This is a genomic window from Nocardia sp. FBN12, assembly GCF_054031145.1.
In genome coordinates, this window is sequence record NZ_CM132926.1 from 3707313 (window position 1) to 3764983 (window position 57671).

Genomic DNA, 57671 nt, shown 5'->3' on the forward strand with positions numbered 1-57671 from the left:
CGAGGGTGCGCAAATACATGTCTGTGGTGCTGATCAACTCGTTCATGGTCGGTTCCCAACGATTTCGAGTAAATTAGGCTACCCTTATCTTGACTAGTGAAGTCGACTTGATGTCAACACGCGGAGGAGTGCGTTGAAATGCGCGTCGGGATCGGCGGCGCAGCCGCGTTGTTCGGATTGAACCCCTCAACGCTGCGGTGGTGGGAGCGACAGGGCGTGCTGCCGACTCCGGACCGCTCTGGCGGACGGCGGGTGTACGGCCGGGATGACCTCCGGCGGATTGGGCTCGCATACCTGTGCTGCGTGATCGGCAGGATGCCGCTCGACCGCGCAGGCGTGGTCACCTCCGGCTCAACGGGTCTCGACGAGTGGCAGAACGTCATCAGGGAGAACATCGTCCGACTCGATCGGGAGGTGGAGCGGTTGGATTCGGCGCGTAGCTACCTGAAACATCTGCTCAGATGCGAGGCCGACGACATCGTCGCCGATTGCCGGATGCTCGAGATCGAACTCGTCAGGCGCACGCCTCGTGGCGGTTCCCCAGATCCGGATCTCATATCCGCCGCACGCACAATGGGAGATCTGCACGTACCGCGGCCGACCAGGGAACCCGGTGACGAAACATCTCGAAACAACGACGCCTGTGACGAAAATGACGGCCAGCGCGCTGTCTGTCCCACGTGCGCCGACCCACTCGTCCAACCCACACACGGACGCCACCGACGCTATTGCTCACACCGGTGTCGGCAGCAGGCCTACCGGGCGCGCCGCGCTGACCGCAGCAACAGTTGACGGTGCAAGAGGGCGCACCCAGCCTATTCCATAAACGGCATACCTCAGGTGCCGAATTGCATTCGACAGGTATGTGCCCTGAGACACAAGATGGGTGGACTACCCCTGCCGCGTCACATACACGGCACGACACCGGAGGTCACGGACCTGTGACGGAGACCAGCACTGCCGCAGTCATCGGCGCGGACGTAGGTGGGGTGTGGGCATTTACATTCGGGGCGAAGTCTCGCATCGCTCGAAGCACGCGGGCTCGGCCCTCACGTTTGCGCGCCGCCCGGACTATCCAAAACGGGACCTGCCACTTCGTCGGCACCGACCCGAATCGAAAGGAAGCCTGATGACCTCCACAATGAAGAGCCTCGATGTTGCCGGACATGCGATCTCGTACGATGAGCACGGCGATCGCGGCACACCGACGATCGCCCTTCTTACCGGCTGGTGCCAGGACCACCGGCTGTTCGACCCGCTGGTCCCGCTGCTGGCCGAAGACCACCATGTCGTCCGAATCGACTGGCGCGGCCACGGCGAAGACCGCACCCCGGTAGCGGATTTCGGCCCGACCGAGCAGGCAGGCGATACCCTGGCCGTCCTGGACGCAATCGGCGTCGACCGGTTCCTGCCGCTGTCGACCTCGCACGGCGGCTGGGCGAACCTCGAGCTCACCGATCACGTCGGTGCCGATCGCGCGCCGGCAGCAATAGTCATCGACTGGCTCATGACGCCTGCCTCGGCGGAGTTCCTTGCCGGCCTCGCCGGCAGCCACGACCCGGACAACTGGCAGGCAGCCCAGCGCGAGCTGTTCGACATCTGGCTCAATGGCAGCTCCAACGAGCTGGTCCGCAACCATCTCGACAATGAGATGGCAGCCTTCGACCACGAGATGTGGGCCCGCTCTTGCGATGTCATCGCCGCCGCCTACCGTCAGTGGGGATCGCCCCTGCAGCGGATGGACAAGGTGGCCGAGCACCGGCCCATCAGGCACTTGTTCTCCCAGCCGACCGCGCCGGAATACCTGCAGGCACAGCAGGACTTCCATGACGCCCATCAGTGGTTCACCTTCCGCATGCTCGGCGGCGAGACGCACTTCCCCACCCTCGACTCGCCTGCCCTGGTCGCCGAGGAAGTTCGCACCCTCGCTCGCTCCACGTTCTGACCGTTCGATGTCCGATCCCCAGGTCGACGTCGAGTACAACGTCCGCAACACAGTCACCCCGGAACTGTTCGACCAGGTAATGGCCGAGTACCGAGCCCAATCCGAACGGGCAGTCGCAGGGTTGCACGGGTTCGAGGGCCTGTACTACGACCCGGACAGTCGGCAGAAGCTCGACGTCTGGGGCACGGCCACCGACGAACTGCGCCCCGTGTTTCTGGTCATCCATGGAGGCTACTGGCGGGCACTGTCGCGGCACGACACGGCCTTCATGGCACGTACTCTCGATGCCGCCGGCATCGCTACCGTCTCGGTCGACTATGGCCTCGCACCCGGGACCTCGCTGGAGGAGATCGTCCGCCAGGTCCGGGCCGCCGTGGCCTGGGTGCATCACCACGGAGCAGCACATGGGCTCGACCCTGAGCGCATCGTCGTGGGCGGCAGTTCGGCCGGCGGTCATCTCACCGGTTCCGTCATGACGGCCGGCTGGCAACGTGACTTCGACCTACCGGATCACGTTGTCCGCGCAGCGATGCCGATCAGCGGCCTCTTCGATCTACGTCCCCTGATCGACTCGTTTGCCAATGAGTGGCTCGGTCTCGATATCCGTCGCGCCGAGCTACTCAGCCCTATGCTCCATGCATCTGGTACCGGCCCGAGGGCGGTCTTCGCCGTCGCCGAACGCGATGGAGCCGGATTCCTCGAACAGAGCCGGAAGTTCCACCGGATGTGGGCGGCCCACTCCCCCAGCGAACTGCTCGTCATCCCGAACCGGAATCACTATGACGTCTTCCTGGACCTGGCCGACCCCAGTTCGGACCTCACCATCGCCCTTGTCCGCGTGATCGATGACCTTGGGAAACGGGACGCCGTCAAGGATCGTGTCACCGGCCGCAAACGAGTGACGGGTTAGCCGTCCGGGAAGGCCGATGCTGGGTTCGGCCGGACCACTGGACCACAGTCGCTGACGGCTCCACCCACACCGTTCGGTCAGGTCTGTGACGCACACCTGGCAGCGCCTGGCAAGGGATCCGACCGCGGTCACCGCAGACGGGCTCGCCGAGGTCGCCCTGTGGGTGTGGGATGCGCTGTCGGCGAACGGTTTCCGCCGAACCACGATCATCGGCAACAGTGTCGGCCGCTACCATCCGGGTCGCGCAGAGCCGGCCCGGGCGGTTCGCGGTATTGGTCCTGGTCCAGTCCGCCGGATTCGCCCCCATCAATGCCGCGACATCATGCCGCGACCAGGACCCTGGCTCGGCTCAGCTCGCGATCACCGTCGAAGCGAAGGCCGCGCAGTCCGGCCAAGGCCGGTATCGCCGCGGTGGCCGCGCGTGCGGGTACGGACGAAATACCCAGGTTCTCACAGCTGAGCGAAGCGGCGATCGGTACGATCCGTCATTCGGGTCCCGAGGAGCTCCCGACGAATCGCGTTGTGGAATGCGCCAACCTAACGCTGATCTCTGGCGGCGCGGTGCTGTCCGCCGGCGGGCGCGCCTGGCATCGCAGATTCCGCGCCGGCCATGGCCACAGCGCCGAACGGCTCAGGTCAATCCTCGACGTAGGCCTGGGCGAAGTTGGCGGAGGCCGTCTGCTCGGCCGCAGTGAACCAACCGTAGATTTCCTCGGTGCTGTGCGTGGCCAGGCCCGCGGCCGCCTTCTCGATCCGGTCGAGTGCGGCGTTCGCGTTGGATCGAACCGCGGCTAGATCCTGACCGACAAGGCGACCGTTGTGCTTGCGGATCACGCCGTCGACCATGACGGTGTCCACGTCTGCTGCGGTGGACTGCAGCACCACCGAGCCGGCCGGGTAGCTCGACCGCACCAGGTCCATCCGCGGTTTGACGACGATCACGTCGGCCTTCTTACCGGCGGTGATCGAACCGACAGCGTCACCGAGCCCCAGCGCGGCGGCGCCGTTGCGCGTTGCCCAGCTGAGTGCATCATGGACACCGAGTTGCACTGTTGCGGGCACAGTCCCGATCGCATGGGTGACGGCGTGGTCGAGCGCTCGCTGGAACTGCAGACCCAGACGCATCTGAGAAAACAGGTCGCCCGAGCCGACGCACACGATGTCTGTGCTGATCGCCGGGGCCAGACCGTGATCGAGTGCCGCCCGGAACGGCGGATGTCCCATGCCCATCTGCATCTCGGTCTCGGGCGCGATGGTGACCTTCGCACCGGTGTCGGCGAGTAGCCTCCATTCCCCATCGTCGAGGGCTGGACAGTGGATGTGCAGGTGCCCGGGCAGAAGCAGTCCATGGTGATGAAGTTCGTGCAGCCCCCTCAGCAGGATCGAGTTCGTCGCGGCACCGGTGTGTGAGGCGCCGAGGATTCCCAGCTCGCGGACCTTTCGGATCTCCGCTGCGGTTTCGGCGAACGCGACGGTGCCGAAATCGCTGTACAGCATCCCCATTCGGGACAGACTGTCATCCGAAGCGAAGTACTCCGACCGCAGCCGCTCCGCTTCGCCGAGGCGGTGCTCATGAGATTCGAAGACAGGCGGCCGGTAGTCGTACTGCTGCATGCCATACGCATAGACCGAGCGGATTCCGACGGCGCGCAATGCCTCGATGTCCGCGCGCGCGTGATCCGGACTGTTCACACAGTCGTGGCAATCCATGATCGTCGTTACCCCGGCGTCGAGGGCTTCGAGCGCGCCGACCGTCGAAGCCGCAGCCGCATCCTCCGGTCGGACGATCGAGCCGATCCCGTAGAAGGTCGAGGCCAGGAACTCGAGCAGGGACTGGTCCGCTGAGATCCCTCGCAGCAATGCCATCCACGTGTGCCGATGGCTGTCGATCATTCCGGGCAGGATGTAGCCACCCTCGGTATCAATGACCTCAGCGTCGATACCAGTGAACTCGTCGGCGGACCGCACGACGGCCGTGATCCGGTCACCCTCGATGAGAACAGCTCCGTCCGGGAGGTCGCCGTACTCGTCGTCCATGCTGATGACAGTTCCGCCCGTGATGACAGTTCTTCTCATGCTCATCCGTACATCGTCGTCACGTGACGAGGGTCATGCCAATGCTTGTTCGTTCCGGACTCATGCCCCAACGGACATGGCTTCACAGCGAACTCGCCGATTTCACCTATCGCAGCGCTCGGCTTACCGATACGCTCGGCTCGTGGACATGCCCAAACTGCTGGACGGGCGGCTGAAGCTGCGACACCTCGTCCTCGTCGACGCCCTGACCAGGCAGGGTAGCGTGGTCGGCGCTGCGGCCGCACTACACGTGACCCAGCCTGTCGCGACCCGCAGCCTGCACGACCTGGAGACGATCCTCGGTGTCTCGCTGTACAAGCGGGGCGCACGCGGTATCACCCCCACCATTTTCGGCGAGGCATTCACCACGCATGCCCGGGCCGTGATGGCACAGCTGAGTCAGGCGGGTCGGCATGTCATGGAGTTAGCCGATGCCGACCGCGGCACGGTAGCGGTCGGCACACACCTTGCGGGCTCCAACGTGCTGCTCCCGGTCGCGATTGCCCGACTCAAAGCCCAGCGCCCCTTGCTCACCGTGATCGTGCGAGAAGGAACTCCCGAGACGTTGCTCGTCGAACTCGAGGCTGGGCGCGTCGATCTCATCGTCGGCCGACTCACGGCGGCGACCGACGAAATTTTGACGCGCAAGACCCTATATCAGGAATCCATCGAACTCGTCACACGCTCGGACCATCCGCTGTCCGATCGCGTTGATCTCACGCTCGAAGACCTACGTGGGTTTCCTTGGATCCTGCCCGGCACCGAGACTTCGCTGCGGCGCGAGCTCGAGGAGTATTTCGTACGCAATGCAATGGCGTTGCCGGACAATCGTGTCGAGGCAACTTCCTTCCTCACCGTGCGGCGACTGCTCCTGGAAACAGACATGATCGCGGCGCTCCCAAGTCTCATTGCCAGGGACGACAACAGACTGACGCCCCTTCCTGTTTCGCTGGAGCCCATCGGACACAGCGTCGGCCTCACACTCTCCGCCAGCCGAACCCTGAGCCCATCAACAGCAGCCCTCGTCGACAACCTGAGGATAATCGCGGGCGAGATGGCACCTACCTGCAGCTGAGCGGCAATGGTCGATCAAAAATTACCCCTAGCCTATGCACTGGGGGCATTGATCAAGGATCAATAGGCATTTGTCCGGCATGGCTCCCAAGCGTGATGCTTAGTGCAACAAGGAGTGAGACCTCCGACACACTGCACGGCCACCGAACAGGAGCACGCCATGACCGAACAAGTTCTCGACGGCATCAGGGATCTTCTGCCAGCATTGCGCGAACGCGCGCAGGAATCCGAGGACAACCGCATGGTTCCGGACGAATCCATCAAGCAAATCCGCGAGACCGGTTTCTTCCGGATGCTCCAGCCTGCCCGCTACGGTGGATCCGAATCCGGCCTCGTGCCCTTCTACTCCGCCGTCAAGCTGATCGCGAGCGCCTGTGGATCCACCGGCTGGGTCGCCTCGGTCCTCGGCGCCCACAACTGGCACCTCGCAACATTTTCGGAGCAGGCACAGGATGACATGTGGGCAGACGATCCCGATGTCCTGATGTCGTCGGCGTACGCCCCGATGGGCAGGGCGACCGCCACCGAGGGCGGATATCGGCTCAGTGGTAAGTGGAGCTTCTCCTCGGGCTCCGCCTATGCCGGCGGCGCTATTCTCAGCGCCCTCATTCTCGGTGAAGACGGCAAGCCCGTCGACAATCTGGCCATGCTGGTGCCGGCCGAGGACTACACCATTGAGGACGTGTGGCACACCGTCGGACTTCGCGGCACCGGCAGCAACAACATCATCGTGGATGATGCCTTCGTGCCGGAGCATCGGGTCCTGAGCTTCGCAGATTCCTTCCGTTGCGAGTGCCCCGGTCAGGCAGTCAACACCAATCCCCTGTATCGCGTTCCACTGTTTTCACTGATGAGCACGACGATCACCACACCCATTGTCGGCATGGCAGTCGGCGCTTACGACGCCCACGTCGCACACCAGAAGGAACGGGTCCGCGTCTACGGTGGTGCACGGTCCAAGGATGATCCATTCGCCAAAGTCAGGGTGGCCCAGGCCGCCAGCGAAATCGACGCCGCCTGGCTTCAGCTGACCACGAACATCACCGATATCGAGGCCGCCGCACGGTCCGGCGAGGTCCCGATGCCCTTGCGCACCAAGGTGCGCCGCGACCAGGTCCGAGCATCAGAACGCGCCATCTACGCCATCGACCGGCTCTTCGAGAACTCCGGCGCCTCAGCCATCTCCACCGGCGCACCGATCCAGCGCTTCTGGCGGGACGCGCATACGGGCCGAGTACATGCCGTCAACGACCCGGAGGCCGCGCTGAAGATGTTTGGCGACGAAGAGTTCGGCGCGACGATCGACGGCGGGATGCTGTGAGCGTCATGATCGCCGCGACCGTCACCGAGGCCACCCCGACACCTGCAGCGAACACCGTGGATCCGACACACTTCCGCCGAGTTCTCGGCAACTTCTGCACCGGCGTTGCGGTCATCGCGACAGTCGAAAACGGAGAACCGGTCGGCTTCGCATGCCAGTCGTTCTCCGCGCTGTCGCTCGACCCGCCGCTGGTCCTGTTCTGCCCAGCAAAGAGTTCACGCGCGTGGGCCGCCATAGAACGTGTCGGGCACTTCACAGTCAATCTGCTCGCAGCCGATCAGCATGAGGTGAGCACCGTCTTCGGCCGGCGCGGCGAGGACAAGTTCGCCAAGACTCGATGGACCCCCTCACCCGGCGGCGCACCTGTACTGGATAACGTTCTCGCCTGGATCGACTGCGAGGTCGGCGACGTCCTCGATGGCGGCGATCACCACATAGTCACCGGCCGCGTCACCACCCTGTCGGCGGGCGGCCCAACCGCTCCCCTGCTGTTCTACCGCGGCGCCTACGCCGCCATCGACGAGACCACCCCGGCAACGATTGCCATCGATCAGCTAGCGTGCCGACCCGACGACTGGTTCTAGCATTTCCCAATCCGATTGCGCACCGGCACGGCCGAGCCCGTGGGACCCGAGCGAATCCGCTCGAGGCATCCACAGGCTCGGCCGTGCTCGTCGTCGGGAGGCGCTCAGCCGACCCGTCTGGTAGCAGTACCCCCACCGGAACCAGCGCTTGCGCGAGGCCCTGATCTACCGCGAGGCTCGACCTATTCGGGCGAACGACACGCCTTGGCTCGGGCAGCTCGACTGTTCAGCCAGAACGCTTGCCAGCGCGACGAATTCGGCCGTTCGGATGCGCCCCGAAGCCGGTCGTCGATGTCCGTGTGGTCGTCGAAGCCATCGATTGCTCGTGGAGCCCATCCTCGCAGTGGCTGATGTTGGAACCACAATGACTCCATAGCGTTCCACCGAGTCTGGGCAGCACCCACGGCCGCGGCCTGAAAGAGGCCGCGGCCTACGAGCCGACTCCGCCCGAGCCCGCATCAGCCGCAACTACAGATCAGACGGCGCCTGCACGCGAGCCATCAATACCAGCTCGCTGTACGCCGCACCGATCAGACCGCGAGTTCCCCTGCACCACTGTCACGTTCGGCCATCATCGTCAGCGCGATATCGACGATCATGTCCTCTTGCCCGCCAACCAGACGTCGCTTACCGGCCTCCATCAGCAGAGATCGTACGTCGACGCCATAGCGCTCGGATGCGGTCTCGGCATGGCGGAGGAAACTGGAATACACACCGGCGTAGCCGAGAGTGAGCGTTTCCCGATCCACGCGCACCGGGCGGTCCTGCAATGGACGGACGATGTCGTCGGCGGCGTCCTGCAGAGCGAACAGGTCACAGCCGTGGTCCCACCCGTAGAGTTCGGCGACTGCGATGAATGCCTCGAGCGGGCAGTTGCCTGCGCCGGCACCGTGCCCTGCTAGTGAGGCGTCCACTCGGGTGACGCCGTTCTCGACGGCGACGACGGAATTGGCAACCGACAGCGACAGGTTCTCATGGGCGTGGATGCCGATCTCGGTGCCGGGATCGAGCACGTCGCGGTACGCGCGCACCCGTTCGGCCACACCGGTCAGTGTCAGACGCCCACCGGAATCGGTGACGTAAACACAGTGCGCGCCATACGATTCCATCAACATCGCTTGCCTGGCGAGCTCGTCCGCGGGTGCCATATGGCTCATCATCAGGAAGCCCGAGACGTCCATCCCGATCTCACGGGCGGTGGCGATGTGCTGGGCCGAGACGTCGGCTTCGGTGCAGTGAGTCGCCACCCGCACCGAGCGCACACCGAGGTCGTATGCGCGTCGCAGGTCATGGACCGTACCCACACCGGGCAGGAGAAGCGTAGTCAGGCGTGCACGGTCGATCGACTCGGCGGCGGCCTCGATCCACTCCCAGTCAGTATTCGATCCCGGCCCGTAGTTCAGCGATCCCCCGGCCAAGCCGTCACCGTGGGCCACCTCGATGGCGTCGACCCCGGCAGCATCCAGCGCAGCAACGATGCGGCGTACCTCGCTGGGCCGGATCCGGTGGCGCACGGCGTGCATGCCGTCGCGCAAGGTGACGTCCTGGACGAAAACGGTGGTGCTCATCGCGCGAGTTCCTTCCGCTGGGCGATCCGTTCCGCGATCTGCAAGCCCGCGGAGGTCATGATGTCGAGATTGCCCGCGTACGCGGGCAGATAATGGGCAGCGCCCTCAACTGCGAGGAACACCGACACTTGATGGGTGGGGTGGCGACCATCGGCGAACAACGTGTGCACCGGCTGGTCTGCCGGTATCTCGGTGATCTGCACCTGCTGTTCGAGCCGGTAACCCGGAACGTAGGCGGCAACGTCGGCCACCATTTCCCGGATCGACTGCCGGATCTGTTCGTGCACAACGGGATCTGGCGCATCGACGAGGCAGAAGACGGTATCGCGCATCACCAGCGGCGGCTCGGCCGGATTCAGTACTATGATCGCCTTCCCCCGCCGTGCGCCACCAACCGACACAATCGCGGCGGAGGTGGTCTCGGTGAATTCGTCGATGTTGGCCCGGGTTCCCGGGCCGGCAGACTTCGACGCGATCGAGGCGACTATCTCGGCGTAGGCCACATGAGCAACGCGGGAGACCGCCGCCACGATCGGGATCGTCGCCTGGCCGCCGCAGGTCACCATGTTCACGTTCGGAGCGTCCACGTGATCGTCGGCGTTGACCGCGGGCACAACGTACGGCCCGATTGCCGCCGGCGTCAGGTCGATCATCCGTTTCCCGAACGGCCGCAGTCGTGCCTCATTGGCGAGGTGCGCCTTGGCCGAGGTGGCATCGAAGACGATCTCTATCTCGTCGAATCCTGGCATCGCAACCAAACCTTCGACGCCTTCGGCAGTGATCGGGATGCCGAAGCGGGCAGCACGTGCTAGCCCATCCGACGCCGAATCTATGCCGACCATCGCGCCCATTTCGAGGTGAGCCGAGGTGCGAAGCACCTTGATCATCAGGTCGGTGCCGATATTTCCCGAGCCGATAACCGCGACTTTGATCTTGCTCATGCTCCGGCTCCCAGGCGCACGGTCACGGTACGGTGACCGGACAGTGTCGGGCCGGGCTCGACCGAATGTAACTGGGCCACCGCCCGCAGTTGCACCTGGACCGCGTCGGCAGTGCGGCCTGCGGTCGCGGAGGTCGTTGGGTTTTTTGAGACGTTCATGGCACCCACTCTCCGTGCCGCAATTCGACGCCACCACCGTTTCGTCTCGCTGAGCGATACTGTGACACCATGACCGCTGGCGCCGATGTCGGCACCGTCCTGGGCAAGGCGGTAACGATCCTGCGCGCATTTCGCACCGATGACCAGGCGCTCCCGCTGGCTGAACTGGTCCGGCGGACCGGCCTGCACAAAGCAACCGTCCACCGGCTCGCCGGGGACCTGGTCACGAATCGCCTTCTCGATCGGAGCGATGAGGGGTACCGACTGAGCGGCGGCCTGTTCGAACTCGGCATGCGCGCGTCAGTGGAACGCAGCATGCTCGAGATTGCGATGCCGTTCATCCAGGACCTCTACGAACGTACCCACGAAACGGTCCATCTCGGCGTACGAGACGGCCACGACGTGGTGTATCTCGCCAAGATAGGCGGACACAAACAGACCAGCGCTCCATCGCGCACCGGCGGCCGGCTCCCCCTGTACTGCACGGCCATCGGCAAAGCCCTGCTCGCCGACGCCGATCCCGCGCTGCGCCGGGCGGTGCTGTCGGAGCCACTCACCCGACGAACGCCGCATACAGTCGTGGCGCCCGGAATACTGCGCCGTCAACTCCAGCAGGTCAGCAAGACCGGCTACGCATTCGAGCACGAGGAATCCGCAATCGGCCTTGTCTGCGTGGCCGCGCCCATCTTCGGCAGCGACAACACGCCGGTCGCCGCCATCAGCATCGCCGGCCCGAGCACCCGATTCCGGCCCGACGCACATATCCACGCCGTACGCGCCGCGGCCGCTGGCATTGCCCGCACCCTGACCCGTCGTGACATCCTGCGGGATGTGAAACGACCGTCATGACCGGCCCCACGGGTCTCGCCCCAACCATCAGCTCACCTTTGGCCTGCGGTCCACGACGACCTCCCACGCAGCCTACTGGATCATCTCGGTGTTGCTGGACGTGGCCTTCTCGCCGCCGCAGCACGATAGCGTTCATCTCACTTCGCGGCGACAGACACAATCAGCGCTAGCTCCGGTAAGAGCTACTTATCCGCGTGGGCAAGAGCTCGGCCACGGTTCACCCGTGCGAGAGCCGCTACCGCGTAGGCGATGGCGTGAGCGATGTCCTCGGCGACCAGCGGTTCCGCCGCGGCGCGGATCTCGGCGGCGTGCCGACGCTCGACGGGGGTTCCGACAGCAGATCCAGATAGCGATCGACGACATCAACGCAGCAAATGTGACCGACCCAACGGAATATGTTGAGACACACCACATTTCGACACTTAGTTGCGTCGAGTCGCGGCAGTTTGTTGGCCGAAGTTGCCCCGCGTCAACGCATCGAGCGGAGCGGGCAGTTGATAGCGATTATGACGGGCGCCACACATCCGCGTGCCTGTCGAGCGTGCTCGGTACCCCTACGCATCAGCGTTCAAGCCCAACACCCGAACGCTATTGCACGTATTGCACGGCCGAGCCCAAAAGGGGCCTGACCTGCACTTTGTGGTGGTCCCAGCTGGTTTCGAACCAGCGACCTTCCGCGTGTGAGGCGGACGCTCTCCCACTGAGCTATGGGACCGAACACTTCGCCGGGCGGTTTTGAGCCGCTCGAACGAGATGGAACATTAGCACGGGGGGCCGGGATGACACCAAATCGCCTTGTGAAGCGGGGTTTCGGGGTTGGGCCTGGCAGTCGATGCCCGCGCTTGCGCGCGTGTGTGCGTGAGCGCGCGATCGACGTTCCGCTCCGAAGACCCTGGCATCATATAGATGCGCATATCTATGTTTCATGATGTGAGTGGGTGGCGTCGGTGGGCTGCGGATCGGTCCGGTGGGCGTGGGTGACACGGGTGTAATTCATATTTAGGCCTGTTTACCAGGCGATTTGTAGTCTGCGTCGAACGTCGGCTAATGTTCTCATCGCACCGCAGAGAGCAGCAGAGCCGCTAGGCCGAGCCGCTCCCCTAAGTGTGAAGTAAATGCGGATGTGGCGCAGTGGTAGCGCATCACCTTGCCAAGGTGAGGGTCGCGAGTTCGAATCTCGTCATCCGCTCGAGAGGTAGGTAAGGCACTAGCCCCATCCTCCTTTGTACGGTGGAGTGGCCGAGTGGTGAGGCAACGGCCTGCAAAGCCGTGCACACGGGTTCGATTCCCGTCTCCACCTCGCGCGATTAGCTCAGCGGGAGAGCGCTTCCCTGACACGGAAGAGGTCACTGGTTCAATCCCAGTATCGCGCACCACCGTACCAAGTCAGGCCCCCTTTCGAGGGGGCCTGACTTGTTTGCGTTGCGGTCAGTTCGGCGGGTGTTGATCGGCGTGCATGATCGCCGTGAACGTCATCCGGTCGCCGCGATACAGGGATCGACGTTGTTCGATGGGGATGTTGTTCTGGTCGTAGGAGACGCGGTTCAGCAGGAACATCGGGGTTCGGGTGTCCACCGACAGCAGGGCCGATTCGCGGGCATCGGGGAGCGCGGTCTCGATCGTGTCGACGGTGCGCTCGAAGGTGATTCCGCGGCTGCGGATTTCGGCGTACAGCGAATCGCGGTAGTCGAAGGTATCGGCCAGACCGGGGTAACGGTCGGCGGGGAGTTTGGTGGTCTCGAGGCCGACCCGCACACCGTCGGTGGTCAGCACGCGCTCGAGCTGGATGATCGGCGCACCGGTCTCGATGGCCAAGGTCGCGGCCAGTGTTTCGTCGGCGGCCAGGTCCAGCCAGCCGACCAGAATGCGCCCCGCGGTCAGGCCCTGCGACTTGACGGCTTCGGTGTAGGAGCCCATCGCGAGGGGCTGACGGATCTTGGGCCGCGCGACGATCGTGGTGCGGCCGCGGCGTTCGACCCGGCCCGCGAGCAGGAGTTCGCGCAGCGCCTGGCGCACCGTTTCGCGAGCGACATCGTAGGTCTCGGCGATCTCACGCTCGGCGGGAAACGGGTCACCTACCTGCATGTCATCGAGCATTCGATCCAGCTGCGCGCGGACGACTTGATGTTTGAGCACTCGGGGTTCAGCGGGTGCGGTCATTGCACGAGCGTATCAAATCTTGGTCTAGACCAAGAAAGTCGATTGCTGTTTACCTGCTGCTTCCCCGGCATGCACGTCTTGGTATAGACCAAGGATCACCGTCATGGGCATGAAGATTCGCATGCGCCGCCCCGCCTTGATCGCCGCGGCGTTCGCCGCAACACTCTTACTCGCCCTCGCAGGCTGTTCGGGATCCGATTCCGGCGCGGTGACCGCGCAGGGATTCCCCGAAACCCTGACTCTGGCAGCTATCCCGGCAGAGAACTCGACTGACCTCAAAGCCAGCTACGAACCGCTGATCAAGATACTCGAGAAGGAGACCGGCTCGAAGGTCGAGTTCGTCCAGGCGTCCGACTACGCGGGTGTGGTCGAGGGCATGATCGCCGGCAACGTCGACCTCGCCTTCTTCGGCCCGTTCGCCTATGTCGTTGCCGGTGTCAACGGTGCCGACATCACGCCGGTGGGCGCGGTCATCAAGAACAAGGGCGCCACACCCGGCTACCAGTCCTACGGGCTGGCGCGCTCGGACGCGAGTTCGATCACGGGGCTGAAGGACTTCGCGGGTAAGAAGGTGTGCTTTGTCGATCCCAGTTCGACCTCGGGATTCCTGTATCCGACCGCCGGTCTGATCGAGGCCGGGGTCATCAAATCCGGTGCGGAGGCCGACATCTCGGCCGGGATGTCCCCGATCTACGCCGGCGGACACGATTCCTCGGCGCTGGCCATCGCCCACGGTGACTGCGACGCCGGCTTCGCCTTCGACACCATGGTCGACAAGACCATGATCGACAAGGGCGATCTGAAGGCAGGCGAACTCAAGACGGTGTGGAAGTCCGAGATGATCGCGGGGTCGGTGTTCGCGGCCAACAACGCGCTGGGCACCGCGGCCGTCGAAACGCTCGCGGCGCTGTTCACCGAGAAGGTCAACGTCGAGAATCTGGAGCGCGAAGGGTACTGCGCCGGCGATGCCTGCCGCATCACCGACGAGCGCGCGTGGGGTTTCGTCCCCGTCACCGACACCGACTACAGCGGCGTCCGCAAGGTCTGCACGGTCACCGGCTCCGAGAAGTGCAAGGGCTGAGCAGCATGACCACTCCCGGACAGGTCGTCGCAGGAGACGATCTGGTCATCACCGCACGTGAGGTCACCCGACGATTCGGGGACACCCTCGCGCTCGACAACGTCTCGCTCGACGTGCACCGCAGCGAACTGCTCGTCCTGCTCGGCCTGTCCGGGTCCGGCAAATCCACCCTGTTGCGGTGCCTCAACGGCCTGCAACCGGTGAGTTCGGGAACCGTGGAAGTCGGCGGAACTCGCGTCGACCAAGCGTCCAAGCGGCAGTTGCGGGCGCTGCGCCGCAACGTCGGGTTCGTGTTCCAGGACTTCAATCTCGTTGGCCGACTCAGCTGCCTGGAGAACGTGCTCATCGGCGGTCTGGCCCAGCTGGCCCTGCCACGCTACGGCGCGCTGACCTATCCGGCGAAGATGCGGGCGGCGGCCCTCACGCATCTGGATCGGGTCGGGCTCGCCGACTTCGCGCAGCGGCGCGCCGACACGTTGTCGGGTGGGCAGCAGCAGCGGGTAGCCATCGCGCGCACCCTGATGCAGCAGCCCGGACTGCTGCTCGCCGACGAACCGGTCGCGTCGCTGGATCCCGAGAATGCCGCCATCGTCATGGATCTGCTGTTCCGGGTGTGCATCGAGGAGAAGCTGACGGTGGTGTGCACCCTGCACCAGGTCGACCTCGCGCTCGGCTGGGCCCATCGCATCGTCGGCCTGCGCAATGGACAGAAGGTGCTCGACCGGCCTGCCGTGGGGATGACCCGCGACGACGTGATGAGTGTCTACCAGCGCGTCGACCCCGCGGTCGTGGCGCGGCCGGAACCGTCATGACCACCACGCTCGACAAGCCCCCGATCCGGCCGCGGCCTGGTCTGCTGCACCTGATCGCCCTCGCCTTTCTCGCCGCCACGCTGATCTCGGCGTGGTTGATCGACTTCGCGCCCGCCGCGCTGCTCGACGGCGCCGACGACGTGGTGGCACTGCTGGAACGGATGCTGCCGCCGCGGCTCGACAATCCGGGGCGGATCGCCGACCTGGCGGTGCAGACCCTGTTGATGGCCGTCCTCGGCACGGTTCTCGCCGCCATCGCCTCGGTGCCGCTGGCCTTTCTGGCCGCGCGGAACACGAGTCCGCACCCGGCCGTCTACGCGGTGGCCAGGGCGATCATCACCTTCTGCCGGGCCATGCCCGACCTGCTGTTCGCGGTGCTGTTCGTGCGGGCTCTCGGCATCGGCGTGCTGCCCGGCATCCTCGCGCTCGCGCTGCATTCGATCGGCATGCTCGGCAAACTCTTCGCCGACGCCATCGAGGCCACCGACCCCGGGCCGCGCGAAGCGGTACGGAGCACCGGCGTCGGCTATTTCCGGGAAATGCTCAATGCTGTTGTTCCCCAGGTTGTTCCGTCGTGGATCGGCACCTTCGTCTATCGGATCGACATCAACCTGCGGATGTCGGTGGTGCTCGGATTCGTCGGTGCGGGTGGCATCGGATTCGCGTTGCAGGACGCGCTGCGCGGGCTGATCTATCCGCGGGCGCTCGGTATCGTCGGGGTCATCCTGGTCGTCATCACCGCGATGGAACTGCTGTCGATTGCGATCCGGCGGATGCTCCTCGACCCTGCGCACACCCGCCCCGGCTTCGACCGTGCGGTGCGTTTCGGCTTCAGCGGGTTGCTGATCGGCGCGGTTCTCGCCGCGTTCGTGGTCCTCGACCTGAACCCGGGCTCGTTGTTCACCTGGATCGGGCCATCGGTCGAGATCTTCGGGCGGATGATTCCGCCCGATTTCGACGCGCTGGGCACGGACCTGTTCGAGGCTGCCGCCCAGACTGTCGCGATCGGCGTCGTCGCCACGGCGATCGGGATCGTGTTCTCACTGCCCGTCGGTATTCTCGCCGCGCGCAATGTGACCCCGAACGCCGCGCTGTACTGGCTCGCGCGGGCCTGGATCCTGCTGGTCCGCGCGGTGCCCGAACTCATTCTGGCCGTGGTCTTCGTCGCGGCGCTCGGGCTCGGACCGGTAGCCGGTACCTGTGCGCTGGCGATCGGGTCTGTCGGGTTCCTCGCCAAACTGGTCGCCGACGCCGTCGAGGAGATCGAGCCGGGACCGATGGAAGCGGTGCGGTCGATCGGCGGTGGCTGGTGGGCGACGCTGTTCGCCGCGGTGCTCCCGCAGTCGATGCCCGCGATCGTCGGGGCCGGGCTGTATCTGCTCGACGTCAACGTGCGGACCTCGACGATTCTCGGCATCGTCGGGGCGGGCGGCATCGGCTTCCTCCTGTTCGAATCGATCCGCACGCTGAACTTCGACGTCGCGGGCGCCATCGTGATCGTCATCTTCGTGATCGTCTACGCCATCGAAAGGTTGTCCGGATGGATCCGCTCTCGTCTCGTCTGACCACCGCCGCGATCTGGGTCGGCGGCTCGGACATCGAGTTGCGCCAGGTCGAGATCCCCGACCTGGCCGATGGCGAAACCCTGGTGCGAGTACGCCTGGCGACGGTGTGTGGCAGCGACCTGCACACCGTCACCGGCCGCCGGTCCGGCGCGTGCCCATCGATCCTCGGCCACGAAGCCGTGGGTGAGGTCGTCGCCGTCGGTGCGGCCACGACGGCCGTGGTCGGGCAGCGCGTGATCTGGTCGGTGACCGTCACCTGCGGCAAGTGCGCCCGCTGCCGGTCCGGGCGCACCGCCAAGTGCGAGTCGGTGCGCAAGGTCGGGCACGAGCCGTTCCACGGCGACTGGCCGCTGTCGGGCGCCTATGCCCAGCACATCATCCTGCCGCGCGGAACGACGATAGCCGTTGTGCCACCGGATCTTCCGGATGCGGTGGCCGCGCCCGCCGCGTGCGCCACCGCGACCGTCATGGCCACCATCGACGCCGCCGGTGACCTGCGAGGCCGCCGTGTCCTCGTCGTCGGCGCGGGCATGCTCGGCCTCACCGCCGTCGCCGCGTGCGCCGAGGCCGGCGCCGAGGTGCAGGCGGTCGACATCGATCCGGACCGGCTGACCACGGCGCACCGGTTCGGCGCCACGACCGCAGACACCGATCCCGTGGACGTCGCCATCGACTACACCGGGTCGGCGAGCGCCATCGACGCGGCGCTGCGCCGGCTCGACATCGGCGGCGTCCTCGTCCTAGCGGGTTCGGTCGCCCCGACGCCGCCGTTGCCGGTCGACCCGGAAACACTGGTCCGTCGCTGGCTCACCATCACCGGCGTGCACAACTACGAACCGCGGCATCTGCGGCGAGCCGTCGACTTCCTGGTTCGCACTGTGCGCGAGTACCCGTGGGACGAGGTCGTCGCCGAGCCGGTCGCCCTCACGCAGCTGGGCGCCGCTCTGCATCGGCCGCCGATCGGGATTCTGCGGACCGCCGTGGCCCCCCGCCTGTAACCCAGCTCACTCTCCGTACGGTTTCGCAGTGCGCTCCCCTAGTATCGGCACACGGTATCGCCGGGCCGGTCCGGTGCGGGACCGGCGGCATGGAGGGCAATCTAGTGAGGCAGATCCTGTTGTCGGCCGGGATCGCCCTGGTCGTCACCATTACGCTCACGCCCGGGCTGATCCGGATCTTCGCGCGGCGCGGGTTCGGGCAGGAGATCCGGATCGACGGGCCCGCCAGCCATCAGGCCAAGCGCGGGACGCCCACGATGGGCGGGCTGGCGATCGGGGCCGGGGTGTGGTCCGGGTATCTGGGATCGCATCTGATCGGGCTGCTGTGGGACGCGCCGGGGCCGAGCGCGTCGGGGGTGCTGGTGCTGCTGCTGGCGTCGGCGCTGGGCATGGTCGGCTTCCTCGACGACTCGATCAAGCTGCGCAAGCATCGCAATCTCGGGTTGACCGCGGCCGGTAAGTACATCGGGCAGATCGGGGCGGCGGTGGTGTTCGCCGTTCTGGCGCTGCGTTTCCCCGGTGCCACGGGGCTCACGCCCGCCGGGCGCAACCTGTCCTATGTTCGCGATATCAGCACCATCACCTTCGCGTCGCTGTTCTTCATCGCGTTCATCGTGTTGCTGGTGGTGGCGTGGTCGAACGCGGTGAACATCACCGACGGGCTCGACGGGCTGGCGGCGGGTTCGATGAGCCTCACGCTCGGCGCCTACGTGGTGATCACGCTCTGGCAGTACGACAACTCGTGCGAGATCAGCCCGGGACGGGCCTGCTACACGGTGCGGGATCCGCTCGACCTGGCGATGGTCAGCGCGGCGGGCGCGGCGGCGTGCATCGGATTCCTGTGGTGGAACGCGGCGCCGGCCAAGATCTTCATGGGCGATACCGGTTCGCTCGGGCTGGGCGGTTTGCTGGCGGGCCTGTCGATCACCAGCCGCACCGAGCTGCTCGCGGTGGTGATCGGGGCGCTGTTCGTCGCGGAGATCATGTCGGTGGTGCTGCAGATCGTGGTGTTTCGCACGACCCATACGCGGCTGTTCCGGATGGCGCCGTTCCATCATCACTTCGAACTGAACAACTGGCCCGAGACCGCGGTGATCATCCGGTTCTGGGTGCTGGCCGGGATCGCGTCGGCGACCGGACTGTGCCTGTTCTACGGCGAGTACATGACTTCGCTCTAGTTGTCGGACGCTGCCGCTACGCTGACCCGACCGAGCGAGGGAGGTCGCCGCAGTGAGTGCTGAGATCGTCGTGCAACCGGGCCACGATATCGCCGCCGACGTCTCGTTCGAGCTCGAGGAGCTCGACGAACTGGTCGGCGAACTGCTCACCGACCATGCCGAACGCGCGGCCCGCGACGCGCGGATCGTCGCGTTGCGCCTGGGGATCGGCGGGCAGCGCCCGGAAACCCTCACCCGGATCGGCGCGCGCTACGACCTGGCCCGCGACCGGGTCCGCCAGCTCTACGCCAAAGCGGTCGGGCGGATCGTGCGCGATGCCGCGCGCTCGGGACACCGGTCGGCACGGGTGTTCGCGCGCCGCTATCCGGTCGAGGCGGGTGATCTGCGCCTGGTGCGCATGCTACTGGCCGAGACCTACGCGACCGATACCGACCTGGTGGCCATGGAATGGTCGTATCTGAAGCTGCGGCTGGCCGGCCATGAGCCGGGCGACGCCAAGCGGGTCGCGGGCTACGTGATGCAGCGAATCCTGGGCTGGCAGAAGAAGACCGCCAGCATTCTGGCCAAGCTGCACGTGCCCGAGGACGGCACCGACGAGCTGCTGCTGGATCACGTCGAATGGCCGACCGGGTCCGCCGCACCGCTGCCGACCGAATCGGCGCGGGTGGCCGACGGTGACGACGACGGCCGCGGGCGGTTCTACCTGGCGAAGGTGGGCCGCGACGTCGCCTACGACTCGGCCATGGTGGCCCGGCTGCTCCGGACCCTCGATGCCGACCCGGCCGTGGCGGCGTTCCAGGAGGAACCGACCGCGCTGACCTACCGGTTCGGCGACGCGGAGCAGGTGCACTATCCGGCGGTCGCCGCGCAGCTCACCGACGGTCGCGCCGTGCTCATCGATGTGGTCCCGTTGGGCCGCATCGCCTTCCACCACAATCGGGTCCAGACCGAACTCGGCCGCACCTACGCGCACGAGCACGGCTGGGGCTGGCTCGTCTGGACCGGCAGTGCGCTCGGCCCGACCCAGCTCGCGGACCGCACGGTCGATACCTCGATCGAGGACCGCCTCGCCACCGAGCTGGAACACGGACCCTACGATCGGCCCGCGCTGGCCGCGGTGAGCGCGGAGACCGGCCTGGATCTGCTCGACCTGGCCGGTCTCGTCTTACGCAACGACTGGCGGTGGGACCGGGTGCCGATGCGGCTCAGCGCATCACCATCGCGCCGACCATCACCGTGAGGACAAGCAGCATCGCGCAGCAGGTGAGCCACTGGTATTGATTCAGGGTGCGATCCATCCGGCCGATGCTCGCGCGCAGGCTCGCCGCGACGCGCTGCTGGGCGACGAGTTCGCTGCGCAGCCCGGCCATCGTGATGGCCTCGGCGTCGGCATTCACGCCCGCCCGATCGATCCGGTTGTGCAGGCGCCCGACCAGTCGCTGCTTGTCGCGCACGGCCTGACGCGAGACCGCCAGCTGCACGCGTTGATCGCGCAACTCGGTGCGCTGATGCTCGATCATCGCGGCCTGCGCTGCGGTGTGCCGTTCCCAGGTGCCCACGTCGGCCCACCCTCCTGTTGTGAGATCCGCGTGCCCCCAATGGATTTCGCCGGACACCCAGCCTGCGAGAAAATCGCGCAACTCCGCGCCGGCGCGCACCGGGGCGGCGAAACCGGTGTCGCCCGCGGCGAGTATGCCCTGGTCGATGCGATAGTCGGCGGCCGCGGGCGCGAAATCGGCGATGCCGACCGCGGGGACCAGGGGCACCCAGAAACCCTGTGGACACACCCACAGCACGTCGTCGATTCCGGCGGCCTGCAAGCGTTTCCGGTGTGCGCGTGCCGCGGTGATGTCGAGGGGCCCACTGCGCACCTCGACCACGCAGCGCCGGTCGCCGCGGCGCCAGTAGATGTCGACCGGGATATCGTCGATGTGCGCGTCGACCTGGGCCTCGTCGGCGCCCGCAGCAGTGAGCCTGCCGCAGATCCAGTGTTCGAGACGCTGCGTATTCCATTGCGTGGCGGCGCATTCGGGGCACCCACAGCCGTAGCCGGTACGTTCGGTGACGGCGCGACGGCTGCCCTCGGAAATACCCAGTTCGTCGAGCAACGCTCGGCGTCCACACGCCACCTGGGTCTCGCTCAGCCGCTTCGTCCTCACACCATCACTCCCTCACCATGGGACCTGCCGTAGGCTCACGCGCACGTCCTGGACACCAGGTTCCCGCAGCCGCCGAAAAGGCGCCAGCCCCCTTGACCCGCGTTCGGGTGCGTCACCGATCGGTGATCGAGATCACAAACGCGACTCTGCTTGTATATCAAGCCATTTCATTGTGCCAACGTCGCACGATGCCGCCTATATCTTGATCATTTCGATACACAGACCCGGCCTGTTGCATGTCCGTTTCATCCTGATTGCGAATCAGTTCGGCGCGTCGTGGAGGAGGTCACGACAACACGTGCTGTTGCCCCGATGGATATGATCGCTGCGGCCGAGGCGGGCACGCTCGGGCGACCACGGGAAGTAGGGTGTGCATGAACCACGCTGAGCACGACGAATCCATCGGGTCGATGCTGGCGAGTATCGCCACGGCGCTGCGTGAAGTCAGCGACAAGCTCGATATCGTCGCCGCGCGGGTCCAGCTCGATGTGCCCATCTTCCCGGTCGACGAGGATCTGCCCGACCACACCCGGATCCGGCGGCTGGAATCCTGGGCCTTCCGTGCGTCACAGGACATTTCACGCCTGAGCTCCCGGCTCGACGCTCTCGACAACGGCGGTGAGACCGATTCCGGTCCGGTCCGGGACACCCGCAGCCGCCGCGAGGTCCGCGAAGCCGCGGAGGCGGCCGAACGCGCCGTCGACGGATTCGGCGACCACCTACCGGCTCCCGATCCTTTACCGGCGCACCAGGACCGCGACGCCGACGGCTCCCGGCCACCGCTGGAACGCCGCAACTCCCCCACCCGGCCGGCCACCGACCACCTCGGTGACCCCACCGCGTTAGCCGCGACCCCGGTCCCGCGCACCGCACCGGCCGAGGCGCCCTTCGGCCAACCGGTCTCGTTCGACAGTGCTTCGTTCCCCGCGGTCGACGCCGGTAGCGAAGCGCCGGCACCGAGCCGGCGACCCGCGCCCGCGCGACTCAGCGGGGCAACCACCAGCGCTGGGCCCGGTGAGCGGGTCGCGCCTGCCTCGACCGGCAACGCGCCGTCGACGCGCGGGACCAACGGCGTGGCCGGTGACATCGCTTCCCCACGCAACGGCACACCGGTGCCCGCGGTGATCGGAACGGTGCTCACGGCCCCCACCGGCGATCACACATCGGGAACAGGTGCGCCTTCCCCGACGAAACATGGCGCGGCGGCGCCGTTCGAAGGTCGTGTGCCCACGTCAGGTCTCGACGGCGCCGACCGCGCCACACCGTCGGCCGCCGCGAGCTCGACCCTGCCGGGGAGCTCGGAGCTGAGCGCCGTCGTGCGTGAGGGTGGCGTGAACGGGTTGGGGCCCAGTTCCGGTGCGATGAAGCAGGTTCCGGTCGAACCACCGGTGCGGAGCGCGGCGGCCGGTGATCCGCTGACGGCGGACATCAGCGCCGATGCCGTGATCGAGCGGGCTCGCCCGGTCAAGAAGCCGACGGAGAGCTCGGCCATCGAACTCGGCGCTGCGTCGCCGGATGCGCTGTCCGGCAATGGGAGTGGTGCCGCACGGCCCGCGCCGTCGCGTTCGACCCATGACCTCCCGTCCTCGGGATTCACCGGCGAGCGGTCCGGTTCGAATGGCGTGCCGGTCAATGGATTCGACCCGCACACCCCCGACGCAGTGCTGCCTCGCGGCGAAAACATCCCGCTGGCAGGTGAATTCCAGCCCCGCCCCGACACCTCGGACGCACAGCCTGTGGTCAACACCGCCAACGGAATCCACTGGTCGTTCACCGACGATCCAGCGCCGACACCGACGGACCCGGACCGAAACGGACACGCCCGCAACGGTTTCACCACCGGCTCCGCGCATCGCACCGATTCCCTCTTCGACGATTTCACCCCGCGTGAGCGCCTCACCACCGGCGAAACGGCCGAGCCGCCTGCCGCCCCCGGCCCGCCCGCACGCCTCACGCCACCGGCAGAACTCACCACCCAGCCGAACCACCTCCCGGTGACTCCGACGCACTCCGCGGGCCCATCGCCCGTCAACGGCTCGAGCGACGGCCCTGCCCACCCGAGTCTGTCGAACACCGACCGGCCGGCGAACGGCGGCAGGCTACCCGACCCCGCCGGCCTGTCCGGCCAGGCACCGCCCGCGAACCACGCGGCGCTCACGAACCACGACTTCGATCCCCCGACCCTCGGCCTGCCCACCGGGCGTGACGCAGCGACGAGCACCCCTGACCCCCTCGAACGCCCTGTCGCCGACCCGATTCCGCCCACCGACACCGACGCGGCCGGCATCACCGTCACCGGCACCTATCGTGCCTTCGACATCGAACGCGCCCACGTCGACAAGCTCCAGGCCATGCTCGACGAACTGAAACGCTCGGCGGGCCTCCCCCCGGGCCGCCGCGACGTCTTCGGCCCGCCGACCCCGGAACTCGGATAACCGCCCGCCTTCGTGGCAACGTCTGTCAGGCGGGCGTAGCGAGCGTGACGAGGCCGGGGTCCACGTCCGGTTTCGGGGGTTCGTGCAGGACGGTGCCGATGAGGTCGCGCAGGGCTCGATGGCCCGCGTCGGCGGTGTTGCGTGGGTGCCACGCCATGGCGACGACGGGGGCGGGTAGTGGCAGCGGGATTTCGAACATCGCAAGGCCGAGTGCGGTGCGTGCGGATCGGGACAGCAGTTCCGGTGCGGGGCAGACCAACTCGGTCGAGGCGAGGGTGAGCAGGGCGGTGGGGAGGTCGGGGACGGTGGCCACCACGCGGCGGGTGCGGCCGTGCAGGGCCAGGCGGTCGTCGATCGGGCCGTGGGTGCGGCCGGTGGGGGAAACCTCGAGGTGCCGAGCCGAGGCGTAGGCGGCGACCGTGGGACGCTCGGTGGCGAACGGGTGGTCGGGGGCGGCGACGCCGATCCAGCGGTCGGCGAACAGGCGCTTGACCACCGTTTCCGGATCGGTCTGCCCGATCATGCCGACTTCGACATCGACCCGGCCGTCGCGCAGGGCCACCGCGCCGTCGGCGGCATCGGCGGCCAGCAACCGCACCGTCACCCCCGGCAGTTGTGCGTGCACCGCGGCCAGCAGCGGTCCGGACAGCCGGGCCCCCACCGAATCACCCACGCGGACAACGAAATCGCGGTGCCTGCCGGGACCGTGTCCGTCGCGGGCGGTGAGCAGCGACCGGCCCTGATCGACCAGGCTCGCCACATCGTGGCGCAATTCGAGTGCCCGTGGCGTCGGCACCATCTGCCGACCGGAGCGCACGAGCAGCGGATCGCCGAGCACCTCGCGCAACCGGGTGAGGGTGCGACTCATCGCCGAGGTGGAGGTGTGCAGCCGCCGGGCCGCCTCGGTCACGCTGTTGGTGTCGAGCAGCGCGTCGAGAGCGAGCAGTAGGTTCAGATCCAGCGCGTCCACGCGAGGATTATCACCAACGCACCGATCGCCGCCAAGCGAAGCCGACGGCGATCCGGCGTGTCGGCTACCGCTCCGCTACGGGCGCCGGGGTCCGCGCCTCGGGAGCGGCCACCGCGCGATTGCGCAGCACCCCCCGATAGGACGAGGGCCGCACGGGTCGCACCCACTGTGCCAGCCTCGACAGGAACGGCAGCGGCGTGCCGAGATCGTCGAGCATCTCGTCGATATTGGCCAGCGAGAACGGGACCACCGAGGCGCCGTGCGCGTGGTTGCCGTCGCTGCGCAGCCGCGACCATTCCAGGCGCGCGTCGATCTCGTTGTTCATCAGCTCGGCCATCGGCGGCACGAACCGGCCCGTGAGCAGCCCGGCGATCCAGTGCGCGCTCACCTCGGCGCTGAGTGCGCTCACATTGGAGCTGTTGTAGCCGGCGAAGCTCAGGTTGGGGATCTCCACCGGCAGGATGTGGCGGTAGAGCCGGAAGTCGCTCACCTCGTCGGTGAGGGCGCGCCGCACGAACGGGGTGAGGAACGGGACCTCCTGGCGATACCCGGTAGCGCACAGGACGATCTCGGCCAGTTTCAGGCTGCCGTCGGCCAAGCGCACCGCGGGCCCGTGTGGCCCGCCGATCAGTTCGGTGATCTCGGTGTCGCGGTGCACGCTGATCCGGCCCGCCTCGACCTGCTCGGCGAAGCCTTCGGTGGCCAGGCTCGCGCTGCTGGTGCCGATCTCGGAGATCGGGCCCGTCGGCACCAGATCGAGCTCACGCAGCCGCAGCTTGCGCGTCACCCGCTCCTGCAGCAGGTCCATGTTCGCCTGGCGCAGCGCGAGGCGGTCGAGCAGTCGTTCGGCGCGGTGCGGGAAGCGCGAGGGGAAGTGCGCCTCGCCCGCGCGGGTCAGCAGCAGACGCTCGTAGTCGGCGCCGAAGCCGAGTTTGCGCGGCATCTTCCAGGTGAGTCTGCGTGCCACCACGGTGGTTTCGTCGGCGATATGGCTGACGGCCTCGGCCACATCACACGCGGACTTGCCGTAGCCGAGCACGACCACCGAGCGATCACGCGCCTGCTCGACATCGTGGAAATCCGAGACGTGGCACAGTCGCCCGCCCGCGGCGCGGAATGCCGCGGCCCCTGGCAGGTTCGGCAGCACCGGGTCGCTGTAGACGCCGTTGGCGACGATCAAGTGGTCGCAGGTGGTGCGGTGCCCGCCCCGCTCGTCGCGGATCTCGAGCAGCCAGCCGCTGTCGACCGGGTCGGCCGCCACCACCTCGGTGCCCAGCCGCAGGTGCGGGCCGAGGCCGAACTCCTGCACGTATCCGGCCAGGTAGGCCTGCATCTGCTGACCGTCGGGCCAGCGGGGGAAATCTTCGGGCATCGGGTGATCGCTGAAGGCGTACGTGGACTTGCTGTTCTGCGCACGAAGTCCCGGATACCGGCGGGTGGCACTCCACACACCGCCGACGTCGGGGGCCCGGTCGAAGACTTCGACCGGGAACCCCGCCTGACTCAATACCTTCGCGCAGGCCAAACCCGCCACTCCCGCACCGACGATCCCGATGCGGCTACCGCTCGTCATGCGCAGGAGACTACTCGGACAGACACCGAAGTTGCCACCGCGCTGGACAGGTCATAGTCGCTCGGCAGCCGGGGTGACCCGTGCTGTACTGGAAGGATGACCAACAGTTCCGTCATCGTCGACCGGGCCGGACTCTGGGACGCCGAGGCGCTCAGCGATGTCGCCGCCGCGACTTTCCCGCTCGCCTGCCCGCCCGAGGCCACCGCGAGCGACATCGAGATCTTCCTCGAGCAGATGCTCTCGGGCGAACGCTTCGGCGAATACCTGTCCGACCCGGCCAGAACCGTACTCAAGGCCGTCGAGGGTGACGAGATCGTCGGCTACGCCATGCTCATCGCGGGCAGGCCGAGCGATCCCGAGGTCGACGCGCAGGTGAGCGCGGGCGAGGTGGTCGAACTGAGCAAGATGTACGTGCTGCCCGGACACCACGGCAGCGGTGTCGCCGCGGCGCTGATGGAGGCCGCGGTCGACACCGCGCGCAACTCGGGCGCCGGGACGGTGTGGCTGGGGGTCAACCAGGCCAACGAGCGCGCGCAGAAGTTCTACGCCAAGCACGGTTTTCGGCAGGTGGGCACCAAGACCAACATGGTCGGCAGCCAGCTGCACGCCGATTTCGTCTTCGAACGCGCGCTCTAGCCCTCCACGACCGCAAATTACACAGCTGCCTCGAAACGGGACAGGGCCAGCAGACGCGAGATCGCGCGCAGGTACTTCTTGCGGTAACCGCCGTCGAGCATCTCCTTCGAGAAGATCTCGTCGAGCTTCACGCCCGAGACCGTCACCGGGATGCTGGCGTCGTAGAGGCGGTCGGCCAGCACGACCACGCGCAGCGCGACAGCCTGATCGGTCACGGTGTGCACGTCGGAGATGAACACCGATGTCACGCCCTGGATCAGCGCACCGAACTTGGACGGGTGCAGGGTGCTCAGATGCTTCAGCAGCACATCGAATTCGTCGAGCGTGGAACCCGGGGTGGCCGCGGCGCGCTCGACGAGCACCTCGTTCGAGGTGGGTTCGGGAGCGGGCGGCAGGTCGCGGTGACGGTAGTCGGGGCCGTCGACGCGGACCGGATCGAAGATCGAGCCGAGCTTCTTGATCTCGCGCAGGAAGTCCGAGGCCGCGAAACGACCCTCGCCCAGCTGGCCGGGCAGGGTGTTCGAGGTCGCCACGATGGAGACGCCGCGGGCCGACAGCTCGGTGAGCAGTCGCGAGACCAGCATCGTGTCGCCGGGATCGTCGAGTTCGAACTCGTCGATGCACAGCACGCTGTTGGCCGAGAGCCGTTCGACGGCGTTGTTGAAGCCCAGCGCGCCGACCAGGTTGGTGACCTCACCGAAGGTGCCGAACGACTTGGGCGCCGGGGAGCTGTGGAAGATCGAGGCGAGCAGGTGGGTCTTGCCGACACCGAAGCCGCCGTCGAGATACAGGCCGGCGCCGGAGATGGCCTTCTTCTTGCCGAAGAGGCTCTTCTTCGAGGCGGCCCTGTGGATTTTCGCCACCTGACCTGCGAAGGCCTCGGCCTTGGCGACCGCGGCCGCTTGGCTCGGTTCGTTCGGGTCCGGGATGTAGGAGGCGAAGCTGACCTCGTCGAACATGGGCGGGGGCACCATCTGCGCGACTAGTTGGTCGGCCGGGACCTCCGGATGGCGATCGACAAGGCGTTCTTGCATATACGAAGCTTAGGGACGTGGTTCCATCGATCCCTATGCAGCGTATCCACAATGTGACCCAGCTCGCAGACCTCGACGATGACGCACTGGCCAGGTGCTACGCCTACCCGCGCCATCTGGACGAGCCGTGGGTGCGGGCGAACTTCGTCAGCAGCATCGACGGGGCGTTCACCGTGGACGGGGTTTCGGAAGGCTTGGGGACCCCGGCCGACAAGCGGGTGTTCAAGGTCCTGCGCGAGCTGGCAGACGTGATCGTCATCGGGGCGGGCACAGTGCGCGCGGAGAACTACGGCGGCGCGGGCACCGACCCGCAACGCCGCATCGCCCACCACCAGCAGGGAATCGGCGGTCACCCCGACGGCGCCGCCCCACCGATCGCGGTGGTCACCGCTACCGCGCAACTCGATCCCGGTTCGAAGTTCTTCACCGAGGCCGAGGTCGCGCCGCTGATCATCACCACCAGCCACGCGGCGCCCGAGCAGATCGCCGCACTGGAGAACGCGGGCGCGGAGATCGTGATCGCCGGTACTGCCTCGATCATGCCCGCCGCGCTGATCAGGGTGTTCGCCGAGCGCGGGCTGCACCGCGTGCTGTGTGAAGGCGGACCGCACCTGTTCGGGCAGCTGGCCGAGGCCGGCCTGGTCGACGAACTGTGCCTGACCACCGCCCCGCTGCTGGTCGGGGGCGCGGGCGGGCGAATCTCACTGTCGGCGAGCACATTCGACCTGCCGATGACGCGCAAGCAGTTGGTGCTCGACGAGGACGGCACTGTCCTGGCCCGCTGGGCCCGTCGATGAAACCTGGCGCCGAACCTGGCAGTGTGTAGCGCATGCGTTGGACTCGGGCCGCGGCAACGGCCGCGACACTGTCGATCATGCTCGCGGGCTGCGGGGCCGGGCCGTCGGATCGGCCTGTCGTCGCGGTCGAACGCCCCGGGGCCGGTGGCGCGCAGACCGAGGCCCCCGCGCCGCAGGACCTGGCCAAGGCCGAGGTGCCCAAATCCGATCTCGCCTGGCGTGATTGCACCGCGGCCACCCTGAGTTCGCTCGACTTCGGTGCCGCCCCCGCGGGCCTGGTCCTCGAGTGCGCCGAGTTCTCCACCCCGATCGACACCGCGGGCACCGTGCTCGGCACCTTCCGCGCGGGCGCCCTGCGTGCCCGCCTGCCGCAGACGCCCGCCGACGCCGCCCCGCTGGTACTCACCTCCGGCTCGGATCGTTCGTCGGCCTCGACGCTGGCCGGGCTGGCGATCGGGCCCAACAGCGCGTTGCTGGCCGCGCAGCCGATCGTCGCGGTGGACCGGCGCGGCATCGGCGCCTCCCAGCCCATCGACTGCATTCCGGCGCAGCTGCGCGCGGTGATGACCGACCTCGGCCAGACCGGCGCCGGCAATGCCGATCAGGTCGGTGCCGTCGCGGGTTTCAGCCAGGACGCCACCATCGCCTGCCGCGATTTCCTGCAGCCCTACGAGGGCACCTTCGACGCGCCGCACGCCGCCGACGACATCGAACAGCTGCGCAAGCAGTGGCAGGTCGACAAGATCAACGTGCTCGGCGCGGGCAACGGCGCCAAGGTGGCCCTGAGCTACGCCCGCCGCTATGGCGACCACCTGGCCCGGCTCGTGCTCGACGCCCCCGAGCCGGTCGGCGCCGACGCCGCCACCATGGCCGAGGCGCGCGTCACCGGCGCCGAAGCGGCCCTCACCGCGTTCGCGCAGCGCTGCAAGGCGGCCGACTGCGCGCTCGGGGCCGATCCACGCGCCGCGATCACCGCGCTGATGAACAAGGCCAACAGCGGCGGGCTGGGCGACATCTCGGCCGCGGACCTGTCGACCGCGCTCACCGGATTCCTGTCCAGTCCCCGCGGTGACCAGGCGAATCGGGTCACCGCGATGGCCGATATCCTGGCCGCCGCCGACCGCGGTGACCGCGGACCACTGTCGGCCATGATCGTGCGCGAGGCCGCCGCGATCACCTCCGACGGCGAGTTCGTCAACCGGTGCACCGACAGCCAGCAGCCACCGACCGCGGACAAGGCCCGTGAACTCGCTGAGACCTGGTCCGGCAAATATCCGGTGTTCGGGCGCACCGCGGCCATCGGGCTGATGGTCTGCTCGGCCTGGCCGGTCTCCACCGCGGCGCCGCTGCCGTCGAAACTCGCACTGCCGGTGCTGGTGTTCGCCGGTGCCGCCGATCCGATCGTCGGCGGGGCCGCCGCCTCGGTGACCGGCGCGCTCGGCTCGGCCGGGGCCCGGCACGCCACGATGACCTGGCAGGGCTGGGGTCATCCGGTCGTCGGGCACTCCGGTTGTGCGCAGAAGGCGGTCACCGACTACCTCGCTGAGGGCAAACTCCCCGCCGACGGCGGCGCCTGCCCGGCCTGATCCGGGTCGGGGCAACCACCCGGTTCCGGCGCGTCATCCGGGTCCGGCGACACCATCGCTACCCGATCCGGTGTACCGTGCCCCAGTGTTGTTCCGACAGCTCGAGCCTCGTACCGCTCGCACCTCCGCCGAGGTGATCAAGTTCGCGCTCTGGCCCTTCGCGGTCATGATGGTGCTGAACCGCGTCTTCATCAAGGCGATCAACGGTTTCGTCACCGACGACTACCGGCCGGTCTACAACGCCTCGTTCGAGTTCCTGAACGGCAGGCCGCTGTACACCGCCGACTTCTCGTCGGTCGACCCGCATTATCTCTACTATCCGAGTGGAACGTTGCTGATCGCGCCGGTCGCGATCATCGACTACGAACTGTCGCGATGGCTGTTCATCGGGCTCAACGCTGTCGCGATTCTGCTCGCGTGGTACCTGCTGCTGCGCCTGTTCAAGTTCGGTCTCGGCTCCATCGCCGCGCCCGCGCTGCTGCTGGCGATGTTCACCTCCGAGACCGTGACCAACACGTTGGTCTTCACCAACGTCAACGGTTGCCTGCTACTGGCCGAGCTGCTGTTCATCACGCTGCTACTGGCGCGTCGGGACCTCTGGGCCGGCGTGGCGCTCGGTTTGAGCATCGCGGTGAAACCGACGCTGGCACCATTACTGCTGGTCGCGGCCGTTCGTGGCCAGTGGAAGGTGTTCATCACCGCGCTCGGTGTGCCGTTGGCGCTCACCGCGATCGCCTGGCCGCTGTCGGCCGACCCCGAGAAATTCTTCACCCATGTCGTGCCGTATCTGGGTGAGACGCGCGACTACTTCAACAGTTCGGTCGGCGGCATCGGGCTCTACTACGGGCTGCCGCACTGGATGATCCTGCTGACCCAGGTCCTGATCGCCGGTGTGGTCGCAGTCTCGCTGTGGCTGCTGTGGCGCTACTACCGCCACGACGAACTGTTCTTCGTCACCACGTTCTCCGGCGTGCTGCTCACCGCGTGGTTCGTGCTGCCCTCGCTGGGCCAGATGTACTACTCGATGATGCTGTTCCCGTTCCTGATGACAGTGGTGCTGCGCAATTCCGTGCTGCGCAACTGGCCCGCGTGGCTGGCGATCTTCGGGTTCATGACCTACGACAAGTGGCTCTCGGATCGCTGGCAGGGTGTCGGCCGCAACCTCGAATACCTGCGGGTGACCTTCGGCTGGGGGCTGCTGCTCATCGTCGTGTTCTGCGTGCTCGGCGATCGCTATCTGGCCGCGCGTCGCGAGGGCAGGCTGCAGTTCGGGATCGACCCGACGTGGATGAAGGACGCGCCCGATTCGCGCGACGGCACCGATGAGCCCGCGCCGGTCGCGCCGGTCGCGGATACCCCGCCGCACCGCGAGGATCCGGTGGCGCCGGTCGAGGATCGCGAGCCCGCGCTCAAGTAGTTTTCGGCTGGTGACGCACCGCTCACGGCGCGCACCGCCCGAAACCATTAGCGTGGAGCCATGAGTTCCGATACTTCGTTGCCCACGCCGCGCATCCAGCTGACGCCGCAGCAATGGCGGGCGAAACTGGACCCCGAGGAATACGCCGTCCTGCGCGAGGCGGCCACCGAGCGCCCGTTCATCGGCGAATACACCGACACCAAGACCGAAGGTGTCTACACCTGTCGTGCCTGCGACGCCGAATTGTTCCGCAGCACAGAGAAATTCGACTCGCACTGCGGTTGGCCGTCGTTCTTCGATCCCGCCGATTCCGACGCGGTGATCCTCAAGGCCGACGACACGCTCGGCATGCGCCGGGTCGAGGTGATCTGCGCCAACTGCCACAGCCACCTCGGACATGTGTTCGAGGGCGAGGGCTACCCCACCCCCACCGACCAGCGCTACTGCATCAACTCGATCTCGTTGCGCTTGCAGCCCACGGAGGGGTCTACCAGCTGAAACACCTGAAGCTCAATCGCTCGGGAAGCCCACCGCGGCCAGGTGTGGTCAGTTGCCGCGGGTGGGTGCGGTGCGCTTGGGGTAGACACCGTGGCCGACCTGTAAGTAGGACAGCCGATCGGCCAGCCGGGTGCTGAGCCGTCGGAGGGCGTCGTAGCCGTGGGCGTCTTTGCCGATCACGACACGGCCCTTACCCTTCACAGTCGTATCGACGATGCGGCGCGCCACCTGCTCGGGCTTGGCGGAGAATCCCTTGGCGAGCCACTCTGGCGCACCCATTTGCTGGGCTACCTTGCGCACCAGGTCGGTCCAGACCGAACCAGGAAGCACCGTGGTCACCGTGACATTCGAGCGGCCACGCAGATCCTGCGCCAGACCGTAACTGAACAGGGCGAGCGCGGCCTTGGACGCGCCGTACACCGCTGAGCCGGGCACCGGAACGATCGCCGACAGGCTCGAGGTGTTCATGATGACGCCCCGGGGTCGTTGCAGCAGGTGCGGGAGGAAAGCCCGCGACATCCACACCGCGCCGAAGAAGTTCACCTGCATCAGCGTCTCGATGCGAGCGTCGCTGAGGTCGGCGACGGTCTGCAGTTCCTGGGCGATTCCCGCGATGTTGAACAGACCGTCGACCTGTCCGTGGGCGGCGATCACGCTGTCCGGGAAGGCGGCCACGGCGGCGCGGTCGCAGATATCGATCGGGTGGGCGGTGAAGCGCTCGCGGTCCGCGACCAGTGCGGCGGTGGCGGCCAGCGCCTGCTCATCACGATCAGCGCCGACCACGACCGCACCGCGGGCGATCAGCTCCAAGGCGACGCATCGTCCGATGCCGTTCCCCGCTCCGGTGACGACGAAGACGCGTCCCTCGATCTGCCTGCGCGATCTCCCAGTTGTCGCGGACAGCGGTCTACTCATGATGTCTCCTCCCTCGGGTGTGTCAGCCGAGGGTCAGCTGGATCGGCTCGTGCGAAAGGGTGGGGCGATATACGCAGCGCGTGCCCGAGTAGATGGTGGGCATGCATTCGTTGCAGTGCACACACGCCGAGCGCGTCGATTCATCTACCTTGATGCGGTGCAGTAGATCCGGTTCGCGCAGCAGGGCCCGCCCCATGGCGACGAATTCGAAGCCCTCGGTCCGTGCCAGCTGCATGGTGTCGAGGTTGGTGATGCCGCCAAGGAGGATCAGCGGCATGGACAGTGCGCGCCGGAAGTGGCGAGCCCGCTCGAGCAGGTAGGCCTCCTTGTACGGGTACTCCTTCAAGAAGGACTTCCCGACCAGGCGGAAGCCCATGCGGGCGGGGGCGGGCAAGACTTTCGCGAACGAGCGGTGCGGGGGTGTGCCGTGGAACAACATCATCGGGTTCAGTAGCGAACTACCGGCGGTCAATTCGAGGGCGTCGAGCGCGCCGTCGGCCTCGAGCCAGGCGGCGAACTGGAGCGATTGGGGAATGGTGAGGCCACCGGCCTGACCGTCCTCCATATTGATCTTGGCCGTGACCGCGATCCGATCACCCACGGCATCCTTTACCGCACAGGCGATTTCACGTGCCATCCGAGCCCGATTGAGCAGTGATCCGCCGTAGGCGTCTTTGCGGCGGTTCAGCACCGGGCTCAGGAACGAGCTGGCCAGATAGTTGTGGCCGAAGTGAATCTCCACCGCGTCGAATCCGGCCTGCTCGGCCAGGCGTGCGGCCTCGGCGTGCGCGGCCACGGTGTCGGCGATCTCGGCGATGGTGGGAGTCTTGGTGAATCGCATGCCGAGCGGGTTGAACATCCGGCTCGGCGCGAGCGCGGGCACTCGATTGGAAGCGGCGTTGGCCACCGGTCCGGCATGACCGATCTGCGCGCAGGCGGCGGCGCCCTCCGCGTGCACGCCGTCGGTCAGCTTCCGCAGTCCCGCAACGGCTTCCGGGCGCATCCAGATCTGATGCCGATCGGTGCGACCGCCCGGTGCGACCGCGCAATACGCGACGGTGGTCATGCCGACACCGCCGGCGGCGACCTCCCGGTGGAAGTCGATCAGCTCCTCGGTGACCAGGGCGTCCGGCGTGCGGCCTTCGAAGGTCGCGGCCTTGATCACCCTGTTGCGCAAGGTGATCGGACCCAGGGTGGCAGGTGCGAAAATGTCGTTCATCACTGTTCTCCCGTCGGCGCGGTCAAACCGGCCACCACGAAATCTCGCAGTGTCTCGAGGTCCGGCTGCGTCATTCCGTGTTCCTCGATTTCGGGGCTGCCGAAACGCATGATGATCAGATCGAAGGCGAGCATCCACCGGCGGCGGCCCTCCTGGCCACTCAGCTCCGGGAGCAGCGTGACCCAGGTGGACATTCGGAACCACGGGCCTTGCCACGTCGTGAGATGCCGTCCGAGCACGAACCTCGACAGCAGTCGAAGATGCAAGCGGCCCAAGGGATCTCCCGCGAGCTGGACGAAGGGGGCCAGGATCGTGTCGACGACAGCGGGGAGCGAATCGCGTCCGGCGCTCGCGCGGGCCAGACCATCGGCCCACAGTGGTCCCAACCGGTCCTCGATCAGCGCACCGACCAGGGCTTCCTTCGAACCGAAGTGGTAGTGCACCGCGGCGGTGTTCGCACCGGCGGCGGCACAGATGCCGCGCACGGAGACCTCGTCGTACGGCTCGGTCAGCAGCAGTGATTCGGCGGCGATCAGCAGTCGCTGCCGTGTCCCCGTCTTGACCTCATCGACCATACACAGAAGTGAAACACGTTTCAATCGATATTTCAATCACTGTTTGAATCATCGGGTAAATACCCCTGCCCTGGTTACCGCCTGCGAGTCACCACCGGTTCCGGGCTTCCTCTGCCCATCCCACGACACCGTCCAGGTCGAGCCAGCGACCGTCCTCGCCGCGCACACGGCCGGCGAAGTCCCCGAAACACTGATGCGTTTCACCGGCGACGATCAGCAGGTTCGACACCGCGACGCGCTCATGGAACGGCCGGAACTCGACCTCGACCCGATCGCCGGTGATCGACCACGGCCGCAGCCAATCGGCGGTGTCGTAGTCCCAGCGCAGCTCATCGCTGATCTTCTGGAGGCGACCGTCGACAATGAGGGCGTTCTCGGTGCTACCGGTCCCGGCGGTCCACTTGCCACCGAACTGGATTCCCAATCCGGGCCGCGCACCGGCCGCCCAATTCCAGGTCATCGAGTACGGCCATTTTCCCCGGCTGTGGTCGAGTACCGCGAAACCCTCCTCGATCCGATGTACCTGCGAGCCCACGGTCAGCGTCCCGGACACCGGACGCCCCACATCCTTGACCGTGTATTGGAAGCGCCGCGTACTCCACGGCACCACCACGCCGAGCGACTCATGACCGGGAGGCAACGGCAACTGCGCCGAGAGCCGTACGCCCGAGGCACTGGCCTCGATCGCGCTACCGCCCTCGTCCTCGGAAATGTCGATCTCGACACCACCACCGCGCGCGGACGTGATACCCACACCGCTGCGCGCGGCCATCACCGTGCCGCGCGCCAGCGGCACCACCGCATCGCGCGCGATTTCCTCGCCGCTCTCCCGGTCGAGCACGTAAATCCCGTGCACCCCAGCGTAATCCAGCGACGATACGACAACGCCGACAATATGACGGGGAGTGACAATGCCCCAGTACTCCCAGCGCTTACACCGCCCCCAGCCACGCAGATCGGTCCGATGCAACGGCTGCCGCGTCCACCCGACGGCAGCCGGGTCGAGCCGACCGCCGGGTCGGCACAGATCGACCGGCGTGGTGATCTCGCGTTCCATGCTCGTCCTCCGACTTCTCACACCGCTTTACTACACGCGATGCGAACGGCAGGGGTGCGGATGGACTGACTACGGTCGGCGGCCGAGCTGGACAGTGTGCGGAATCGCCCTTCCCGGGCGTTACGGCAGTGCGGTGACCAGTTGTTCGACCTCGACCCGCGGTCCGGTGAAGAACGGCACCTCTTCGCGCACATGCAGGCGAGCCTCGGTCGCCCGCAGGTCACGCATCAGATCGACGATCCGGTGCAGTTCGGGCGCCTCGAACGCGAGGATCCACTCGTAATCGCCCAGTGCCATCGAAGTCACGGTGTTCGCGCGAACGTCCGGATATCCGCGAGCTTCCTTGCCGTGGTCGGCGAGCATCTTGCGACGCTCCTCGTCGGGGAGTAGGTACCACTCGTAGGACCGCACGAACGGGTAGACGCAGATGTAATTCCCCGCGTCCTCGCCCGCCAGGAACGCCGGAATGTGGCTCTTGTTGAACTCCGCGGGCCGGTGCACCGCGACATTGCTCCAGACCGGCGCGCTCGCCCGTCCCAGCTCGGTGGTCCGCCGGAAATCGGCGTACGCGGCCTGCAGATCCTCGACCCGTTCGGCATGGGTCCACAGCATGAAATCGGCGTCGGCCCGCAGCCCCGCCACGTCGTAGATCCCCCGCAACACCACGCCCTTGTCAGCGAGCCCGTCGAAGAACGCCCGCGCTTGCTTGATCGCCTCCGCCCGATCCTCACCGAGCACGCCCGGCTGAACCTGGAACACCGAGAACATCAGGTAACGGATGGTGGAGTTGAGAGCCTGGTAGTCGAGTCGCGCCATGGCATCCATGGTGCCACTGCGGCGTTTTCGCGTACCGCTCGGGCTCAGTCCAGGTTCGGCCTGCTCGCCCGCCACGGCGACGATTCGTCACTCCCGAACACCGAGGTAACCGTCGTCACCGCACCGTCGTGAAGTTCGACGGGCCCGAGATCGGGATCGAGAATCAGGATCCGTCCGCTGTTCTGCTCGCCGTTGATGGCCACAGCGAGCGATCATGCAATATCGCTATCGCCGACGCTCCACGACACGCCGCTGGTCAGTGCGCGCTACCCCGATCGGTGCTTTCGAGATCGCCCATCCAGCATCCGGATCAGCGCTGTGTGCTCTGGATACAAGCGTCAGCCACACGTTCCGCGGCGGCGGTGCCCGAGGCGACGCAGGCGGGGACGCCGACGCCGTGGAGGTAGGCGCCCGCTACAGCGAGGCCGTCGAGGGGGGCGAGAGCGGATTCGAGGGTGGCGATGCGGTCGGTGTGGCCGGGGGCGTACTGCGGGAGGCCGCCGGGCCAGCGTTGGACGACGGCTTCGAGTGGGGTGATCGGGATGCCGGTGACGGTGGACAGGTCCGCGACGGCGGCCGCGATCAGGTCGTCGTCGGTCCAGGACAGCGGTTGGTCGTCGCCGAGGCGGCCGAACGAGGCTCGGACGAGGGCGACGTCGCGTTCGGCCAGATGCGGCCATTTACGGCTGGACAGGGTGAAGGCCTTGGCGCGCAAGGGTTCTCCGGTGGCGACGAGGATGCCGGAGTTGTCCGGAAGTGGGGTGTCGCGCGGGATCGCCATGGCGACGAGCGCCGAGGAGGACAGCTCGATACCGGCGGCAGCCTGCGCGGCTACGGGTGCCACGTGGTGCAGCAGGCGGGCGGTGATCGGCGCGGGCGTCGCGATGACCACGGCGTCGACGGCGCCGAGCGGGTCGACCACCCAGCCACGGGGTGCGCGGGCCACCCGCGTCGCGGCCATCGTGGTGACGAAACGTGCTCCCGACGCTTCGGTCAGTGCGGCGAGCAGGGCTCCGTAGCCATCGCGCAGTCCACCGAATACCGGGGCCGAACTGGGGGCCGGCATCGCTGCGCAGACAGCCTCGGTGAGGCTCGAAGCGCCGTTGTCGAGTGCTTCGGCGAGGGTGGGCAGCGCGGCGCGGACGCCGATGGAAGCGCTGATCCCGGCATACACCCCGCCGAGCAACGGATCGACGCTCCGCTCGACCACCTGCCTGCCGAAACGGTCGCCCACCAGGGTTTGCACGTCGACGTCGGAGCCCGGCTCCCAATGCAGCGGCCGCTGCGGCTCGGTCGCGACCCGGTCGAGCGTCGCATCGTCGATCAGCCCGCGCAGCGACTCCGCATCAGACGGAATCCCCATCAGAGTGCGCCCCGGCAGCGGATGCGCCGCCCCCTGCGACCAGATCAGCGGCCGCTTCCCCGCAGGCCGCACCAACTGGTCGTCCAGGCCGAGTTCACTCATCAACTCGATCACCTCGGGTCTGCGCCCGACGAATGCCTCGGCCCCGAGATCGACTGGGTCCCCGGCCAATTCACGGGTGTGCAGCACCCCGCCGACCCGACCGCCCTGCTCGAGCACGACAATGTCGGCGTCCTCCCCCAGCCGCTGTCGCAACCGGTACGCCGCGACTAGCCCGCTGATTCCGCCACCGACGATCGCGATCCTCATGCCTCGACCGTAGCCGCGCGCGCACCGGCTGCCGACGCGCGCCCTGACCGATGTCGGCCGAGTCACTGTCCGTGGACTCCCCTCGCCGCCGGCGGCATCGAGGGGATCGAGCTCTACAGCGAATGCACCAACTCGACCAGCGCGGTCAATACGCCGGGATCGGTGTCGGGCAGCACGCCGTGGCCCAGATTGAAGATGTGCCCGGTCGCGCCGAGGGTGATCGCCTCGTCCGCTTCCCGGGCGATCCGGCGCGTCTCGGCCTCGACCGCGTCGAATCCGGCGAACAGGATCGCGGGATCCAGGTTGCCCTGCAAGCCTTTTCCGGCGCCGACCCGTCGCACGGCATCGGTAAGCGGCACTCGCCAGTCCACCCCGACCACATCCGCACCGGCCTCACCCATGGCACCGAGCAGTTCGCCCGTGCCGACACCGAAGTGAATGCGCGGCACCCCCGCCGAGGCGACTTCGGCGAACACCCGCTCCGAATGCGGCAGCACATACTCGCGGTAATCGGCCAGCGAGAGCGCGCCCGCCCAGGAATCGAACAGCTGCACCGCGTCGACCCCGGCCGCCAGCTGGGCCTGCAGGAAGGCGATGGTGATGTCGGTGAGGGCACCGAGCAGGGCGTGCCAGGTCTTCGGGTCGGCGTGCATCATCGCCTTGGTGCGCTCGTGCTGCTTGCTCGGCCCACCTTCCACCAGGTAGGAGGCGAGGGTGAACGGTGCGCCTGCGAAGCCGATCAGCGGAGTGTCGCCGAGCGCGGCGGTGAGCAGTCGCACGCCTTCGGCGACCGCGCCGACCTCTTCGGGGCGCAGCCGCGGCAGCGCGCGCACGTCGGCCTCGGTGCGGATCGGCGAGGCGATGACCGGGCCGACGCCGGGCACGATGTCGAGGTCGATGCCTGCCGCTTTGAGCGGAACAACGATGTCGGAGAACAGGATTGCCGCGTCGACGCCGTGGCGGCGGATCGGCTGCATGGTGATCTCACACACCAGCTCCGGGTCGAAGCACGACTCGAGCATCCCGATGCCCTTGCGCAGTTCGCGGTACTCCGGCAGCGACCGGCCGGCCTGACGCATGAACCACACCGGGCGCCTGCTGGGCGTCGCGCCGGTGGCGGCGGCCAGGAAAGGGGCATCGGTCAACCGGCGGCGGGTGTAAGTGCTCATCGCCGTTCATCCTAAGCGTCGAGCCCGGACAAACCTCACCCCCTGGCGGGTGTGGGACCGACAACACGTTTCAGCGGGTAGTGACCCGGAAGCCGTGTCTTCCCGACACAGTGCTGTGGACGCGCTCCTGAGCGCACCGGGCACCGCTGCGCGGTCTCCTCGCCGATGCATCGTGGACGAGGCGGCCACACAGGACTCCCGTGGCACTTCTGTCGCACATCGTGCATCGCACCGACCTCGAGAATGCGCCCTACGCAACGTGACCCGCACGCAACGCGCACGGCGGCGCGCCTCCGACGGCGCCGGGCACCCACCGTCTACCGTTCCTCCTCGTGACACCGCTCGACATCCGCGACGGCGCCGCACCGACCGGGGGAACGCCCCGCGAGCCTGCTCCTTTTCGGGCGGCGGTCGATGCGATGGGCACCGCAACAGTGCACCCTCGAATCGAGCTGGCGCCTATCCGTCCTCCGCAACGGTTGGCGCCGTTCTCCTATGCGCTCGGAGCGGAGGTCAGCCACCCCGACAGCCCGGTGGTGCCCATCGACTCCGAGGGCGACGCGTTCGGCAGGCTGATCCTGCTACACGACCCCGACGGCGACGAGGCCTGGAACGGTGTTTTCCGGCTCGTCGCCTACATCCAGGCCGATATCGACGCCGCGCTGGCAGCCGACCCGCTGTTACCCGAGGTGGCATGGAGCTGGCTGGTCGACTCCCTGGAATCGCGCGGCGAACCGTTCACCGCCCTCGGCGGCACGGTCACCGCGACCAGCTCGGTCCGCTACGGCGATATCGCGGGCCCGCCTCGCGCGCACCAGCTCGAACTGCGCGCCTCGTGGACACCGACGACCACCGAGATGCGACGACACGTCGAAGCGTTCTGCGAAGTGCTGGCCTTTGCCGCCGGGTTGCCGCCCGCCGGGGTCACCCATTTACGACCGGACTCCTATACCCGCACCGAACACCCTTGATCGCCACGTAGAGTTCACGTTTATGTCGGTCGCCGAGGAACCCACCGCAGCAGAGCCACTGCTCGTCCCTGCCGAGGGGGTTCCACCTGTGCTGGCGACCGCCGAAGAGGTCGCCGCGGCCGCCAAAACTCTCGCCGCGGGCACCGGTCCCCTCGCTGTCGACGCCGAACGCGCGTCCGGTTTCCGCTATTCGGCACGGGCGTACCTGATCCAGCTCCGCCGCGAGGGCGCGGGCTCGTTCCTCATCGACCCGATACCCATCACCGATGCGCTCACCCCGCTGGCCGAGGCGATCAACGACCTCGAATGGGTCCTGCACTCCGCCGATCAAGACCTCCCCGGCCTCGCCGAACTCGGCCTTCGCCCCGCGCGCCTGTTCGACACCGAACTCGGCGGCCGCATCGCAGGCTACGAACGCGTCGGCCTGGCCGCGATGGTCGAAAACCTGCTCGGCCGCACCCTGCGCAAGGGCCACGGCGCCGCCGACTGGTCGAGCCGCCCGCTGCCCGACGAATGGCTCAACTACGCCGCCCTCGACGTCGAACTGCTGCTCGAACTGCGCGACACTGTCGCCGCCGACCTCACCGCCCAGGGCAAACTCGACTGGGCCGCAGAGGAATTCGAGCACGTCCGCACGATGGACCCGCCCGCCCCCAAGGCCGACCGCTGGCGCCGCACCTCCGGCATCCACACCCTGCGCCGCACCCGCCAGCTGGCGATCGTCCGCGAACTGTGGACCACCCGCGACGAACTCGCCCGCGCCCGCGACGTCGCCCCTGCCCGCATCCTCCCCGACTCGGCGATCGTCACCGCCGCCACCAGCGAACCCCGCTCGATCGCCCAACTGCGCACCCTCCCCGTCTTCGGCGGTCCCCGCCAGCGCCGCTACTCCCGAGACTGGCTCGCCGCCGTCGAACGAGGCCGCTCCCTCCCCGACAAACAACTGCCCCCACTGACCCTCCCCTTCGACGGCCCACCCCCGGTCAACCGCTGGGAACGCCGCGACCCCATCGCCGCCGCCCGCCTCACCACCGCCCGCGGTGCCATGGGCGAACTCTCCACCACACACGCCATCCCGGTCGAGAACCTGCTGTCTCCCGAGCTGGTTCGCCGACTGTGCTGGGACGGACTCCCCGACTACAAGAACGTCGGTACTCCCGAAGAGTTGTCCGCGAGGATCGAAGCCTTCCTCCGCGCCGGCGGCGCCCGTCCATGGCAGCGCGCCCTCGCGGTCCCCGCTCTGACAAGCGCACTGACTCCCGCGTCCGACTAGTCCTGCCTGGCCCGGTTGTCTCGGCGACGTGTCGCCGGGTCACGTTGCGGGCGCGGCACGAAAACCAGTCGACCCGGCGGGGTGCCCATCGGTAGCGTCGATCCTCGCCATCACACTGCCGTCGAAGGGTCACGCCGTGCTCGAAGCCGAAGCGATCGCCGCCAACCGCGCGAATTGGGACGACCGGGCCGACGTGCACGCGCGGTCGCAGATGTACGACGTCGATGCCTTCCTGGCCGATCCGGGCGATATCTCCTCGGTGGTGCGCAACGATCTCGCGGTACTCGCGCCGCACCTGCCGAGATCCGGGATCACGGGGCGGTCCCTGCTGCACCTGCAGTGCCACATCGGCACGGACACCGTGTCCTGGGCGCGGCTGGGTGCAGTCGACGTGCACGGACTGGATCTGTCGCCGAACTCGCTGCGCCACGCCGCGCGGATCGCCGAGGCCGACGGTCGGCACATCACCTGGATCGAAGGGGATGCCCGGTTCGCCTCGACTCTGATCGACCGGCGTTTCGACACCATCGTGACGAGCGCGGGAACCATCGTCTGGTTGCCGGAGCTCACCGCGTGGGCGCGGTCGATCCATGACCTGCTCGAGCCCGGCGGGGTGTTCGTGATCCGCGACGACCATCCGATTCTGGGCGCGATGCAGTTCGAACCGTGGGAAATCGACGACGACTACCTCGGCGGTGGCGGTGCTCGTATCTACTCGGATTCGGGTACCTATACCGAGGATTCGGCGGGGCAGGTCGCGCACACCATCAACCACGAGTGGCGCCACGATCTGGGCGAGATCGTCGGAGCGCTGATCGGGGCCGGGCTCGTCATCGAGTCGATGGCGGAACTGCCCTATATGGACTGGCCCGCGTTTCCCGATCTGGTGCCCTGCGAGCAGGGATGGAAGCTGGCGGAAGGCAAACCACGCATCCCGCTCAACTTCGCTGTCGTCGCCCGGCGGCCGGGCGACGACAGCGACGATGCCTAGCGCGACTGCAGCCAGCCGCCGATCCGCTGGGCGATGGAGTCGGGGGTGAGGCCGAGCTCTTCGAGGATCTCGTTGCGGGAGGCGTGGTCGAGGAACTGCTGGGGCACACCGAGATCGCGGGTGGGGACGTCGAGGCCCGCGTCGCGCAGGCGGGCGGAGACGGTGGAGCCGATGCCGCCGTGCAGGCCGCCGTCTTCGACGGTGACGACGAGACGGTAGTTCTCGGCGAGCTTGACCAGGGTGTCGGAGACCGGGATGACCCAGCGCGGGTCGACGACGGTGACCGAAATACCTTGGGGCTCCAGGAGTTCGGCGACCCGCATGGCGGTTTCGGCGAAGGGGCCGATGGCGACGATCAGGACGTCGCCGTGCTGGGACTGCGCGGACCCCGCACTGGGCACCGCCAGTCGAAGCACATCAAGGCCGTCGAGCCGTTCCACGGCCGTGATGTCTTCGGCGACACTGCCTTTCGGGAAACGCAGCACGGTCGGACCGTCGGAGACGGCGAGCGCTTCGGCGAATTCCTCCCGGAGGGTGGCGCCGTCGCGGGGGGCGGCGACGCGGATGCCGGGGATGATGCCGAGCAGCGAGAAGTCCCACATGCCGTTGTGGCTGGCGCCGTCGGGACCGGTGACACCCGCGCGGTCGAGCACGACCGTGACGGGCTGCTTCAGCAGCGCCACGTCCATCAAGAGCTGGTCGAACGCCCGGTTGAGGAAGGTGGAGTAGATGGCGATCACCGGGTGCATGCCGCCCAGCGCCAGCCCGGCGGCCGAGGCCATGCCGTGCTGTTCGGCGATGCCGACGTCGAACATGCGCTCCGGGAAGCGTTCACCGAACGCGGCGAGGCCGGTGGGGCCCGGCATGGCGGCGGTGATGGCGACGATGTCCTCGCGACGCGAGCCGTGTTCGATGAGCTCCTCGGAGAACACCGCGGTCCAGCCCTTGGCCTTCTTGCCCGCGAGCGGGCGGCCGGTGAGCGGGTCGATCGGGTCGCAGGCGTGCATCTGGTCGGCGACGTGGTTCTCGGCGTGCTCGTAGCCGTTGCCCTTGCGGGTGACCACGTGCACGACAACGGGACCGCCGAAGTCCTTGGCGCGCCGCATCGCGGCCTCGAGCGCGACGAGATCGTGGCCGTCGACCGGTCCGACGTACTTCATGCCCAGATCGGAGAACAGTTCCTGCGGGCTCACCGCGTCTTTGATCCCGGCCTTGAGCGCGTGGACCATCGAGTACGCCGAATCCCCTACGGCGGGAATGCTTTTCAGAATGCGTTTCCCGGCGTCGAGGGCATGCTCGTAGGCGGGCTGGGTGCGCAGCGCGGTCAACCGGTCGGCAAGTCCACCGATCGTGGGGGCATAGGAGCGGCCGTTGTCGTTGACCACCACCACCACCGGACGATCGGGCGCGCCCGCGATGTTGTTGAGCGCTTCCCAGCACATGCCGCCGGTGAGCGCGCCGTCGCCGACGATCGCGACCGGAGTGCGGTTCTGGTCGGTGAGCGCGAATGCCTTCGCCAGGCCGTCGACATAGGACAGCGCGGCGGAGGCGTGCGAGGACTCGACCCAGTCGTGTTCGCTCTCGGCGCGGCTCGGGTAGCCCGAAAGTCCGTCGCGGCTGCGCAGCGAGTCGAAGCGATCCTTGCGGCCGGTGAGGATCTTGTGCACGTAGGCCTGGTGGCCGGTGTCGAAGATCAACGGGTCGGCCGGCGAATCGAAAATCCGGTGTAAGGCGATGGTCAGCTCGACCACCCCGAGATTGGGGCCGAGATGGCCTCCGGTGGCGGCGACCTTGCGCACCAGGAACTCGCGGATCTCGCCCGCCAGTTCGCGCAGTTGCGGCACGCTCAGCCGGCGCAGATCTTCGGGTGAATCCACCCGCGACAGCACTCCCACCTGAACTCGCTCCCTCCGGACTACATTGTGATCCGCCCAGTGTATTTGCCCGCGTGACGGGCACCGGCTCGCGGGCCCTTCCCAGCGTGGGCCCGGCGAGGTTCACGTTCGCGACGACGATACCGCCGCATGCCCGCTGAACAGGACGCGCGAGCGGAAAACCACTTCGACCAAGGCTTACCTCACTGCGTCGCCTGCTGTGAGGACAATCTCCCGCGCGTCGGCGGACCGGCCCGCCTGCTTACCGACCTACAGTGACGCTGTGACCCGACCGCACGGCGCGACGCGCACGATCGACCCCGGTGTGGTGGCGGGGATGCTCGACGAGGTGTACGCGGTCTGTCGCGACGACACCTCCGGCGCACCCGCCGACTACATTCCCGAACTGGCCGCCGTCGCGCCGGACTCGTTCGGGCTGTGCCTGGCGACCGCCGACGGGCTGGTCTACCAGGTAGGCGACACCGAGATCGGGTTCACCATCCAGTCGATCTCCAAGCCGTTCACCTACGCGCTCGCGCTGGCCGATCGCGGGCTCGACGGGGTGGCCGCGCACATCGATGTGGAGCCCTCGGGCGAGCCGTTCAACGAGATCAGCCTCGAACCCGACACCCAGCGCCCGAGCAATCCGATGATCAACTCCGGGGCGATCACCGCGGCCTCACTGGTGAACGGCCGCGACAGCGCGGACAAGTTCGAGCGGGTGCGTCGCTGCTACTCCCGCTTCGCCGGGCGCGAGTTGACGATGAACCAGGCGGTCTACGAATCCGAGGCGCGCACCGGGTATCGCAATCGCGCCATCGGGTACATGCTGCGCTCGGTCGGCATCCTCGACGTCGAACCCGACGACGTGGTCGATCGGTACTTCCGGCAGTGCTCGCTCGAGGTCACCTGCGCCGACCTGGCCGTGATGGCGGCCACGCTGGCCGACAACGGGGTCAATCCGCGGACGCGGGAACGGGCGCTGTCGACCTCGCTGACCGAGCGGGTGCTCAGCGTGATGACCACCTGCGGCATGTACAACGCGGCGGGCGACTGGGTGACCACGGTCGGGCTGCCCGCCAAGAGCGGGGTCGGCGGCGGGATCATCGCGGTGCTGCCGGGTCAGCTCGGGATCTCGGTGTACTCGCCGCGACTCGACGGTCAGGGCAACAGTGTGCGCGGGGTCGCCGCGTGCCGGGAGCTGTCGAAGCGGCTCGAACTGCACTTCTGTCACGTGACCCGATCGGCGCGCACGGCGATCCGGGCCGACTACACGGTCGCGCAGCTGCCGTCACGATTGCGCCGCACGCCCTCCGACGCCGCGGTGTTGGCCTCACACGGCGATCGCGCGCGGGTCTACGAACTGCACGGCGACCTGTTGTTCGCCGGTGCCGAGCGGGCGGTGCGGGCGATCGAGGGCAAGGCCGACGAACTCGACGCGCTGGTGATCGACCTGCGCCGGGTGGGTGAGGTGAGTCAGGTAGCGCGCGGCATGCTCGACCAGTTGCAGGCCGAGCTGGTGCGCCGGGGCAGCCGGGTGGCGCTGGTCGATCCCGACGCCACGCTCGGGCACGAGGTGTCGAGCCTGGATCCCGACGATCCGCGCGGGCGGGTGTTCATCGACCGGGACACGGCCACCGAATGGTGCGAGGACATCGTGCTCGACCGGCACCGGCCGCCGGGAACGTCCGCGCGCACGTCCATTGCGCTCGACGACCATCCGCTGCTGGTCGGGCTGGAGGAGGCCGACCGGAACCGGCTGTGCGCGGATTTCGTCGCCAGGACCTTCGCCAGGGGCGAGGTGATCGCCGAGCGCGGTGAGCCACGATCCGGGCTGTACCTGATACTCGACGGACGGGTGCGGATGACGTTCCCCGGGACCGACGGGCGGGTGCATCGGTTGGTGACATTGTCATCGGGGATGTCGTTCGGCGAGATCCCGATGTTGATCGGGGAGAAGTTCGTCAACGATGTCGTCGCCGAGACCGGGGTGCGGGTGGCGGTGATGAGCCCCACCGTGTTCGACGAGCTCGCCGAGCAGCACCCGCGATTGAAACTCGCGCTGCTGCAACGACTCGCCGCCGGGGCGTACGCGCAAATGGACTCCGCTGTACGAACCATATCCGCGAACTCGGAGAACTACTGACCGCGCGACGGAACTCGGCCAGGATGCGAGACGTTGAGCAGCACAGCAGCCTTCGACCGACAGGAGTACCGCGGTGAGCAAGAAGTCCTGGCAGGCGAGCACCACCACCTTCGGGCGCGGAGTGGTACGCGCGGTCCCCGATCTGATCCGGTTGACCTTGTCGGTGGAATCGCGGGCCGACACCGTCGTGGCCGCCTACGGACGTGCGGGCGGCCGGGTGAGCGCGGTCGTCGCGGCGCTGCGGGCGGCCGGGGTCAGTGACGCGGACATGGCGACCAGCGGGTTGAGCGTGCGCACCGAGACCGTGTACACCGACAACGGCCGCAACGAGATCGCCGGATACCTGGCGTCCACCGGGCTCAGCGTGTCGCTGCGCGAGGGTACCGGCACCGACCCCGCCGAAACCGTCGCGGCCGCGGTGAACGCGGGCGGCGACGATGTACGCCTCGGTGGCCTGACCCGAGGCATCGCCGACCCGGCCCCGCTCCTCGAACAGGCCCGCGACGCGGCCTTCGACGACGCGAAAGCGAAAGCCGAGCAGTACGCGGCCCGCGCCGGTGTCACCCTGGGCGCTGTCCTCCAGATCACCGAGGACACCTCTCCCCCGACCTCGCGCGCCTACGACATCAGCGCCGAGATGGACTCGTCCCCGATGCTGATGGCCCGCGCCAGCTCCCCTGTGCCCATGGTCCCCGGCGAAACCGAGGTCGGCGCGAGCGTCCGCGTGACCTGGGCCCTCGACTGACGCCGCCGGCCGGGGCTATCCGGGCTGCGCGAGAAGCGCTTCGACGGCACGCTCGGCGCTCTGGACGGCGCTTTCCATCGTCGCGCACCAGTCGGTGCGGGTCCAGTCGCCTGCCAGCATCAGGTTCGGGACCGAGGTGCGCTGGCCGGGGCGCAGGTTGTCGGTGCCGAGAACCTGGGAGAAGGTCGCCTTCGGCATCTTCACCACATGGCCGGTCACGACCTGAGCATCGGCGGCTTCCGGGTAGTAGCGGCGGATGAGATCCATCTGCTCGGCGACGATCTCGCTGTTGCTCTTGTGGATCTGCTCGTACGCGCCACTGGTGGTCAGGCAGTACAGCCAGGTACCGTCGGGCGTGCGCTGGTGCATGCGCTGCCGGTCGAAGACCTGATCGATCACACCGCCGCCGCCGATCAGCGCCTCCATGGCCGACTTGGTCTTCAGCGGCCGGTCGAGATACAGGTTCGTGCTCACGATCGGAGTGAAGCCGAGTTTGTCCGCGGCAGCGTAGATTTCGGCGTGTTCGGGCAGGTCGTCGAGGAGCCCGCCGACAGCGGAGTTCGGCACGGCGCAGATCACCGCGTCGGCCTCGACCACCGAGCCGTCCGCCAGCTGCACCCCGGTCGCCTTACCGTCGACGATCACGATCTTGCGGGCCACCGCCCGATAGCGCACGTCGACCCCGTGGCGCTCGAAGACCCGCTCCGCGCCGGTGATGTAGAGCGTGTCCAGGTCCACGGTGGGATAACCGATGGTCACGCCCGTCCGGTCCCGCAGCCCGATCCGGACCCCGGTGGCCAGCACGTCGGCGAACACCTTCGCCGACTCCTTGTCCACCGGCTCGGCGGCGATGCCGAGTGCGAGCCAATCCCACAGGGCCTCCCGAGCTTTCGCCGGCATCGCCAGGCGCCGGAACCACTCGTCGGTGGTGATGTCGGCGAGGTAGTCCGGCTGCCACAGTGCCTGCCGGACCAGCATCAGCGAGGAACGCAGCGCGCGTAGCCGCTCCAGTGGTCCCGCGTCGGGATGGGCACCCATCAGTGTGCGCAGGGCGCCGAAACCCTTGGTGTGCAACATGACCGCGCGACCACCCGGCCAGCGCAGACTCCCGGCGCCCGGAAACTCCACGTGCTGCCGGGTACCCACGCTATCCAGATACCGCCACAGACTGCGGTACCCGCTGGCCACCACGTGCTGGCCGTTGTCGGGCAGGTCGTCCACCTCGGCAACCCGCATCGCCTGGGTGCGACCGCCGAGCCGACCGCGCCGCTCCAGCAGAGTCACCTGTTTACCGGCCTCCGCCAGCCACACGGCGGCAGCCAGCCCGGCCAGCCCACCCCCGATGACAACGAAACGGCGCGAGTCGTTCACATCCACCATTGAGGCAATGTAGCGCGAATTCTCTCTTTCTATCGCCGAAATCGTCCGGGACTACCGAACACTCAGCGGTCGAGCAGCGCCACGCACTCGACATGATGCGTGCCCGGGAACGCGTCGAACGCCCGCAACTCCGCCAGGTGATATCCCGCGTCCAGATACAACCCCAGGTCACGGCCGAAAGCCGCTGGATCGCAACCGATGTGAACGATCCGGCGAGGATCCGCGTCGGTCACCGCGGCGACGACGTCCTTGCCCGCTCCCGCACGCGGCGGGTCGAGGACAACGACATCCGGTGTGCCGGAAGCACTGCGAGCCCAGCGCTCGACGCGGTCGGCCCGCAGATCCAACCAGGGCAGGTCGCCCAGGACCGCCACGCCGTCGGCAACCGCCGAGCGAGCGGATTCGACACCGGTCACCGCCCCGGTCTGACCCGTCTGCTCAGCCATCCGCGCCGCGAACACGCCGACACCGGCGTAGAGATCCCAGCCGGAACCACCGGGAGCCAGGCCCGACCACTCCGCGATCAGATCCGAATAGCATTGCGCCGCACCATGATGCGCCTGCCAGAACCCCGTCGCCGACAGTTCCCACCGACGCCCCGCCACATACTCGACGACCCGTCCGGAGCCCTCGACCACGCACTCCTCCCGAGGCGCGTTCATCGCCGACTTCCGCGAAGCCGCCCGGTCCCGAATCGCCCCACGCTCATCCCCCACGGGCGGCGCCGACTCACGACGACGACCCGGGCGCTGCCCACGACCGCGACTGGCCCCACGCGGCGTCTCGGGGCGTCCGGACGGTCCGGCGGCAGGCGTCTCGGCCAATTCGACGATATGGCGCACGCCGTCGCCGTCCACCGCGACAACGAGATCCGCGCCCGGCGTCCACAACCGATCCGCGACACCGTCGAGAGCCCCGGCGACAGGCTGCGGACACCGCAGATCCGTGATCACCTCGGTACTGCGGTGACGGTGCACCCCCGCCCGTCCCGCCGCGTCGACGACCAACCGCACCCGCGTGCGCCACCCGCCGGTGACCTCGCCGGAATCCCCGGCGATCGGTTCGACCGTCACCTCCGGCTCGATCTTGGCCAATCGCCGCAACTGCTCCGACACCACCGTGGCCTTGAGCGCGCGCTGCGCCTCGGGTGCGGCGAAGGAGAAATCACAGCAGCCCGCCCCACCCGGCCCCGACACCGGACACGTCGCGGGCACCCGATCCGGTGACGCCTCGATGATCTCGACGGCATCTGCCCGGCAGAACGACCCACCACGGTCCTCGGTCACCCGCGCCCGCACCAGCTCACCGGGCAGCCCGTGCCGCACGAACACGACCCGGCCCTCGTGGCGCCCGACGATGAAACCACCGTGCCCCGGCGCCCCGAGCCGCACCTCGAATTCCTGTCCGCTCCAATCACTCACGGTCACACCCACTCTCACCCTCGACCGGCGCCCCGCTCATTCGCGAGTGCCTGGTCGTTCGAAACCTCGGCGCACCGAACCCGGCGCGTTCCCTTCGACCGCCTGCTTGGCCCTGGTGGAGGAGCTGAGCTGCCACGGCACGCTCGTCACCATCACACCCGGCTCGAACAACAGCCTGCCCTTCAACCGCAGCGCGGACTGGTTGTGCAGCACCTGCTCCCACCAGTGTCCGACCACGTATTCGGGGATGAACACGGTGACCACGTCGCGCGGTGCGTTCTTGCGCACCCGCTTGACGTATTCGAGCACGGGCTTGGTGATCTCGCGGTAGGGCGATTCGATCACCTTCAGCGGGACGTTGATCTCGCTGTTCTCCCACTCGCGCACCAGCTTGCGGGTGTCGGCGTCGTCGACGTTGACCGTCACCGCTTCGAGGGTGTCCGGGCGGGTCGCGCGGGCGTAGGCCAGCGCGCGACGGGTCGGCAGGTGCAGTTTGGAGACCAGCACCAGGGAGTGGGTGCGACTGGGCAGCACCCCGTCCCAGTCGGATTCGTCGAGTTCGCGCGAGACCGAGTCGTAGTGCCGGTGGATCATCTTCATCACGACGAAGATCGCCACCATCACCATGATCGCGATCCAGGCACCGGCGAAGAACTTGGTGACCAGCACGATCACGAGCACGGTGCCGGTCGCGGCGAGACCGACCGCGTTGATCGCCCGCGACCGTTTCATCTGCCTGCGCTGTGCCGGGTCGGTCTCGGTGCGCAACAGGCGCGTCCAGTGCCGCAGCATGCCGGTCTGGCTCAGCACGAACGACACGAACACACCGACGATGTAGAGCTGGATGAGCTTGGACACCTCGGCGTCGAAGATCACCACGAACGCGATCGCCGCGCCCGACAGGAACAGGATGCCGTTGGAGAAGGCCAACCGGTCGCCGCGGGTGTGCAGCTGGCGGGGCAGGTAGCGGTCCTGCGCCAGGATCGAACCGAGTACGGGGAAACCGTTGAACGCGGTATTGGCGGCCAGCACGAGGATCAGCGCGGTGACGATGGTGACGAAGAAGAAGCCGATCGGGAAGCCATGGAACACCGCTTCGGCGATCTGCGCGATCAGCGTCTTCTGGTGGTAGTCGGCGGGCGCGCCGACCAGGTTCGCGGGGTCGTGGGCGTACACGACACGGATCTTCTGGGCCAGGATGATGATGCCCATCAGCAGCACGATCGCGATCGAACCCAGCAGCAGCAGGGTGGTCGCGGCATTGCGCGACTTGGGTTTACGGAACGCGGGCACACCGTTGCTGATGGCCTCGACACCGGTGAGCGCCGCACAGCCGGAGGAGAAGGCGCGCGCGATCAGGAAGGCGAAGGCCAGGCCGTAGAGGTGCTCGTCCTCGGCATTGAGCCCGAAACCGGCGGACTCGGCCTGGATGTCGTCACCGAGCACATAGGTGCGGAACAGCCCCCAGACCAGCATCGCGCCCATTCCGACGATGAACGCGTAGGTCGGAATCGCGAAGGCGGTACCGGATTCACGCACGCCGCGCAGGTTGATCGCGGTCAGGATCACGATCGCGACCACCGCGAACAACACCTTGTGCGTAGCGACGAACGGTATGGCCGAACCGATGTTCGACGCCGCCGAGGAGATCGAGACCGCCACGGTGAGCACATAGTCGACCAGCAGCGCGCTGCCGACCGTCAATCCCGCGTTGGGGCCGAGGTTCTTCGTCGCTACCTCGTAATCACCGCCACCGGACGGGTACGCGTGCACGTTCTGCCGGTAGCTGGCGACGACCACCGCCATCACGAACGCGACAGCCAAGCCGACCCAAGGCGCGTATACATAGGCGGAGATGCCCGCGGCCGACAGCACCAGGAAGATTTCCTCCGGCGCGTAGGCGACCGATGACATCGCATCGGAGGCGAACACGGGTAGAGCGATACGCTTGGGCAGCAGCGTGTGGCCGAGCGTATCGCTACGGAACGGCCTGCCCAGCAGCAGACGTTTGGCTGCTGTCGTCAACTTGGACACCGGGCTGAGCATAGAGGAGTTCACCAGTACCTTCGCACGCACGCTCACGGGCGTCACGGCGATGTCGCAGATTGTTTGTCCCGCGTCGGCGCGGGGAAAATGGGCGATGGGAGCATCCGGCGGGTACGGTCCTTGCCGGACGCCACGGGTAGGCCAGGAACGAGGGTGCACGGTGTACGTAGTGATCATGGGGTGCGGGCGAGTCGGCTCGTCGCTGGCGCGTGCGCTGACCCGGGTGGGTCACGAGGTCACGGTCATCGACCGCGATCCCAGCGCGTTCCGCCGCCTCGGCGAGGGGTTCACCGGGCAGGAGGTGATCGGCGTCGGGTTCGACCGTGATGTGCTGACCCGCGCCGGGATCGAACGCGCCGACGCGTTCGCCGCGGTGAGTTCCGGTGACAACTCCAACATCATCTCGGCCCGGGTGGCCAGGGAGATGTTCGGCGTCGAACGTGTCGTCGCTCGCATCTACGACGCCAAGCGCGCCGAGGTGTACGAACGGCTCGGCATCCCGACTATCGCGACCGTCCCGTGGACCACCGACCGGTTCCTGCGCACCCTGATCGGCGACAACTCGACCACCACCTGGCGCGACCCCACCGGCGCGGTCGCGGTGACCCAGCTGACCCTGCACGAGGACTGGTCCGGCCGTACGGTGCGCGACCTGGAACGCGATCTGCAGGTGCGCGTCGCGTTCATCCTGCGCTTCGGCCAGGGCCTGCTCCCCGATTCCAAGACGATCGTCCAGGCCGACGACGTCGTCTACGTCGCGGCCACGTCCGGCACGGTCGGCGAGGCGATCGCCTTGGCCGCCAAGGCCCCACTGAGCGAGGACTGAACACATGAAGGTCGCCATCGCCGGCGCGGGTGCGGTCGGGCGCTCGATCGCCAGGGAACTACTGCGCGGCGGACACCGGGTGATGCTGCTCGAACGCCAGCTCGATCACATCGACCCGGCCGCCATCCCCGACGCCGTCTGGGTGCACGCCGACGCCTGCGAGCTGTCGCTGCTGGAGAACGCCGATCTCGAGACCTACGAGGTGGTGATCGCCGCCACCGGCGACGACAAGGCGAATCTGGTGCACGCGCTGCTCGCCAAGACCGAGTTCGGCGTACGCCGGGTGGTGGCGCGGGTGAATGATCCGCGCAACGAATGGCTGTTCAACGAGGCGTGGGGCGTCGATGTCGCCGTGTCGACGCCGCGCCTGCTCGCCTCGCTCGTCGAGGAGGCCGTGTCGGTCGGCGATCTGGTGCGGCTGATGACGCTGCGGCAGGGGCAGGCCAACCTGGTCGAGATCACCCTGCCCGCCGACACCCAGCTGGCGGGCAAACCGGTGCGAACGTTGAAGATGCCGCGCGATACCGCGCTGGTGACGATCCTGCGCGGCGGCCGGGTGATCGTGCCGCAGCCCGACGATCCGTTCGAGGGTGAGGACGAACTGCTGTTCGTCACCTCGGTGGAGGCCGAAGAGGACCTGCGGCTCACCCTGGCCACCCACGGCGTGAAGCCCTGAGTCCTTACGCCACTTTCAGTTCCGCGCGCAGCTTGTTGAGCGCGCGGTGCTGCATCACCCGGACCACTCCGGGGCTGGTGCCGATGGCCTCGGCGGTCTGCGCCGCGCTCCAGCCGAGCACGATCCGCATCATCAGCACCTCACGGTGATTCGGGGCGAGGACCTTCATCAATTCGAGGGTGGCGGCGCGGCGTTCGAAGGCCAGCGCCCATTCCTCCGGGCCCGCCGACGTGCTCGCGGTGTCGGGCACCTCGGCCGTCGGGTACGCGGTGTGCTTGCCGCGGCGGAACGCGTCGGAGACCTTGTTGGCGGCGATGCCGTAGACGAACGCCAGGAACGACTTGCCCTGATCGCGGTAGCGCGGGATCGCGTTCACGATGGCGATCAGCACTTCCTGGGTGACGTCGTCGGCGGTGACGGTGAGGTGGCCGGTGGCGCCCATGCGGGCCGCGCAGTACCGGCGGACCAGCGGGTGCACCAGGCGCAGGATCTCGGCGACGGCGTCGCGATCACCGCGGGCGGCCGGGCCGACCAGCGCGTCGAGTTCGGCGCCGATGCGCTTGCTCTCCGACAGCACGGGCGCCGGGGTCTTGGCGGTGTCGCGTCGGGGTGCGGCGGCCGGTCGCTCGTCTCGGTGCTCGGTTGCCATCATGGTCGCCGTCCCTTTCACGATCTTCGCGTATTTCCTACGCATTGATCGTGCGACGAACGAGCGGCCGCGACCAGACACCCCAGGGTGGGTACTTCCCCACCTCCGGCGGCGCGCTACCCACCCTTACGCGGGCACGGATTCCGTTCCGGCACCGGACTTGTCGGTCTTTTCGGCGGGCAGGTGCCCGGCCTTGCGGACCGCCCACACGGTGACCACAAGGGCGACCGCGGTGAGCGGCCAGCCCATGCCGATGCGGGCCACGGCCAGCCAGGTGGTGTGGTCGGTGTCGTAGAGCTGCGACTGCACCAGGTAGCGGGCGCCGAAGACGACCACCCACACCACGGTGGCCAGGTCGTAGAGCTTGCGGATGCGCTTGTCGGTACGCCAGCGGTGACCGTGGCCGTTGAGCGCGCCCCAGATCACCCCGACGAGTGGGCGGCGCAACAGGATCGACAGCGCGAACACGCCCGCGTACACCAGGCTGGTGTAGATGCCGAACAGGAAGAAGCCTTTGGCCTCCCCCACCCGCTGGGCGATGAGCGCGCACAGGCCGACGCCGAGGAAGCCGGAGATCGCGGGCTGAATCGGGCTGCGCTGCACGAGTCGCCAGATCAGGATGGCGGCGGCGACACCGAGGGCGGCCCAGATGGCTACGGTGAGATTGGTGAAGGAGTTCACCGGAACGAACACCAACACGGGCAGGGTGGAGTAGATCAGGCCGCTGAAGCCGCCGAGCTGCTCGAGCAAGGTCTGTTCGGCCTTGCCGACCTCGGCGTCGACTTCCGGGTCCACCGTCTCATCGGTGACCACGGGCAACGCCACGGTGGCTTCGGGGTCCGCGGCAGTGCGGTACTCGTCGCTGGAGGGCATACGTCAGCTGTTCCCGCGCAATTCGTAGTAGGGGTTGAAGATCACCTTGCGGCCGTCGCGGTCACCCACGCGGCCACGGACCAGGATGCGCCTGCCCGGTTCGATACCGGGAATGCGCCTGCGCCCGATCCACACCAGGGTGATGGCGTCGGTGCCGTCGAAGAACTCGGCCTGCACGCTGGCACCGGCCGCCTTCGGACACGCCTCGACACTGCGGAGCCTGCCCAGAATGGTCGCCTCCTCACCGCGACAGCAATCCTTGGCCCGCCGGGCACCGGAGGCATCGGCCGTCTCCGCCAATTCCTCGGCGTCGAGCTGGTCGATATCGGCGGTGAGGCGGCGGCCGAGTCGTCGAAAATATCCTGAATCCGGGCCCGATCCCGACTTGTGTCCGCCCGTGGATGACGACATGGCACGCTTCTCCCGCTAGTTGGCCGTACACCGCCACTGTAGATGGGCAAACGCCCGGCCGCTACGCTCGGTCGGTGTTGCGCACCCCACCCCAGGTCACCGTGGTCGCCCTGCCGGGAACCGGCTCCGACGCCGATTTCGCGGCCCGCGCGTTCGGGCCTGCCGCCCACGCGCGCGGACTCACGTTCCACGCTGTCGAACCGGACCCGCAGGCCGTGATCGGGAGCTGTATCGCGGCTTTGGACGCTGCCGCGGCACGCGGTCCGGTCCTGGCCGCGGGCATCTCCCTCGGCGCCGCGATCGCACTCGACTGGGCAGCCGAGCACCGCACCGCGGTTGTCGGTGTCGTTACAGCATTACCCGCCTGGACGGGCGCCGAAACCGCCACCTGCCCAGCGGCATTGAGCGCCTCGGTTACCGCCGGGCAACTGCGTGCCGACGGGCTGGACGCGGTGATCGAGCGGATGCGGGCATCGAGTCCGCGGTGGCTCGCCGACGCGCTCACCCAGTCGTGGCGCGGCCAGTGGCCACACCTGCCCGCGGCGCTGGACGAGGCCGCCGCCTACGCGTGGCCGTCGCCGGAGGAATTGGCCGGCAACGAAGTGCCGGTCGCGGTGGTCGGCGCGAGTGACGACCCGGTGCACCCGATCGCTGTCGCGGAGGAATGGGCGGCAACATTGCCGTCGGCCCGACTACACCGGGTAACGCTCGCCGAGCTGGGCGCCGACCCGGCGATACTCGGACACGCCGGTTTCACAGAGTTGAGCGCGTTGCTAGCGACGACCGCACCGGCAACGGAAAACCCTGCAGGACAACTGATCTCGCGAGTACACGGGTAACTCGCCGGGCAACCGACACCAGAACCACCCCGACCGCAGGCCCGGTCACCAACTGAACCCGCCTCCCCACGACCGGCAAAGTCGCGGAGAGGCGGGACCGTTCAGTTCAGGCCTAGTTTCAGTTGAGGCCCAGTTGCTGCATTGCCGAACCGTCGGCGCCGCGGCGTGGCTCGTCCGGCAGTTTCGGTGGGAGGGCCGACGGAGGCGGGGCGGCGGCCGCGGCCGCTTGGGCCTCAAGCGCGTCCTGATGGGCCTGGACCTGCTGCTGGTGGGCGGCGGCCAGCTGTTCGGCCAGCTCTTGGGGCAGGACCACCGGGAGCGGGTCACGCACCGGGAGCGGGTCGGTGCCGCGGCGAACCACGGCGTCGGCCAGCACCGCGCGGGCCGCGGTGATCAGCGGGCTGCGCTCGTCCACCGCCCCCGACGGGCCTGCGGCGACCAGCCGGATCATCCAGCGCGGACCGTCGACACCGATGAAACGCAGATCGGCGCCGTCGGTGAGCGCCTTGACCTCGCGACCCCAGGGACCCTTCTCCACGGCGACCCGCGCACCGTCGCCGCGCAGCGATTCGGCCAGATCGGCGGCGACCGTGCGCCACTGCCCGGCCGACTTCGGTGCCGCGTACGCGGCCACGGTGAGCCTGCCCTGCACGGGCGCGACGCCCGGCGACGCGGCGAACTGGATGGCCAGGTGCACCGCCTGCGGCGTGCCGTCCGGGCTCATTTCCACCTGCAACTGCCCACCCTCCGGCACCGGGATCACCACCGATCCCAGATCGAGGCGCCGCGCGATCATCTCGTC

General features: G+C 67.7%; 51 protein-coding genes, 4 tRNA genes and 1 pseudogene (2 of these 56 cut by a window edge). 30 read left to right on the forward strand and 26 right to left on the reverse strand.

The annotated features are described in order from the left end of the window. Positions 1-46, reverse strand: a pseudogene (locus tag ACWZHB_RS17820) (metal-dependent transcriptional regulator) (its annotated part extends 372 nt beyond the left edge of the window); the annotation flags it as partial. A gap of 92 nt (positions 47-138) precedes the next feature. Between ACWZHB_RS17820 and ACWZHB_RS17825 the strand changes: the two are divergent. The 3 genes from ACWZHB_RS17825 (at position 139) to ACWZHB_RS17835 (ending at position 2855) form a co-directional block, all read left to right on the forward strand. After that, positions 139-792 (forward strand): helix-turn-helix domain-containing protein, encoded by a 654-nt coding sequence (locus tag ACWZHB_RS17825; protein WP_427903013.1) that lies wholly within the window; start codon positions 139-141, stop codon positions 790-792. Positions 793-1129: 337 nt separating this feature from the next. Then, the gene (locus ACWZHB_RS17830; protein WP_427903014.1) at positions 1130-1945 is read left to right on the forward strand and encodes an alpha/beta fold hydrolase; all 816 of its coding nucleotides are present in this window, start codon (positions 1130-1132) and stop codon (positions 1943-1945) included. Positions 1946-1952: 7 nt separating this feature from the next. After that, complete coding sequence (locus ACWZHB_RS17835) at positions 1953-2855, forward strand: alpha/beta hydrolase (RefSeq protein ID WP_427903015.1); 903 nt, start codon at positions 1953-1955, stop codon at positions 2853-2855. A gap of 636 nt (positions 2856-3491) precedes the next feature. Here the strand turns inward: ACWZHB_RS17835 and ACWZHB_RS17840 are convergent. Next, entirely contained in the window at positions 3492-4931 is a 1440-nt protein-coding gene (locus ACWZHB_RS17840) for an amidohydrolase family protein (protein ID WP_427903016.1), read from the reverse strand. A gap of 142 nt (positions 4932-5073) precedes the next feature. Between ACWZHB_RS17840 and ACWZHB_RS17845 the strand changes: the two genes are divergently transcribed. From ACWZHB_RS17845 to hsaB, 3 genes are all read left to right on the forward strand, one after another. Continuing rightward, positions 5074-6006, forward strand: a complete 933-nt coding sequence (locus tag ACWZHB_RS17845; RefSeq protein ID WP_427903017.1) for a LysR substrate-binding domain-containing protein — start codon at positions 5074-5076, stop codon at positions 6004-6006. 159 nt (positions 6007-6165) lie between these two features. After that, positions 6166-7326, forward strand: coding sequence for a 3-hydroxy-9,10-secoandrosta-1,3,5(10)-triene-9,17-dione monooxygenase oxygenase subunit (gene hsaA, locus ACWZHB_RS17850; protein ID WP_427903018.1), 1161 nt, complete (start codon positions 6166-6168; stop codon positions 7324-7326). Between the two features lie 5 nt (positions 7327-7331). Next, positions 7332-7910: a 3-hydroxy-9,10-secoandrosta-1,3,5(10)-triene-9,17-dione monooxygenase reductase subunit gene (hsaB, locus tag ACWZHB_RS17855; protein ID WP_427903019.1), complete on the forward strand. Its 579-nt coding sequence runs from the start codon at positions 7332-7334 to the stop codon at positions 7908-7910. Positions 7911-8440: 530 nt separating this feature from the next. Here hsaB and dmpG read toward each other — a convergent pair. Further along, positions 8441-9478, reverse strand: coding sequence for a 4-hydroxy-2-oxovalerate aldolase (gene dmpG, locus ACWZHB_RS17860; RefSeq protein ID WP_427903020.1), 1038 nt, complete (start codon positions 9476-9478; stop codon positions 8441-8443). Next, positions 9475-10419 (reverse strand): acetaldehyde dehydrogenase (acetylating), encoded by a 945-nt coding sequence (locus ACWZHB_RS17865; protein WP_427909196.1) that lies wholly within the window; start codon positions 10417-10419, stop codon positions 9475-9477. Before ACWZHB_RS17865 ends, dmpG begins: the two co-directional genes overlap by 4 nt. A 227-nt stretch (positions 10420-10646) precedes the next feature. On the opposite strand from ACWZHB_RS17865, the gene ACWZHB_RS17870 reads away from it, so the two are divergent. Next, positions 10647-11426, forward strand: coding sequence for an IclR family transcriptional regulator (locus ACWZHB_RS17870; protein ID WP_427903021.1), 780 nt, complete (start codon positions 10647-10649; stop codon positions 11424-11426). Positions 11427-12066: 640 nt separating this feature from the next. On the opposite strand, the gene ACWZHB_RS17875 is transcribed toward ACWZHB_RS17870, so the two are convergent. Next, positions 12067-12141, reverse strand: a tRNA-Val gene (locus ACWZHB_RS17875). A 402-nt stretch (positions 12142-12543) separates the two neighbouring features. Here ACWZHB_RS17875 and ACWZHB_RS17880 point away from each other — a divergent pair. The 3 genes from ACWZHB_RS17880 to ACWZHB_RS17890 all read left to right on the forward strand — a co-directional run bounded on the left by ACWZHB_RS17880 (position 12544) and on the right by ACWZHB_RS17890 (position 12802). Continuing rightward, positions 12544-12615 (forward strand) — tRNA-Gly (locus tag ACWZHB_RS17880). A 40-nt stretch (positions 12616-12655) separates the two neighbouring features. After that, positions 12656-12726, forward strand: a tRNA-Cys gene (locus tag ACWZHB_RS17885). A gap of 1 nt (position 12727) precedes the next feature. Then, a tRNA-Val gene (locus ACWZHB_RS17890) sits at positions 12728-12802 on the forward strand. 52 nt (positions 12803-12854) lie between these two features. Here ACWZHB_RS17890 and ACWZHB_RS17895 read toward each other — a convergent pair. Continuing rightward, positions 12855-13586, reverse strand: a complete 732-nt coding sequence (locus ACWZHB_RS17895) for a GntR family transcriptional regulator (RefSeq protein WP_427903022.1) — start codon at positions 13584-13586, stop codon at positions 12855-12857. 109 nt (positions 13587-13695) lie between these two features. Between ACWZHB_RS17895 and ACWZHB_RS17900 the strand changes: the two genes are divergently transcribed. The 6 genes from ACWZHB_RS17900 (at position 13696) to ACWZHB_RS17925 (ending at position 20460) form a co-directional block, all read left to right on the forward strand. Next, positions 13696-14667 (forward strand): phosphate/phosphite/phosphonate ABC transporter substrate-binding protein, encoded by a 972-nt coding sequence (locus tag ACWZHB_RS17900; protein ID WP_427909197.1) that lies wholly within the window; start codon positions 13696-13698, stop codon positions 14665-14667. 5 nt (positions 14668-14672) lie between these two features. Next, on the forward strand, positions 14673-15479 hold the full coding sequence (gene phnC / locus ACWZHB_RS17905; protein WP_427903023.1) for a phosphonate ABC transporter ATP-binding protein: 807 nt from the start codon (positions 14673-14675) through the stop codon (positions 15477-15479). Continuing rightward, complete coding sequence (gene phnE / locus ACWZHB_RS17910) at positions 15476-17044, forward strand: phosphonate ABC transporter, permease protein PhnE (protein WP_427903024.1); 1569 nt, start codon at positions 15476-15478, stop codon at positions 17042-17044. The genes phnC and phnE overlap by 4 nt, the downstream gene beginning before the upstream one ends. After that, positions 17020-18042: a zinc-binding dehydrogenase gene (locus tag ACWZHB_RS17915; protein ID WP_427903025.1), complete on the forward strand. Its 1023-nt coding sequence runs from the start codon at positions 17020-17022 to the stop codon at positions 18040-18042. The genes phnE and ACWZHB_RS17915 overlap by 25 nt, the downstream gene beginning before the upstream one ends. A 104-nt stretch (positions 18043-18146) precedes the next feature. After that, positions 18147-19220, forward strand: a complete 1074-nt coding sequence (mraY, locus tag ACWZHB_RS17920) for a phospho-N-acetylmuramoyl-pentapeptide-transferase (protein WP_427903026.1) — start codon at positions 18147-18149, stop codon at positions 19218-19220. A 52-nt stretch (positions 19221-19272) separates the two neighbouring features. Then, positions 19273-20460, forward strand: a complete 1188-nt coding sequence (locus ACWZHB_RS17925) for a sigma-70 family RNA polymerase sigma factor (RefSeq protein ID WP_427903027.1) — start codon at positions 19273-19275, stop codon at positions 20458-20460. On the opposite strand, the gene ACWZHB_RS17930 is transcribed toward ACWZHB_RS17925, so the two are convergent. After that, positions 20426-21379, reverse strand: a complete 954-nt coding sequence (locus ACWZHB_RS17930) for a hypothetical protein (RefSeq protein WP_427903028.1) — start codon at positions 21377-21379, stop codon at positions 20426-20428. The two genes, ACWZHB_RS17925 and ACWZHB_RS17930, sit on opposite strands and share 35 nt — an antisense overlap. Before the next feature lie 374 nt (positions 21380-21753). Between ACWZHB_RS17930 and ACWZHB_RS17935 the strand changes: the two genes are divergently transcribed. Beyond that, positions 21754-23814, forward strand: a complete 2061-nt coding sequence (locus tag ACWZHB_RS17935; RefSeq protein WP_427903029.1) for a hypothetical protein — start codon at positions 21754-21756, stop codon at positions 23812-23814. Positions 23815-23839: 25 nt separating this feature from the next. Here ACWZHB_RS17935 and ACWZHB_RS17940 read toward each other — a convergent pair whose 3' ends face one another. Together ACWZHB_RS17940 and ACWZHB_RS17945 are read right to left on the reverse strand one after the other, a co-directional pair. After that, positions 23840-24784 carry a LysR family transcriptional regulator gene (locus ACWZHB_RS17940; RefSeq protein WP_427903030.1) on the reverse strand — a complete coding sequence of 315 codons (945 nt, stop codon included), beginning with the start codon at positions 24782-24784 and terminating at the stop codon, positions 23840-23842. Positions 24785-24848: 64 nt separating this feature from the next. After that, positions 24849-26357 (reverse strand): flavin-containing monooxygenase, encoded by a 1509-nt coding sequence (locus ACWZHB_RS17945; protein WP_427903031.1) that lies wholly within the window; start codon positions 26355-26357, stop codon positions 24849-24851. 96 nt (positions 26358-26453) lie between these two features. On the opposite strand from ACWZHB_RS17945, the gene ACWZHB_RS17950 reads away from it, so the two are divergent. Continuing rightward, positions 26454-26993 (forward strand): GNAT family N-acetyltransferase, encoded by a 540-nt coding sequence (locus ACWZHB_RS17950; RefSeq protein WP_427903032.1) that lies wholly within the window; start codon positions 26454-26456, stop codon positions 26991-26993. Positions 26994-27010: 17 nt separating this feature from the next. On the opposite strand, the gene zapE is transcribed toward ACWZHB_RS17950, so the two are convergent. Beyond that, positions 27011-28027: a cell division protein ZapE gene (gene zapE / locus ACWZHB_RS17955; RefSeq protein WP_427903033.1), complete on the reverse strand. Its 1017-nt coding sequence runs from the start codon at positions 28025-28027 to the stop codon at positions 27011-27013. 35 nt (positions 28028-28062) lie between these two features. On the opposite strand from zapE, the gene ACWZHB_RS17960 reads away from it, so the two are divergent. The 4 genes from ACWZHB_RS17960 to msrB all read left to right on the forward strand — a co-directional run bounded on the left by ACWZHB_RS17960 (position 28063) and on the right by msrB (position 32325). Then, the gene (locus tag ACWZHB_RS17960; protein WP_427903034.1) at positions 28063-28824 is read left to right on the forward strand and encodes a pyrimidine reductase family protein; all 762 of its coding nucleotides are present in this window, start codon (positions 28063-28065) and stop codon (positions 28822-28824) included. A 32-nt stretch (positions 28825-28856) separates the two neighbouring features. Then, positions 28857-30410: an alpha/beta hydrolase gene (locus ACWZHB_RS17965; RefSeq protein WP_427903035.1), complete on the forward strand. Its 1554-nt coding sequence runs from the start codon at positions 28857-28859 to the stop codon at positions 30408-30410. Between the two features lie 85 nt (positions 30411-30495). Continuing rightward, positions 30496-31827 (forward strand): glycosyltransferase family 87 protein, encoded by a 1332-nt coding sequence (locus ACWZHB_RS17970; RefSeq protein ID WP_427903036.1) that lies wholly within the window; start codon positions 30496-30498, stop codon positions 31825-31827. Positions 31828-31887: 60 nt separating this feature from the next. Continuing rightward, a complete protein-coding gene (gene msrB, locus ACWZHB_RS17975; protein ID WP_427903037.1) occupies positions 31888-32325 on the forward strand; it encodes a peptide-methionine (R)-S-oxide reductase MsrB in 438 nt (145 codons plus the stop codon). 48 nt (positions 32326-32373) lie between these two features. Here msrB and ACWZHB_RS17980 read toward each other — a convergent pair whose 3' ends face one another. The 8 genes from ACWZHB_RS17980 to hemE form a co-directional block, all read right to left on the reverse strand. Beyond that, positions 32374-33240 carry an SDR family NAD(P)-dependent oxidoreductase gene (locus tag ACWZHB_RS17980; RefSeq protein WP_427903038.1) on the reverse strand — a complete coding sequence of 289 codons (867 nt, stop codon included), beginning with the start codon at positions 33238-33240 and terminating at the stop codon, positions 32374-32376. Positions 33241-33262: 22 nt separating this feature from the next. Further along, complete coding sequence (locus tag ACWZHB_RS17985) at positions 33263-34459, reverse strand: NADH:flavin oxidoreductase (protein ID WP_427903039.1); 1197 nt, start codon at positions 34457-34459, stop codon at positions 33263-33265. Beyond that, on the reverse strand, positions 34459-35034 hold the full coding sequence (locus tag ACWZHB_RS17990) for a TetR/AcrR family transcriptional regulator (RefSeq protein ID WP_427903040.1): 576 nt from the start codon (positions 35032-35034) through the stop codon (positions 34459-34461). Before ACWZHB_RS17990 ends, ACWZHB_RS17985 begins: the two co-directional genes overlap by 1 nt. An 88-nt stretch (positions 35035-35122) precedes the next feature. Continuing rightward, a complete protein-coding gene (locus ACWZHB_RS17995) occupies positions 35123-36091 on the reverse strand; it encodes a DUF2804 domain-containing protein (protein WP_427903041.1) in 969 nt (322 codons plus the stop codon). Between the two features lie 120 nt (positions 36092-36211). Continuing rightward, positions 36212-36907 carry a hydrogen peroxide-dependent heme synthase gene (gene hemQ, locus ACWZHB_RS18000; protein ID WP_427903042.1) on the reverse strand — a complete coding sequence of 232 codons (696 nt, stop codon included), beginning with the start codon at positions 36905-36907 and terminating at the stop codon, positions 36212-36214. Positions 36908-36951: 44 nt separating this feature from the next. After that, positions 36952-37110 (reverse strand): hypothetical protein, encoded by a 159-nt coding sequence (locus ACWZHB_RS18005; protein ID WP_427903043.1) that lies wholly within the window; start codon positions 37108-37110, stop codon positions 36952-36954. Between the two features lie 107 nt (positions 37111-37217). Continuing rightward, positions 37218-38579, reverse strand: coding sequence for a protoporphyrinogen oxidase (locus tag ACWZHB_RS18010; protein ID WP_427903044.1), 1362 nt, complete (start codon positions 38577-38579; stop codon positions 37218-37220). 113 nt (positions 38580-38692) lie between these two features. Then, positions 38693-39748, reverse strand: a complete 1056-nt coding sequence (gene hemE, locus ACWZHB_RS18015) for a uroporphyrinogen decarboxylase (RefSeq protein WP_427903045.1) — start codon at positions 39746-39748, stop codon at positions 38693-38695. Between the two features lie 419 nt (positions 39749-40167). Here hemE and ACWZHB_RS18020 point away from each other — a divergent pair, with 419 nt between their 5' ends. From ACWZHB_RS18020 to ACWZHB_RS18030, 3 genes are all read left to right on the forward strand, one after another. Next, on the forward strand, positions 40168-40719 hold the full coding sequence (locus tag ACWZHB_RS18020) for a DUF3000 domain-containing protein (RefSeq protein WP_427909198.1): 552 nt from the start codon (positions 40168-40170) through the stop codon (positions 40717-40719). A gap of 22 nt (positions 40720-40741) precedes the next feature. Beyond that, complete coding sequence (locus ACWZHB_RS18025) at positions 40742-41992, forward strand: HRDC domain-containing protein (RefSeq protein ID WP_427903046.1); 1251 nt, start codon at positions 40742-40744, stop codon at positions 41990-41992. A 136-nt stretch (positions 41993-42128) separates the two neighbouring features. Further along, positions 42129-42983 carry a class I SAM-dependent methyltransferase gene (locus tag ACWZHB_RS18030; RefSeq protein WP_427903047.1) on the forward strand — a complete coding sequence of 285 codons (855 nt, stop codon included), beginning with the start codon at positions 42129-42131 and terminating at the stop codon, positions 42981-42983. On the opposite strand, the gene dxs is transcribed toward ACWZHB_RS18030, so the two are convergent. Further along, on the reverse strand, positions 42980-44878 hold the full coding sequence (gene dxs / locus ACWZHB_RS18035) for a 1-deoxy-D-xylulose-5-phosphate synthase (RefSeq protein ID WP_427903048.1): 1899 nt from the start codon (positions 44876-44878) through the stop codon (positions 42980-42982). The two genes, ACWZHB_RS18030 and dxs, sit on opposite strands and share 4 nt — an antisense overlap. Before the next feature lie 316 nt (positions 44879-45194). Here dxs and glsA point away from each other — a divergent pair, with 316 nt between their 5' ends. Together glsA and ACWZHB_RS18045 are read left to right on the forward strand one after the other, a co-directional pair. Continuing rightward, complete coding sequence (glsA, locus tag ACWZHB_RS18040) at positions 45195-47003, forward strand: glutaminase A (protein ID WP_427909199.1); 1809 nt, start codon at positions 45195-45197, stop codon at positions 47001-47003. A 73-nt stretch (positions 47004-47076) separates the two neighbouring features. After that, positions 47077-47748 carry an SIMPL domain-containing protein gene (locus tag ACWZHB_RS18045; RefSeq protein ID WP_427903049.1) on the forward strand — a complete coding sequence of 224 codons (672 nt, stop codon included), beginning with the start codon at positions 47077-47079 and terminating at the stop codon, positions 47746-47748. 15 nt (positions 47749-47763) lie between these two features. On the opposite strand, the gene hpnE is transcribed toward ACWZHB_RS18045, so the two are convergent. The 3 genes from hpnE to ACWZHB_RS18060 form a co-directional block, all read right to left on the reverse strand. Further along, positions 47764-49128: a hydroxysqualene dehydroxylase HpnE gene (gene hpnE / locus ACWZHB_RS18050; RefSeq protein WP_427903050.1), complete on the reverse strand. Its 1365-nt coding sequence runs from the start codon at positions 49126-49128 to the stop codon at positions 47764-47766. Between the two features lie 62 nt (positions 49129-49190). Further along, positions 49191-50549 (reverse strand): class I SAM-dependent RNA methyltransferase, encoded by a 1359-nt coding sequence (locus ACWZHB_RS18055; RefSeq protein ID WP_427903051.1) that lies wholly within the window; start codon positions 50547-50549, stop codon positions 49191-49193. Positions 50550-50585: 36 nt separating this feature from the next. Then, positions 50586-52583 (reverse strand): APC family permease, encoded by a 1998-nt coding sequence (locus tag ACWZHB_RS18060; protein WP_427903052.1) that lies wholly within the window; start codon positions 52581-52583, stop codon positions 50586-50588. 172 nt (positions 52584-52755) lie between these two features. Here ACWZHB_RS18060 and ACWZHB_RS18065 point away from each other — a divergent pair, with 172 nt between their 5' ends. Further along, positions 52756-53421, forward strand: a complete 666-nt coding sequence (locus ACWZHB_RS18065; RefSeq protein WP_427903053.1) for a potassium channel family protein — start codon at positions 52756-52758, stop codon at positions 53419-53421. Between the two features lie 4 nt (positions 53422-53425). Continuing rightward, a complete protein-coding gene (locus tag ACWZHB_RS18070) occupies positions 53426-54097 on the forward strand; it encodes a potassium channel family protein (protein WP_427903054.1) in 672 nt (223 codons plus the stop codon). Between the two features lie 4 nt (positions 54098-54101). On the opposite strand, the gene ACWZHB_RS18075 is transcribed toward ACWZHB_RS18070, so the two are convergent. The 3 genes from ACWZHB_RS18075 to ACWZHB_RS18085 all read right to left on the reverse strand — a co-directional run bounded on the left by ACWZHB_RS18075 (position 54102) and on the right by ACWZHB_RS18085 (position 56030). Continuing rightward, on the reverse strand, positions 54102-54746 hold the full coding sequence (locus ACWZHB_RS18075) for a sigma-70 family RNA polymerase sigma factor (protein ID WP_427909200.1): 645 nt from the start codon (positions 54744-54746) through the stop codon (positions 54102-54104). A 126-nt stretch (positions 54747-54872) separates the two neighbouring features. Further along, positions 54873-55619 (reverse strand): DUF3159 domain-containing protein, encoded by a 747-nt coding sequence (locus ACWZHB_RS18080; RefSeq protein WP_427903055.1) that lies wholly within the window; start codon positions 55617-55619, stop codon positions 54873-54875. Positions 55620-55622: 3 nt separating this feature from the next. Continuing rightward, positions 55623-56030, reverse strand: a complete 408-nt coding sequence (locus ACWZHB_RS18085; RefSeq protein ID WP_266290985.1) for an OB-fold nucleic acid binding domain-containing protein — start codon at positions 56028-56030, stop codon at positions 55623-55625. Positions 56031-56104: 74 nt separating this feature from the next. On the opposite strand from ACWZHB_RS18085, the gene ACWZHB_RS18090 reads away from it, so the two are divergent. After that, positions 56105-56869, forward strand: coding sequence for an alpha/beta fold hydrolase (locus ACWZHB_RS18090; protein ID WP_427903056.1), 765 nt, complete (start codon positions 56105-56107; stop codon positions 56867-56869). A gap of 118 nt (positions 56870-56987) precedes the next feature. Here the strand turns inward: ACWZHB_RS18090 and ACWZHB_RS18095 are convergent, their stop codons facing one another. Further along, a protein-coding gene (locus ACWZHB_RS18095; RefSeq protein ID WP_427909201.1) for a DUF3710 domain-containing protein crosses the window boundary here: on the reverse strand, positions 56988-57671 show its 3' portion. 246 nt of this gene lie beyond the right edge of the window; 684 of the gene's 930 nt are visible here — the last part of the coding sequence; the start codon falls outside the window, past its right edge; its stop codon occupies positions 56988-56990.

Coding starts and splice junctions, on each gene's coding strand:
- ACWZHB_RS17825 (WP_427903013.1), top strand. CDS start 139: ATGCGCGTCGGGATCGGCGGCGCAGCCGCGTTGTTCGGATTGAACCCC.
- ACWZHB_RS17830 (WP_427903014.1), top strand. CDS start 1,130: ATGACCTCCACAATGAAGAGCCTCGATGTTGCCGGACATGCGATCTCG.
- ACWZHB_RS17835 (WP_427903015.1), top strand. CDS start 1,953: ATGTCCGATCCCCAGGTCGACGTCGAGTACAACGTCCGCAACACAGTC.
- ACWZHB_RS17840 (WP_427903016.1), bottom strand. CDS start 4,931: ATGAGAAGAACTGTCATCACGGGCGGAACTGTCATCAGCATGGACGAC.
- hsaA (WP_427903018.1), top strand. CDS start 6,166: ATGACCGAACAAGTTCTCGACGGCATCAGGGATCTTCTGCCAGCATTG.
- hsaB (WP_427903019.1), top strand. CDS start 7,332: ATGATCGCCGCGACCGTCACCGAGGCCACCCCGACACCTGCAGCGAAC.
- dmpG (WP_427903020.1), bottom strand. CDS start 9,478: ATGAGCACCACCGTTTTCGTCCAGGACGTCACCTTGCGCGACGGCATG.
- ACWZHB_RS17865 (WP_427909196.1), bottom strand. CDS start 10,419: ATGAGCAAGATCAAAGTCGCGGTTATCGGCTCGGGAAATATCGGCACC.
- ACWZHB_RS17870 (WP_427903021.1), top strand. CDS start 10,647: ATGACCGCTGGCGCCGATGTCGGCACCGTCCTGGGCAAGGCGGTAACG.
- ACWZHB_RS17895 (WP_427903022.1), bottom strand. CDS start 13,586: ATGACCGCACCCGCTGAACCCCGAGTGCTCAAACATCAAGTCGTCCGC.
- ACWZHB_RS17900 (WP_427909197.1), top strand. CDS start 13,696: ATGAAGATTCGCATGCGCCGCCCCGCCTTGATCGCCGCGGCGTTCGCC.
- phnC (WP_427903023.1), top strand. CDS start 14,673: ATGACCACTCCCGGACAGGTCGTCGCAGGAGACGATCTGGTCATCACC.
- phnE (WP_427903024.1), top strand. CDS start 15,476: ATGACCACCACGCTCGACAAGCCCCCGATCCGGCCGCGGCCTGGTCTG.
- ACWZHB_RS17915 (WP_427903025.1), top strand. CDS start 17,020: ATGGATCCGCTCTCGTCTCGTCTGACCACCGCCGCGATCTGGGTCGGC.
- ACWZHB_RS17935 (WP_427903029.1), top strand. CDS start 21,754: ATGAACCACGCTGAGCACGACGAATCCATCGGGTCGATGCTGGCGAGT.
- ACWZHB_RS17945 (WP_427903031.1), bottom strand. CDS start 26,357: ATGACGAGCGGTAGCCGCATCGGGATCGTCGGTGCGGGAGTGGCGGGT.
- ACWZHB_RS17950 (WP_427903032.1), top strand. CDS start 26,454: ATGACCAACAGTTCCGTCATCGTCGACCGGGCCGGACTCTGGGACGCC.
- zapE (WP_427903033.1), bottom strand. CDS start 28,027: ATGCAAGAACGCCTTGTCGATCGCCATCCGGAGGTCCCGGCCGACCAA.
- ACWZHB_RS17960 (WP_427903034.1), top strand. CDS start 28,063: ATGCAGCGTATCCACAATGTGACCCAGCTCGCAGACCTCGACGATGAC.
- ACWZHB_RS17965 (WP_427903035.1), top strand. CDS start 28,857: ATGCGTTGGACTCGGGCCGCGGCAACGGCCGCGACACTGTCGATCATG.
- msrB (WP_427903037.1), top strand. CDS start 31,888: ATGAGTTCCGATACTTCGTTGCCCACGCCGCGCATCCAGCTGACGCCG.
- ACWZHB_RS17980 (WP_427903038.1), bottom strand. CDS start 33,240: ATGAGTAGACCGCTGTCCGCGACAACTGGGAGATCGCGCAGGCAGATC.
- ACWZHB_RS17985 (WP_427903039.1), bottom strand. CDS start 34,459: ATGAACGACATTTTCGCACCTGCCACCCTGGGTCCGATCACCTTGCGC.
- ACWZHB_RS17990 (WP_427903040.1), bottom strand. CDS start 35,034: ATGGTCGATGAGGTCAAGACGGGGACACGGCAGCGACTGCTGATCGCC.
- ACWZHB_RS17995 (WP_427903041.1), bottom strand. CDS start 36,091: ATGGAACGCGAGATCACCACGCCGGTCGATCTGTGCCGACCCGGCGGT.
- hemQ (WP_427903042.1), bottom strand. CDS start 36,907: ATGGCGCGACTCGACTACCAGGCTCTCAACTCCACCATCCGTTACCTG.
- ACWZHB_RS18010 (WP_427903044.1), bottom strand. CDS start 38,579: ATGAGGATCGCGATCGTCGGTGGCGGAATCAGCGGGCTAGTCGCGGCG.
- hemE (WP_427903045.1), bottom strand. CDS start 39,748: ATGAGCACTTACACCCGCCGCCGGTTGACCGATGCCCCTTTCCTGGCC.
- ACWZHB_RS18020 (WP_427909198.1), top strand. CDS start 40,168: ATGGGCACCGCAACAGTGCACCCTCGAATCGAGCTGGCGCCTATCCGT.
- ACWZHB_RS18025 (WP_427903046.1), top strand. CDS start 40,742: ATGTCGGTCGCCGAGGAACCCACCGCAGCAGAGCCACTGCTCGTCCCT.
- glsA (WP_427909199.1), top strand. CDS start 45,195: ATGCTCGACGAGGTGTACGCGGTCTGTCGCGACGACACCTCCGGCGCA.
- hpnE (WP_427903050.1), bottom strand. CDS start 49,128: ATGGTGGATGTGAACGACTCGCGCCGTTTCGTTGTCATCGGGGGTGGG.
- ACWZHB_RS18070 (WP_427903054.1), top strand. CDS start 53,426: ATGAAGGTCGCCATCGCCGGCGCGGGTGCGGTCGGGCGCTCGATCGCC.
- ACWZHB_RS18075 (WP_427909200.1), bottom strand. CDS start 54,746: ATGGCAACCGAGCACCGAGACGAGCGACCGGCCGCCGCACCCCGACGC.
- ACWZHB_RS18080 (WP_427903055.1), bottom strand. CDS start 55,619: ATGCCCTCCAGCGACGAGTACCGCACTGCCGCGGACCCCGAAGCCACC.
- ACWZHB_RS18085 (WP_266290985.1), bottom strand. CDS start 56,030: ATGTCGTCATCCACGGGCGGACACAAGTCGGGATCGGGCCCGGATTCA.